This window comes from Shewanella sp. 5S214, from assembly GCF_041439795.1.
GTDB classification, from domain to species: Bacteria; Pseudomonadota; Gammaproteobacteria; order Enterobacterales; family Shewanellaceae; genus Shewanella; species Shewanella vesiculosa.
The window spans coordinates 115,344-161,445 of the sequence record NZ_JBGOOV010000006.1 but is presented as its reverse complement, the minus strand read 5'-3'; the positions used below and the strand labels follow the sequence as shown (position 1 = coordinate 161,445).

Below are 46,102 nucleotides of genomic sequence, written 5' to 3'. Positions count from 1 at the left end.
TGGCTTTTAACCAATTGGTCGAAGGTTCGAATCCTTCACGACCCACCACTTTTTAGACCTCTCCGAGTTAAACTCCCAGAACATCAAAGAATAGTCAATTATTCAACGGCTAAAATGACCAATGAATTTTTTGCCATTTAAATATCAACAGTTGGCTGTCAACCCATTAGCCGAAGGTTCGAGTTCTAGATGAACCACAAATTTAGCATTATTCCCCAAGTTATTTTAAAATATCTCAAATCCCTCGTACTCTAAATCAAAAAATTATCGCCATTGAATTTGATCATAAATATTTTCTAGCTCATCGCTTCAAACCATTCACTGATGCGGGCCTACCATACAATTATTCGATGCTCACGATTATTAAATACTTACTTTGATTAAATTTATTGCGCAATGACCTACAATTTTAGGTCATTAATCTTTTAAATTACTGTCATGTAGAGTCATTAATTTGATATAGAAAAATGATTTAACCTTAAGTATTAGTTCAATTATAAGTATTTACTTGTCTACTTTTGTCTTATAGACCTATTGCTAATGTTATCTGTTTGTTGATTGGTTCATATTGCTGAAGATTAGAACAATATCAATAGGGAGATAATAATGAGAAAGCAAAAGCTAAGTCTTTATGTTGCAAGCGCTTTGTTAGCGATGAGTGGGGGAGCTCATGCTGCAACCGATATGACTTTTGGTGGCTACATTAAAGCCGATGTAATGTTTAGTGATTATGGCAATGGGGCGCCAGAATCTGGTTCGTTGTCACGTCAGTTTTATGTGCCAGGGACTATTTATGGGACATCTGGAAACGGCCAGCAAGTTGTCGATTTTCAAGCGCGGGAATCACGTTTTAATTTTAAAACAGTTACTGATGTTGATGGCCATAAACTCACAGGTTTTATTGAACTTGATTTTATGACCCATACTGACGGTAACGAGCGAGTCTCTAACAGTTACTCTCCTCGTATACGTCATGCATTTGTCAGTTATGACAATTGGACTGTCGGTCAGACTTGGACTACGTTTCAAAATCCAGGCGCCTTACCGGAGAATCTAGATTTTGTCGGTGCCGCTGAAGGAACACCTTTCGTTAGACAATCACAACTACGTTATACCAATGGTAATTGGCAATTTTCAATTGAAAATCCTGAAACGACTGTAACACCGTTTGGTGGTGGAGGCCGAATCACCAGTGGTAGCGGCGTTGTGCCGGATTTTGTCGGACGTTATAACTTCAGTGCAGCTAGTGGTTCTGCATTTTCAGTAGCAGCTATTGTAAGACAATTAGATTTAGAGCAAGTTGTTGGAGCAACCCAGTACGATACTTCTGAGTTAGGTTATGGCGTTAGCTTTGCCGGTGTTATACCTTTAGGTAAAGATGATATTAAATTTACCGCAACTTATGGGGAAGGGTTAGGGCGTTATATGGCGCTTAACTATGCTAATGCTGGTGTGCTTGATTCCAATGGTGAGATCCAAGCGATTAAATCCTATGGTGGTTTCGTCGCATACCGTCATTGGTGGTCAGAGCAATGGCGTTCTAGCTTGACGGTTTCAGGTTTCACTGCAGACAATGATATTGCACTTACTGGCGGGGCTGTCAATAAAGAAGCTTATTCTGGCTATGTTAACTTACTATACTCGCCTTCAAAGCCACTCACATTTGGGGTTGAATATATGCATGCTTTGAATGAGCGCGAAGATGGTTTCGACGGTGATTTGAATCGTATTATATTCTCAGCTAAATACGCTATTTAGCCTATAAACTGATAACAAAAAGGCAACCTTATTGGTTGCCTTTTTTTATTTGAAGCTTTTAATACTTATTTAAGTAGATTGTTTTGGCGAACATAGGCTTCAAATTCAGTGCAACCACCAATTGGTTGTTCGTCAATGAAGATCTGTGGAACAGTTTCAACCGTTTTGCCGACACTTTTTGATAAGTCTGCTTTGGTGATACCTTCGACATGAATATCAATATATTTAAATTTGAAATCCGCACTTTGCGCCGCTAACTTTTCTGATAACTCAACTGCTCTAACACAATATGGGCAACCTGGGCGGCCAAAAATAACTACAAACATGGTGACTCCTGTTTAATGATCTTGGCAATTTATACCATATGTATTTTTCAAATGGTATTTGAACACAATTAATTTTGTTTTAACTCATATCGATTTTATATTTGCCTTGATAGTCAAAAAATGTATCAACTAAATCCCAACGATATTTGTTTTTCTTTAATAATAATAAATCAGGTTTTCTAAATCGGCTTTGATCCGCCAATACATCTGCTACTTTATTATATTGAGGATGCTTAAGACCTGGCGTGCGAGTGTGGCTTAGTACAAATACCGCATAAAATGCTTTGCGTTGTGCTGGTGTCGAAAAGTTAAACGTCTGCTTAAAATCATTACCCTCAATATCAATATATTGAATAAGTAACTTGTTGTCGTGCTCGAGTAATAGCATTTGCTCACATTTGAATAAATGGTGATGCTGAGCGTTAAGTACTTGCTTTAAGCGTTTATCAGGATCAATTAAGGTTGATTGGCAGGCGTTACAGATACGTGCCGCTATATCATTTTCAGCTCCACAGTCGGGACATGATTTTGACCTGAATCTAAAGTCACATTGCTGGTTGTCACTGATTAATCCTTGGCAGCGTCTTCCATAATGCTCAATTATATCGCCATCCCCATCAACTATCCCCCAAAAGATGTTTGCAAATTGGCATACAGGACAATGCACTTGAACAGGCACTGATTTACTATTGGGCTTAGCTTGGCTAACTTCAGGATAAAAGAGGTCATAGCCGTTCGCGGCGTAATCGATGATTAAACAATCGGTTTTATCCGCTGCTAAGCGTAAACCTCGACCAATCATTTGTTGGAATAGGCTCACTGACGCTGTTGGTCTTAATATCGCTATAAGGTCAACATGTGGCGCATCGAAGCCTGTAGTGAGCACTGCTACGTTGACTATGTACTTCAGGTCTTGGGCCTTAAAGCGTTGAATGATCTCATCACGTGCGTTATGGGGCGTTTTAGCGGTAATTAACGCAGCATCTTTGTCTAAAAGCGCCATCACTTCATTAGCATGTCTAACGGTTGCAGCAAAAATCAATACACCTTTGCGCAGTGCTGCAAGTTGCTTCACCTGTTTGATAATTGCTGTGGTTGCGCGGCCTTGATGATTAAGCAAGGAGTCTATTGCCATTTGAGGGTACTCTCCGCTGTCATTTGGCTCCAGATCACCAAAATCATATTGGGCACTCAGTCCGTCAAAAATAATCGGTTTAGTAAGATAACCTTTATTAATTAATGGCCGCATTGGCAGTTCAAAAATGCACTTGTCAAAAACAGCGGTGTCAGTATTGCCTACTTTTCCATGGTAATGCACACGGTATATCCAGCCTAAACCTAAACGATAAGGCGTTGCCGTTAATCCAAGTAATTTTATATTAGGATTTTGCGCTTTAAGATGAATAAGCAATTGTTGATATTGGCTCGTAGACTCATTACTCACTCGATGACATTCATCGATAATCACTAATGAAAAGGGTTGGGTAAATTTTGTGAGGGCTCGAGCCGCTGATTGAACGCTGGCCACTACCGTTTTACCATTGGCTTTCTTTTGATTTAATCCGGCAGAATAGATATTTGCTTCTTGTGTCAGTAAGCTTACCTTTTCGGCATTTTGAGCGACTAATTCCTTTACGTGAGTTAGCACCAGTACATTACCATTAGCAATGCGAGCTAGTTCGGCAATGACGATACTTTTGCCTGCACCGGTAGGAAGAACCAATACTGCTGATTGTTGGCTTTGCTTAAAATGAGCAATAGCAGCATCTACGGATTGTTGTTGGTAATCACGTAGGGTTATCTTTGCAGGTTTAACAGATGAGTCTTTCAATTTATTGGTAGTATTATTCTGGTTTGGATAAAGCTTAACATAGGCAAGGATTGATAAACCATATTGTGATGAATGAGCGCTTATTTATGGTAAAGCTAAATCAATAAACCATGGCTAAAGGTGATAAATACACGCTAATAGTATTTTTGCGAGATAAGCGCTGTTTTTTTATATAAGTTGGTGTAAATTCATTTACACAGTCAGATGATACTTATAAAAAAATAATAATGTATTGCCATCAGGAAAAACACTTTATGAAACGTTTACTGTTAGCCGCTCTGTTTATGGTTAGCCACATCGCCGTTGCTGAAGACGCTTTAGTCATAGGTTTATCTATTGAAGAGAGCGTGAAGCATTCTGAAGATTTAACCACGTCGGCATCCAAAATTGTCATGGGATTAAATGATACTGTGTCACTCAATGTTGAAGGTGATTATGGTGTGACAATCGTGTCGACAGAAAATAGCAATAATAAGGTCAATTTGTTGATCAGTTTACGTGATGAATCTAATGACGCTTCGGATTTACTAGGAGATAAAACAATCAGTCTTAAAGTGGGCCAATCAACCAGTTACAAGGTGACATTAAACGATCATTTATATGACATAACTATTGAGACCTCTTATGCTCCACAGCCTAAAACCTTAAACAATTAGTCATAGCGAACAAAACTGTTCAGTCCATTAATCTCAGTTAAAAAAATGCCCCTCAGTGAGGGGCGAAAAGAGAAATTGGTCAGGATTTCTCGGGTGGATAAGGTATTACAAGTTAGTTTATATTACTCAGTTTTGTTTAGGCGTGACTCAATTAACGTATCAATTACAGCAGGATCCGCCAGAGTAGAAGAATCACCTAAGTTGGTCACTTCATTAGCGGCAATTTTTCGTAGGAATCGGCGCATAATTTTGCCAGAACGCGTTTTCGGTAAACCGCTTGCCCACTGAATAAGATCCGGTGTCGCAAGAGCGCCAATTTCTTTGCGTACCCATTGACGTAATTCTTGGCGCAACTCTTCCGTTGGCTCAATCCCACGAGTGAGGGTGACATAAGCGTAAATACCTTGGCCTTTAATGTCATGCGGGTAACCCACAACAGCGGCTTCAGCAACGAGCTCATGCGACACTAGCGCGCTTTCCACTTCAGCAGTACCTAAGCGATGTCCAGATACGTTAATGACATCATCAACACGACCAGTAATCCAATAGTAGCCATCTTCATCACGACGCGCGCCATCACCGGTAAAATACATGCCACGGAACGTTTTAAAGTAAGTTAAGGCAAATCTATCATGGTCACCATAAACGGTGCGCATTTGTCCTGGCCACGAATCAAGGATAACCAGGTTACCTTCACCGGTACCTTCTACAATATTACCCATGTTATCGACTAGCGCAGGCTGTACACCAAAGAAAGGTCGAGTTGCAGAACCTGGTTTGGTGTCTGTAGCACCTGGTAGAGGACTTATCAGAATACCGCCCGTTTCAGTTTGCCACCAAGTGTCGACAATAGGGCAGTTTTCATGACCGATCACCTCATGGTACCAACGCCATGCTTCTGGATTGATGGGTTCGCCCACAGATCCCATAATACGTAATGAATCACCTTTATAGCTGCTAAATTGTTCTTTACCCTCAGCCATTAGTGCACGAATTAGGGTTGGCGCGGTATAGAGAATATTGACTTTATGACGGTCAATCATTTCACCTAATCGAGCCGGAGTTGGATGATTAGGTACACCTTCATGAATTAATACCGTCGCAGCATTCGCTAATGGTCCATAGACCATATATGAATGACCAGTGATCCAACCTACATCTGCGGTACACCAGTATACTTCGTCTGCTTTATAGTCAAACACATATTCGTGTGTCATTGAGGCATACACCATATAACCACCGGTAGTATGCAGCACACCTTTAGGGTTACCAGTAGAGCCTGAGGTATAAAGTAAAAAGAGTGGGTCTTCAGCATTCATTTCAGCGGGTAGACAGAATTCTGAAGCGACTTCCATGAGTGAGTGCCACCAGACATCTCGGCCTTCAACCCAATCGATGCTCCCACCAGTACGCTTAAGTACTATGACCTTTTCGACGCAAGTGACATCTGGATTTGATATGGCTTCATCCACACTGCGTTTTAACGGAATTTTTCGGCCACCGCGAACACCTTCGTCGGCAGTAATTAAGACTTTTGATTTACCATCAATCACCCTTGCAGCAATCGAGTCGGGTGAGAAACCTCCAAACACCACTGAATGCACCGCGCCAATGCGAGCACAGGCAAGCATAGCGACTGCCGCTTCAGGCACCATAGGCATGTATATGGTGACGATATCGCCTTTATTAACACCTTGGCTTCGAAGGGCGTTAGCAAATTTACACACATCGGCATGTAATTGGGCGTAAGTAATTTTGCGTTGCTCATTGGCATCGTCACCTTCCCAAATAATGGCTAGTTTATCGCCATGTTCTTCAAGGTGGCGATCTAAGCAATTGGAAGACGCATTGAGCGTGCCATCATAAAACCAATTGATCGAAAGGTTATGATCATCAAAAGACGTTTGCTTGATTTTGGTATAAGGTTTGATCCAATCAATACGTTTGCCGTGTTCTCTCCAGAAACCTTCTGGATTAATAATGGACTCCTGGTACATTTTCTTATATTGATCGTTATCAACCAGTGCGTTTTCTGCAATGTCACTCGGAACTTTGTAAAGAGATTGCGGGGTCATGGGGCTTCCCTTTCTAAAAATGGCGTGGTTAAAGTATCATCTGCAACAGGCTATCAGCACTATTAGACCTTGGTCTAGTTTTAAAATATCCTTAATATTTAGTCTGTTGCACGTGTTAATATGGTTATAATTGCTACAGAGTTAGTCTGTTATTTATGATGATTCTATTGTGTAGGTTGTTTTATGTTCAATACACGATGTTTTAGGTAAAAATAAAACAGATTTTTAATAATAATAAAGTGATATCGGACGTTTCATGAACTTAACCTTAATCGTTGCCGTGATTGCGGTGTGTTATGTGTCATTGCTGTTTATTTTGGCGTGGGGCGCTGAGCGGTGGTTCAGTAAAATAAACCAAAAAGCCCAAGTATGGATTTATGGGCTCAGTTTAGCTGTGTATTGTTCTTCCTGGAGCTTTTTAGGCACAGTTGGCCAGTCTGCCAATGATTTATGGTCTTTTTTACCTATTTTTATCGGCCCAATATTGGTGTTTACCCTTGGCTTTGGCATGTTACGAAAAATGGTGGTGGTGTCTAAAGCGCAAAACATTACTTCTGTTGCCGACTTTATTGCTGCCCGCTATGGTAAATCACAACTATTAGCGGCGTTGGTTACGCTAATTGCCTTGTTCGGCATCATGCCTTATATCGCGTTACAACTTAAAGCCATGGTGTTTAGTCTTAATTTATTTCAACCTGCTGACAATCCGCTGAGTCCTGTCGCTGTGCCATTATTGATTACCATGTTATTGGCTATTTTTGCCATTTTATTTGGTACTCGTAAATTAGATGCTACTGAACATAATCCAGGAATGATGGTAGCGATTGCCTTTGAGTCACTGGTTAAACTGGCAGCCTTTATCTCTGTCGGTGCCGTGATTAGTTTTGGGGTCTTTGATGGCTTTGGTGATATTTGGCAACAAGCATCAGATAAAGCATTGATCCAAAATAGTCATATCCGTTTAGAGTCTTTCTTACCTGAATTATTTGTTGGTATGGCGGCGTTCTTATGTATGCCAAGGCAGTTTCATGTGATGGTAGTCGAGTGCGGTGGCGAGCATATTTTAAGAAAATCGCGATGGATATTTCCAATCTATTTAGTCTTATTTGGCTTGTTTGTTGCCCCATTGGCACTCGCCGGTAAGGTGATTTTAGGTGATTCAGTGTCAGCTGATACCTATGTTATTAATTTACCTTTAGCGCTTGATCAACCTGTATTAGCTGTTGTCGCATTACTGGGTAGTTTGTCTGCCGCGACTGGGATGGTGATCGTGGCGGTGGTGACTATTAGCGTGATGGTGAGTAATGAATGGTTGGTGCCATTTTTGTTGCGAACAGGACAAATACGAGAAAAGAATTTTAGTCAGTTTTCTAAACTGTTATTAAATGTACGCCGTTTATCGATTGTGGTGATTTTAGGTTTTGGTTATTTAAGCTATTTGCTGTTTACCGACCGTGATTCACTTTCACATCTGGGGATGATGTCGTTTGGCGCATTCTCTCAATTAGCGCCTGCGTTAGTGGGGGGATTGTATTGGAAACACGGTAATCGAGCGGGAGTGTATCTAGGCCTTGCTGTTGGTTTTAGTCTTTGGTGTTTTATTTTACTTCAAGGTGCCGGTGAAGCCCGTGTTATTGGTGCAGACTCTGGTTTGTTCAATTCAATCACTCCCAATATTAGCGATACTTTGATTGCCTTATTAGCCAATATTTTTTGCTATGTGCTGGGTTCTATATGGTTTAGAGCGGGCGTTGCTGAGCGTATTCAAGCGAGTCACTTTGTCAAACCTTGGTCATCAAAGCAAGATGCTAAAAAACGCCAAGGGCCTATTTCACAACAAGATTTATTAATTTTGGCCAGTCGTTTTGTCAGTCCTACTCGTGCTTATGAAAGTTTTAGCCGTTTTTCGGCAGATGCGGTTAAAAGTGACAGTTGGTACAAAACGGCTCCAGAAGAGTTAATCGCCCATACGGAACACATGTTGTCGGGTGTGTTAGGCGCATCAAGTGCTTCACTGGTTATGGACTCTGTTTTACAAGGGCGTGATTTGGCTCTTGATGAGGTATTCCATTTAGTGGATGAGGCCTCTTCTAAAATTATTTTAAGTCAAGATATGCTGCGAGGTGCAATTGAACACGCTTATGAAGGTATGAGTGTGGTTGATAGAGACCTTAATTTAGTTGCGTGGAATTATCGCTATGTTGAATTGTATCAATACCCAGAAGGCTTTTTACAACAAGGTATGCCAATAGCTGATATTGTGCGGTTTAATGCTCTGCGCGGTTTTTGTGGTACTGGAGACATTGAAAACCAAGTTGAAGTGCGGGTACAACATATGCGAAATGGCACTCCTCATACTTCTGAGCGTGCTCGACAAGATGGTAAGGTTATAAAAATTCAAGGCAATCCTATGCCTGATGGTGGTTTTGTAATGACATTTACTGATATCACCCAATATCGTTTACAGGAAAAAGCTTTACTGGAAGCTAATGAAACTTTGGAAAGTCGGGTACAGGAGCGAACCTATGAACTGGCGTTATCAAACAGCGAATTATTAGAGGCTAAAGCGCAAGAAGAGCTCGCCAATGCATCAAAAACGCGTTTTTTAGCCGCTGTTGGTCACGACTTAATGCAACCGTTAAATGCTGCAAGATTATTTACTGCATCATTATCGCAATATCCAAATCTCGATTTAGAAGCGCGTACCACATTGACTCATGTCAATAGTTCGCTGAAAACAGCTGGTGAGTTACTAACCGATTTACTCGATATTTCTAAGCTAGACTCTGGCATGGTAGAGGTTAACCGTCGTGATTTTGCGATTGCAGAGATCATTAACGGTTTATCCATTGAATTTGATGCTATGGCTGCCGATAGTCAAATTTCGTTTTCAATGGTGCCTTGTACTGCGACCGTTAACTCCGATCCTTCTTTATTGCGACGTGTTTTACAGAATTTTTTAACCAATGCTTATCGTTATGCTCGTGGCGGTAAAGTGTTATTTGGTTGCCGTCATCGAGGTGATTTTATTGAGATCCAAGTACTGGATACTGGCTGTGGAATTAATGAGTTTGATATACAAGAAATCTTTAAAGAGTTTAAACGTCTCAATCATCCTAGTAGCCGTAATGTCAGTGGTTTGGGGTTAGGGTTAGCGATTGCTGACAGGATCAGTAAGGTACTTGATCATCAAATACATGTGAGTTCGGCTTTAGGTCGCGGTTCGATATTCTCTATTTCTGTGCCCATAGGTGAAACCATCAGCCAAACAAGCAATAAACCTTTACCAACACTATTGCAGCCTTTAGCGGGAATTAAAGTGCTATGCATCGACAATGAAGAAGCCATTCTTGCGGGATTAGAATCATTATTAAGCCGTTGGCAATGTGAGGTTATTTGTGCCAAAGATCTTGCCGATGCACGGATTAAGTTAGGCCTTAAAGGGGTGGCACCAGACATTATGTTAGCTGATTATCACTTAGATGATGATCAAAACGGTATCGATGCCATGAATGGTATTCGCAGCCGTTATGGGGAGCATTTACCAGGGATATTAATTACTGCCAATACCAATAAAGATTTGGTTGAAGATGTCGAAAGGCAGGGTTATCACTACATGGCTAAAATGGTTAAACCTGCTGCATTGCGAGCGTTAATTTCGAGTCTAGTTAAAAAGTAGGTTTACCCATTTTGGCAGTATTGCTGAGATTAAACATCACCTTAAAAGGATATTAGTATGATTGTGTATGGCGATAGCATGTCGGGTAATTGTTATAAGGTGCAGTTGGTGCTGAATCTGTTAGGTATTGAGCATGTATGGCAAGAAATGAATATCGCTAAAGGTGAAACGCAAACACCAGAGTTTTTAGCTAAAAATCCGCAAGGTAAAATACCGCTAATAGAACTCGATGATGGCAGCGTATTATCGGAGTCTAATGCCATTATGGGGTATCTTGCTGAGGGCTCTATGTTGATCCCAACCGATACTTATAATAAAGCGAAAATGTACCAGTGGATGTTTTTCGAACAATACAGTCATGAGCCATATATTGCCGTTGCACGCTTTATTCAGTTGTATTTAGGATTACCTGAGGATCGCTTAGCGGAATATCACTCACTGCACGCTAAAGGTCATAAAGCGCTTGCGGCTATGGAAGCTGAACTAGCAAAGCAACTTTTTCTGTGTGGTTCGCAATTTACCTTAGCGGACATTGCTTTGTTCGCTTATACCCATGTTGCCCATCAAGGCGGTTTTGATTTAACCCATTACCCACAGATTAATCAATGGTTACTTCGCATAAAACAGCAAGCTAGCTTTGTGCCGATGAAGCGTTAATTATTTACTGATTTTATGGATATTTTTTGATTTACATGTGTTGTCAGCCGCTATTCGATTATTGGTATTATTGATAAAGTATTAAATACTGAATAGGCGATAAAAAGCATAATAGTGCCGACTAGAGCATCAATCACGCGTTGAACTTTAGGCGTACCTAACCAAGGTGCAAGTTTAGCGGCACCAAATGCTATGGTGTAAAACCACAGTATTGAGGCCAGCATGGTACCAATAGCAAATGCCCATTTTTCGTTGCCATCAAAAGTGCCCCCCACGCTACCGAGTATCATTACTGTATCTAAATACACATGAGGATTAAGCAAGGTGACAGCAAATGTAGTGCCGATAATTGTTTTACGGTTATTGGCCGCTGCAATGTGTGTTGTAACGAGATACTGATTTCTCCACACACTTTTGAACGACAGAACAGCATAAACAACTAAAAAAGTGACGCCTCCCCAACCTATCAGTAGCATTAACCATTCACTGCTGGCGATTAATTTTCCTCCGCCAAAAATGCCCAGACCAATTAATAACACATCACACAACATGCAAATTGTCGCCGCGAGAAAATGATGATTGCGTTTTATTCCTTGGCTTAATATGTATGAGTTTTGTGCGCCAATAGGAATAATCATTCCTAAGCCGAGAATAAGTCCTTGAAATAATGCGGAGGTAGTCATGAGTATCCTAGTAACGAGCAATGTAATTAATTGCTAAAGTAGCAATAGTTTTGATATAAATTAAATTAATAATTTTTCTGTTGTATAAGAATAATTAATGAAAGATGTCAAGATACTGGCTACGATGACTTAAGAGGATTTAATAAGTTGGTAAAATAATGAGTAATCTTGATTATAAATTACTGCAGGCATTAAGCTGTGTGATTAAAGAACAAAGTTTTGAGCGTGCGGCTGGCGTATTGTGTTTAACACAATCGGCGGTGTCGCAACGAATAAAGCAGTTAGAACAACATTTTGCTCAACCAGTATTAATTAGAGGCCAGCCGATTGAAGCCACAGATTTAGGTAAGCAGCTATTAAAACACTATTACCAAGTTGTGCAGTTAGAAGCCGACTTACTTCCTAGCGCTATGCCGCATTCACCCCAAACACCGTTAACCTTGCATATTGCCACCAATGCAGACAGCTTAGCCACCTGGCTAATTCCGGCAATAGCCCCGGTGATTAAGTCACATTTAATAGAAATTAATCTGCTCATTGAAGGTGAAGACCGCACGATTAATAGGTTAAAGGATGGCCAAGCTTTTGGGGCTATTTCTGTGCAATCTACACCTATTAAAGGTTGCCAATTGGCTCGGCTAGGAAATGTTGACTATCTGTTGGTTGCGTCACCTGAGTTTAGTCGTCATTACTTCCCTAACGGAATTAGTGCTGACAGTCTTAGAAAAGCACAGGGTATCGCTTTTGATCATAAAGACAATATGCACACACGATACATTCAACAGCATTTTGGACTCACGCAAGGTGAATATCCATTACATACTGTACGTTCATCAGATGCCTTTGTGACCATGGCCAAGCACGGTGCGGCATATGGCTTAGTGCCAAAAACGCAAATTAAACCGGAGCTGGCTTCAGGTGAGTTAGTGCATATATGTAAAGAGCATATCATCACTGAAACGCTTTACTGGCACCATTGGATTTTACTTAAAGGTGTTTATAAAGACGTTTCAGATGCGATTGTTGCCCACGCTCAAGCGGTATTAGATTAAGCGAAACTGAGACTGACCCAAACTGAGTCTTACCTAAACTGAGACTTACCCAATCTGAGATTTGCCCAGTTTTGATTATCCATGGCTAATCAAAGTTTGATTATCTTCGCTGGGGACAATGGTGTCGGCAACAGATAACATGGCAGAGGTTAATAGGGTTAATTGTTCTGCGCTAATGGTATATGGCGGCATGATGTAGATATAGCGACTAAAAGGCCTTACCCACACACCTAAATCAACAAAGGCTTTTTGCAAGGCTGCGGTATTAACTGGCGAGAGCATTTCTATTACTCCGACACTGCCGAGCACTCTCACATCTTTTACCTGCTTTGACGCCATGGCAGCGGGCAAGGTGCGTGTTAAATGTGCTTCAATGTCTTTTACCTGCTGTTGCCAATCGCCTTTAAGCAGTAAGTCTAAGCTGGCGGTTGCTGCTGCACATGCCAACGGGTTACCCATAAAAGTGGGCCCATGCATAAACACGCCAGCGGGCGAATCACTAATACCACAGGCCACTTCGTCACTGCATAAGGTGGCAGCAAGACTAATATATCCACCAGTTAAGGCTTTACCAACACACAAAATATCGGCCTCAATATTGGCATGCTCATAAGCAAATAGGGTGCCAGTACGGCCAAATCCAGTGGCTATTTCATCTAATATCAGTAACACATCATATTGGTCACAAAGTTGCCGCAGTTTAACCAGATAAGCTGGGGAGTAAAAACGCATTCCGCCAGCACCTTGCATGATGGGTTCAATAATTACCGCGGCGATATCTTGGTGGTGTTGCGTAAATGCGGCATCTAACGCGAGTGTATCGGTTTGATTAAGCGGATCATTAAACTTAGACGTTGGCGCAGGGATAAATACTTGTTTAGTCACATTGTTGCCAAACATGGTATGCATTCCACCGTCTGGATCGCACACGCTCATCGCTGCAAAGGTATCACCGTGATAACCACTTTTTACGGTCATAATGCGTTGTTTTTGTGGCTGATTGCGGCCTTGCCAATATTGCAGCGCCATTTTTAAGGCGACTTCAACTGCAATCGAACCAGAATCGGCTAAAAAGACTTTGGTTAAATTGGCGCTGGTCATCTGCACTAAACGTTTTGACGTCTCAATCGCGGGTTGGTGGGTTATGCCGCCAAACATGACATGACTCAGTGTTGACAGCTGTTGTTGCATTGCAGCAACAATGGTCGGATGACTGTAACCGTGCACACATGACCACCATGAACTCGTGCCATCAATAAGCACTTTACCGCTGTCTAATGTCAGTTCACATCCCTGGGCCGAAACGACGCCATATACAGGCAGAGACTGGGTCATCGAGGTATAAGGGTGCCAAATGTGTTGTTGATCGAAAGCGTAGTCGATAGTGGTGTTTGTGTCGGAAAATGCCATAATTATAAGTGCTCGTTTTTTGACCGCTAGTAAAGCGTGAAATGGTTACTGCGTTGACAGTTTACGGACTCAGGGTATCCTAGCCAACATAAAATCAAAATAAAGGAATGATCCATGTCGTTAGCTGAAGTTCGTCACGATTGGCAAAAAACAGAAATCGAGGCATTATTTGCGTTGCCTATGAATGATTTATTGTTTAAAGCCCACAGTATTCATCGTGAAACATTTGACCCTAACGAAGTGCAGATCAGTCGTCTTTTATCGATTAAAACCGGTGCATGCCCAGAGGACTGTAAATATTGTCCACAAAGTGCGCGCTATGATACCGGTCTAGAAAAAGAACGTTTACTTGAAATTGAAAAGGTATTAACCGAGGCTAAAAGCGCTAAAGCTGCTGGTGCATCACGTTTTTGCATGGGCGCGGCTTGGCGCAACCCGCGTGACAAAGACATGCCATATTTAACACAAATGGTAAAAGATGTCCGTGCTTTGGGCATGGAAACCTGTATGACATTAGGCATGTTATCGCCTGACCAAGCCAGCAGATTGGCTGATGCAGGTTTAGATTATTACAACCATAACCTTGATACCTCACCAGAATATTACGGCGATGTTATCACCACTCGTACTTATCAAAGTCGTTTAGATACGCTGACAAACGTGCGAGCTTCTGGGATGAAAGTCTGTTCTGGCGGGATTGTCGGTATGGGCGAACAAGCCAGCGATCGCGCAGGTTTATTGCAGCAACTTGCTAATTTAGAACAACATCCAGATTCGGTACCGATCAACATGTTAGTAAAAGTGGCCGGTACACCGTTTGAGAATATTGATGATCTTGACCCGCTTGAATTTGTCCGCACCATAGCAGTGGCTCGGATTATTATGCCTAAGTCGCGGGTGCGTTTGTCTGCCGGACGTGAAAGCATGAGTGATGAACTGCAATCAATGTGTTTTTTTGCGGGGGCTAATTCAATTTTCTACGGTTGTAAGCTATTAACTACGTCAAATCCAGAAGAAAATGATGACATGAGTTTATTCCGACGTTTAGGGTTACATCCTGAGCAAGGTCCACAAGCCAACATCGAATCTGATAGCGCATTATTAGCCAAAGCGAGTGCTAAGCAAGATAAGTCGACTAAGCAGTTTTTTGATGCAGCTGCGCTATAATTTTACATGACGTTATTAGGCCAGACTGATATGGGGCAGCACCCATTAACCGAGCGGATAAGTAATAAGCTTGCGGATCTGCAGGCGGCAGGCCTTTTACGCCAACGACATGTGTCGGAAACCAAGCCACATGCAATGGTTGATTTTAGCCATAATGATTATTTAGGCTTAGCCCATGAACCTGCTTTAGTTCGAGCTCTGTATGCTGGAGCGCAGCAGTATGGTGTTGGCAGCCGTGCATCACCTCTTGTTAGTGGTTATAACCAAGCCCATTTTGCCCTTGAACAGCGTTTATGCGAGCTGACGGGGCATCAAGCGTGTATGTTATTTAGTTCTGGTTTTAGCGCTAACAACGCGTTAATGAAAACCTTGTTTCGTAACAAGGATACTGTCTTAGCCGACAAGTTAGTGCATGCCTCAGTAATTGATGGCTTAAAAGACAGTGGTAGTCAGATTCGGCGCTTTTTACATAACGATGTTAACAGTGCAACGCGACTGATCGAGCGCAACCCTCATACAGCTGTGGTTACTGAAAGTGTATTCAGTATGGACGGTGACATTGCCCCGATAGCTGAATTATCTCGCTTATGTCAGCAACATAATTGTTGGCTGATTGTCGATGATGCCCATGGCTTTGGGGTATTACCTAGCTCGTTTGTTAATGCCAATAATGTGGATATTCAGGTGGTGACATTCGGCAAAGCGTTAGGAGGTCAAGGCGCGGCAATTTTAGCCTCTAAAAATGTGATTGATTACTTAGTGGCAACTTCGCGTGAATATATTTATTCTACCGCGTTATCGCCCGCAAATGCTCAGTTGGCATTAGCGGCGATTAATTGGCAGCAAGACCATCCACAGTTATTAACACAATTAACGGCAAACATCGCCTTATTCAGGCAAGTTGCACTTGAGCATCAACTTGAGATCACGCCTTCAATGACAGCGATCCAGCCGATTATGATTGGCGATAATCATCGCGTTTTAGTTATTGCTGAGCACCTAAAACAACAAGGTTTTTTGGTGGGGGCTATTCGCTCACCAACGGTGCCAATCGGGCAGGCCCGTCTTCGTATTACGTTAAATGCACAGCATCAAGCCAGCGATATTTGTGCACTGGTTAGTGCAGTGGCCCAGCTTATTCAGCACAATGATGTTAATGATATTTAGTAAGCAGCATTAGCACTCAGGCAGTAGCTAAATAAATCGTATCTTTGAGAACCCTCATGACGTTAGATAACTCGGTTGCAAACAAGTTTTCAAGAGCAGCACCTTTGTATAAGCAACATGATGTGTTGCAGCGTATGAGTGCTCAGCAATTATTACAGCATGCCAATTTATATGGCACTCTACTTGATATTGGAGCCGGTCCGGGTACATGTTTTAAAGCTTTCAATGACGTGAAACAGGTTATCGCGGCAGATATTGCGCATGGCATGCTAACGCAATTGGCGCAACAGTATTCTGATTACTTATGCCTTTGTTGTGACGCTCAAGCGCTGGGTTTACAAAGTGAATCTATTGACAGCATTTATTCCAATTTAGCTTTGCAGTGGTGTCAGACGCTACCCAAAGCTTTTAATGAATTTCATCGCGTATTACGAGTGGGCGGTGAATGCCATCTCAGTGTTGTTATTGATGGCAGCTTGGCTGAATTGCAAACGTTAGGGTTTCACGTCAATCAATTTCACTCGGTATCAGCCCTTAAGTCTGCTTTTATCACCTCGCAAACAATGCCTCCTGATTGGGATAGTATCGATATCCAGGTTGAGACTATTACGGTTTATTTTGCCGACTTACGTAGCTTACTTTATTCAATTAAAGGGGTGGGGGCATCCAGTGCTCAAGCAGATGAGGAAAAGCAACGCGCAGTGTTGAGCAAACAACAATGGCAGCAACGGGTTGCATTAGCTGAAACCTTACGTACCGACAAAGGTTTACCATTAACTTATCAAATTGCGTATATCCGCGCTAAACGAGGCTGAAGCTATGCTGTATTTTGTGACTGCAACAGACACTGACAGTGGTAAAACGCTAATTTCAGCGGCACTTTTATCTAAGGCCACAGGTAATAAGTGTGGCTTTAAACCTATAGCATCAGGGTGTGAGTCTACAGAAGATGGCTTGCGCAATAGCGATGCCATGATGCTAATGACCCAATCTAATATGGATTTGCCATATCAAAGTGTTAATCCTATTTGTTTTGCCCCAGCAATTGCACCGCATATTGCCGCTAGGCAAGTAAACCATACTTTAACTGCCCAAGGTGTTCTTGACACTATGTACCATCCGGCGATGCAAAGTGCTGATTTTGCCTTAATTGAAGGTGCAGGTGGTTGGCGTTTACCATTGGGTAATGGCGAATATTTGTCTGATACAGTTAAATTATTGCAAGCTAAACTGCAAAATACTAAGCCACAAACTGAATTAGTCAATCACATGAATTACCCATCAGATTGGCCATCGAGTATCGACGTTATTCTCGTCGTAGGCATGAAGCTAGGTTGTTTAAATCATGCTTTATTAACTCAAGAAGCACTGCTAGCAGATGGATTAACGATAGCTGGTTGGGTTGCAAATCAGGTGGATCCTCACATGGCTTTTATTGATGACAACCTCGACAGTTTAAAGCAAATAATGACAGGTCCATTTTTGGGATATGTGCCTTATTTGGCTAAGCCGACGGCGATTAATGCCGCCCGTTACCTGCAGATGCCTAGCTAATTCAAATGTCGACATAATCGTCAATATAAGGCCCAACCTTTGTCACGCATCATGCTGTAAAAGCAAAGTGATGAGTCATAAAAGATGGGCTAAAAAATCAATTTATTTTACTCATAATAACTAGTTTGCAATCGGCATCACGCGATTTCTACCTAGGCGTTTTGCATCGTAAAGTAGCTTGTCAGTTGCCTCAATGAGTTGCGATACATTTTGTTTAGGTTTCCATTCTGCCACCCCAAAAGAGGCGGTTATTGAGTCAATTACTTTATCGCTACGTCGATCTTTGACACTGAGCTTCTCTATGGCTCTACGTATGCCTTCGGCCAGCTGCCTGGCTACCCTAAACTGACTATTGGGAACGATAATAGCAAACTCTTCGCCACCAAAACGGTATAATTTAACTCCGTCACGACACGCTTCTTGGGTCCGCTTAGCCACTGTTTTTAGGACTAAATCGCCGAGTTGATGGCCAAAACTATCATTGAATATTTTAAAGTGATCAATATCAATTAAAATTAAACAAGTACCTACAGGTGCTGAGCTTACTTGCGCTTCTATATCAGTATTAAATGCGCGGCGATTTAATACATTGGTTAATGCATCAAATAGCATGTCTTTTTCAGATGCGGCTAAACGTGTTTTTAGAGTATCAATTTCAGATTGTGCTTTTTGTAGCTGTTCAGTAAAACTGACCGTGCTAGAACGAATACTGGAAGATTCTTTGACAATATTTCTAACAATGCCAATAACTTGTTCAAGTGAGAAGCCTTGATTTTCAAGATCACTTAATTTTTTAAAATCTTTATCAATTTGCTTCTGAAATGTTTCAGTATCTAAATTAGTGTCTTTGAGTGATTGGGATAATTCACATACCATAGCATCTAAATTTTTACGCATATCACGCACATCAAGCTCTACTGGATCCGCAACATATTTACGATAAATTAGCTCGCTAGTTACTGGTGAACATGTTTGATTTTGTTTGACTGCGGTATCTAACTCTTGATTCAGTAAGGGGTTTTGTTCACCCACATAAGCATACCAAAGCGCATAGTTTGTTGGTGTGGTAGGGATTTTATATTTTAACATTAACGGAACCGCTTTTTTTAAATTGGCAGCAGCGGTTTGCAATAGCGTGTTAGACATTATGTGCCTCATGAACTGGGCTGAAAAAGACTTTTAAAATCTATAGTTAAATAAATATAGCAATAATAGCAGGGGTTATACCATTCTATTATGAGGATACAAATTAAAAAAAGCACCCTAGGATGCTTTTTTGTAGATAACGTGATATTAAAACACATAAGAGACAGCAAACATTGGCCCAGTAAAGCTGTAGTTAATATTATAGTCAAAGGTACGTTGCTCAATATTGCCGATATTACGTGTCTTTTCGATAGTAACGTCGACATCATAGTAGTTATATGCCAATTTTAGCGACCAGTTATCACAAATTTTTGCTTCGACCCCTAAACGGACATCGACAAGCGATCCATCTACATCATCATATTTGATTGAAAAGTAATGCGCATGAGCATCAAATATCCAGCCAGGGTAAAACTCGTAAGATCCATAAAGACCGATATCAGGCAAAGGGGCCGTTATCGTTTCATCGATAATTTCTGGCGTTGCTACTGAATTACTGCATAAGGTTGAATCTGGAACACAGATGCCTATGGTGCCTTTAAAGGCCGTTTCGACAAACATGGCGTGTAAACCTAGCGACACACCAACCGCGTAATTTGTACCTTGCCAGATATCATAACCGTACCCTATACGCAAAATATCTATATTCAGTAAGGTATTGAGTTTCGAGCCAGTTTCAATCAGGTAATCTTTACCATCAATATCTTCAAGAATAAAATCTTGTGATACCGTTTCTGTATCTGCTTTGCGATCCAACGATTTCCAATCAATATAAATGTTGTGGCGTTGGTTGAAAGAAAAGGTAAATTCAAAATAGGGTAAGTATTGTGCTTCAGCTAGAAGAAGTTCGTCTTCAAAGTCCACCGGGAATGTACCGCCGGTTTTAGGGTTTGTGGCAATAAAGTTTGAATCGGAGTTGGCATAAAACACACCGATATCAAGAGTATATCCATCAGTAAAAGTTGTGCTTTGTATTGATGGCTCGGACTCAGCATAAGCCGTTCGAGTGATGAGTATCAACAATACTATATAAAAAAAAGATCTTATCATTGAAACTCCGCACTTATTATTTTTACTATCACAAGATATGCGTCTTCATATGATGTTGTTGTCAAATCTAATCCCTAATCTATTGTATGCAGATATCCAAAATAAGAATTATCAAATGCATACTCAAAAACATCAAATTTATATAAATAGGACCAACCGTTCATTAGCCATACTAGCACTTTGTTACTAGATGTGAAATATTTGTATGTGTTTATTGCGCTAAATCAAGTTTTCAGCAGTAGTTTGAAGTTAAAGGCGCAAAAGCAATCATTTTGACTGCAAGGCCTTATGGGGTTGGGCGTCAGAGTGTTGACGTTACAGTGGTGAGTGGCAGTAATGTGGCAAAACGAAAAGTAGAGTAGAATATTGACCCTACTTCTTCGTTAGATATGTAGCTTAAGTGTTAACGTTTGCAGGAGTTTGTTTTAGTCACTAACCAGAGTTTATTCTGGCTCGTCGGTGTCAGAAACTTCTTCTTCAACATCGTCAAATTCAATTTCAACTTTAGAACTTGCTGGCGCATGAATAGTACCAACGACAGCATAAAACGGCTTACCTTTTGCTAGACGGCAATACTTAGACCACAATAACTCCATTGGTGTTGTTGCGGGTAACATGCCTTGAAGAACGCGAATAAACTGGTCTTCGTCAACATTACAAGGTAATTGCGAGCCATCGGCTAGATTTTTCATTGCTTGACCGTGTTGTTCAAGCAAGTCAGCTTCCTTACTGGTAAAATCACCACAACGCTTAAACCCCATAGGGAAATTCGCGTCATCATAGAAGCGTTTAGTTGACTGAAAACTGTTGCTATGACCATTGGAGTTAGCATCAATACCTTGTTTTGCATTGATAAATGATTGCTGAGACATGGCTAATACCTTCTAAATTGTGAGATATAAACATTTGCAACTGGAGTATTGGCTAGTATTATCATTTTTTAAATCAAAATATTTTGTCCTTAATGGTAAAGAATTTTTATGGATACAGATTTATTAAAAACCTTCTTAGAAGTATCTCGTACTCGACACTTTGGTAAAGCGGCTGATAATCTCTACCTTACCCGAAGTGCTGTTAGTTTTAGGATAAAACAGCTAGAAGGTATTTTGGGGATAGAGCTGTTTGAACGTTTGCGTAACAATATTCAACCTACCCCAGCAGGTGAGAGAATGTTGGGCCATGCTGAGGCGGTGCTTAATGCCTGGGAGAGGGCAAAACAAGATATTATTTTAAATCAGCAGCACAATGCTCAGTTGGCTTTATCGGCTGGTAATAATATTTGGGATGCTTATTTACAAGGTTTTTTACAGCCACTGCATTTAGGTTTGGAAGGTGTTGCTTTGAGGACTGATGTTTTGTCTGCATCAGTGATGACTCGCCAGCTTATTGAACGCACTTTAGATATTGCGATTACCTTTGATCCTCCAAAACTTGATGGGGTCACATTAGTTAAGCTTGCTCAAGTAAAACTGTATCTAGTGTCCAAACAGCAGGGCGTTAAGCTGGCTCAAACGGCTAATTTACCTTATATAAAAGTCGATTGGGGCACAGCCTTTAATATCACTCACGCCCAAGATTTTACCATGTTGCCTTTACCTGTACTGCATACCAGCTCTGCTCGCATGGCATTGGATTTTATGTTGAATAATAGTGGCTGTGCATTTTTGCCTGAAGCACTCATTCAACCCTATTTAGATAATGGCACTTTATCTCGCGTAGATGATGCAAAATGTATCTATCGACATGTGTATGCTGCTTATTGGGCTGAAAATGAAAGGCTTGCCTATATTGAACAAGCTATTTCAATATTAACAACAGCTAAACTTACGGTTTAGTATTTACTGGGCAGTTGTTAGAACACTAGTGGCCAAATAATGATCCCCCAGGTGATAGTACACAAGACGAGACTGATGAATACTGCTGCTGAAGCAATATCTTTCGCTTGACCACTAAGAGGATGAATTTCATCTCCGACGCGATCTACAACAGCTTCAATCGCAGAGTTTAATAATTCGACAATCAAAACAATTAATAGGGTCATGATAAGTAGAATGCGTTCAGTTGCACTGATATTGAGTAATAGTGCAACAGGGAACATTAAGCCGGCCAGTACGGTTTCTTGTCTGAAAGCGGCTTCATGTTTCCATGCAGACTTTAGCCCCTTCATTGAAAATCCCGTTGCTCGAAAAATGCGCTTTAGACCATGATTATTCTCAGGTTTCATTAAGTAAATTATCTTTTTGGTTTTAATTGTGCAGATTGTAACATTCCATTCATAGGCTTCCAGCAGTAATTTAACTTTTTGATGGGTTAAAGTTACAAGATAATAGCGATTTCAATCATCAATAATGTCCTCAGTCGGTGTTGATTCTACTCGTCTTTCGCTTCAGCTTAAGTGGATAATTCTTAGTTTTGTACTAAGCTTAAGAAGGTTTAAGTCAAGGTCGTGCTAATCATAAAATTAATGCCAGCTTATGATTCTTATTGGTAATGAGTAGCCACCTTGATATGGATTTGATTAATTGCAAGGATTGCATATGCCTAAGATACCCTCGGTTATATTTTCACTGATTATTGCACTGTATAGTTTAACAACGCACAGTGCTGTTTTATCTAAACCTCCCATCCAGTTAGCAACACAATATCAACCAGATATTACCGTCGCTGAGTATTTAGTCAGTGAAAAACTTGATGGTGTGAGAGGTTATTGGGATGGTCGTCAAATGCTGACTCGTATTGGCCGAAAAGTGGCGTTACCAGCATCATTTACCTTGGGCTTTCCTGAAGTGGCTATTGATGGCGAACTCTGGTTAGGGCGTAATCAGTTTGAGCATATTTCAGCATTAGTTAGGCGTCTGGATACATCCGCTGAAGATTGGCAACAAGTAAAGTTTATGATGTTCGACTTACCAGATCATCCTGGCACTTTTGTTGAACGCTATTTAGCGATGCAAAAATGGGCTGAGCAAACTGATCCCACTCATTTACAGGTTATTAAGCAGGACACAGTATCGACAACAGAGGCACTGTTCGATCGACTTGATAGTGTTGTGAATGCCGGTGGGGAAGGATTAATGTTACATTTTAAACAAGCTCATTATGCCGTGGGGCGCAGCGAGTATATTGTTAAACTCAAACCTAAATACGATGCTGAAGCCGTGGTCATTGGTCATACCCAAGGAAAAGGTAAATATCGAGGTCAATTAGGCGCGTTAATTGTAAAAACGCCAGCTGGAATTGTGTTCAATATTGGCAGTGGTTTTAGTGATAAACAGCGAGAAAATCCACCGTTAATTGGTTCAGTCATTACTTATCAGTATTTAGGCTTAACTCAAAAAGGCACTCCAAGGTTTGCTAGTTTTTTGCGCGAACGGCCATCACAATAGTCAGCTCTTTTACATTAACTCAAATGTCACTGTGCCTGCACATTACGCTTGAGTTAACATGAGTAAAGTCGAGCTGGTGGATAAACAATTACAAATCAGGTCGTTAACTCTGTTCTGCACGCAATCTGGATATAATGGCGATGATAAATGATGGATGATAAATATCTTTTGAACGTTCACTCAGTGCTATTCGTCTGTATGGGCAACATTTGCCGTTCGCCAACAGCAGAGGCTATCTTTAGGCAACTAGCTAAGCAGCATTCACTTCAGCTTGAAATCGATTCTGCCGGCACTATCGCCTATCACCAAGGTCATTCTCCCGATCGTCGCAGCATGATTGCAGGCCATAAGCGTGGACTTGATTTTACCGATATGAAGGCTCGACAGGTCATTGATGCTGATTTTGAACACTTTGATTTAATTTTAGCGGCAGATGTTTCTAATTTAGCTGAGTTAACTGAACGATGTCCTGTGCATTTACGGTATAAGTTACATTTGATGTTAAGCTTTGGAGACTCTGCGGTTAAAGAAGTGCCTGATCCATATTATGGTGGGGAAAAAGGGTTTGAGAGGGTTATTGACTTGCTTGAGGCTAGTTTAACGGCATTAGCAGTATCACTAGCTTCACATTGAAATGTATCACTATGACAAGAAGTTTTTGAATGACTAGGCCGTATATGTATTAACAACCTAGTCGTGGATCGGGCTTAATCGTTATAACGTTTGCCAGATCGTTTTAGTTTCTCTTGTTCTATCTTTTGTTGTTTGATCAGTTCTTTTTCAGCCAGCTTACGCGCTACTTCAACTTTCTCGACTTCAGCCATTGCCGGTGTTTCAAGGCTTAATAAGCCAATTTTACCTGAGCGGTATTCATGCAGTAATAGTTCAGAGACCTTATGGTAATCAACACGCCCACCAGGACGGAGTGCTCCGCGAGAACGGCTAATGGCTTCGAGTAATTCAATATCACTGTCAGGCAGCGATTTAAGCTTATAACGCTCGCAAATTTCGTCGGGGTAGGCTTTAAGAAAATAAGCTGCAGCAAACATGGCCACATCTTCGTATTCCATTGCTGTGTCTTTAATTGCACCAGTGACCGCTAGGCGATAACTGCTGGCTTCGTTATCGACTTTAGGCCATAAGATCCCTGGCGTGTCTGACAAAACGATACCGTTACGTAAGTTGATCCGTTGCTGATTTTTAGTTACCGCGGGTTCATTACCTGTTTTAGCAATAGTGCGGCCCGCTAGGGTGTTAATAATTGTTGATTTACCGACGTTAGGAATACCCATTATCATGGTACGAATATCTTTTTCCATGGTGTCACGGTGCGGCACTAGTTTGCGACAAAGATCAGGAATACTTCTTACCATTCCCGGTTGTAGGGTGGTGATTGCCGATGCCTGTACACCTTGCTCACGCTCTAGGTATTCAATCCACTGAGCCGTAATTTCTGGATCCGCTAAATCAGATTTATTGAGCAGTTTAATACAAGGTTTATCACCGCGAAGTTGTGACACCATTGGGTTTTCACTGCTGTATGGAATACGTGCATCGAGCACTTCAATAACGAGATCCACTTGAGGCATCGCCTCCTCGATCTCTTTACGTGCTTTGTGCATGTGTCCTGGATACCACTGAATTGCCATGATGTTGCCTTATAAATCGGAGAGTAAATAACAATAAATACAAAAGTGATATTCTACCTCGTAAGTGGATTAAATGCATAAAAAAAGCGCCTTAAGGCGCTTAGTATCGTTGTTAAATACACTATGAGTGCTTAAATCACGCCTAATTCGCGTAATCTTTCCATCAAATAGCTATCAGCCGTATAACGCTCAGATAACACCACTTGTGGATTTGGGTGTAAAAACAGCGGTAACGAGATACGAGACTTGGTTTTGTCTGTGCCTTGAGGATTGATGACTCTGTGAGATGTTGAAGGAAAATAGCCGCCTGAGGCCTCTTGTAACATGTCGCCGATATTAATAATAATGCTACCAAAATCACTTGGCACATCAATCCATTCACCTTCTTTAGTCAGCACTTGTAAGCCAGGCTCATTCGCTGCTGGTAACAAGGTAATTAAGTTAATGTCTTCATGCGCAGCAGCACGGATTGCGCCCATTTCCTCATCTCCTTTCATTGGAGGATAATGAAGAATGCGTAACAAGGTTTTTTGGCTTTGCGCAATCATGTCGGGTAACGGAATACTATATTTAGCCGCGACGTCTGCAGGTGTGTACTGTTCAATCCAGCTCAGTAATTCAGACGCTAGCGCATTAGCGTGTTCGTAGTAAGCAAGGATATTCGCCTTTAACGACTCTGGAATGCGTCCCCAAGGGTATACGTGATAATATTCTTTGATATCTTTTACGTTATTGCCTTTAGCAGTTTCAGAAATTGATGCGGGAAAGAAGCCATCATGTGTTTCAGCTTTAAACAAAAAATCATTTTTTTGTTCTGACTGAAAGAAGCTATACCACTCATTGTATATATCTTCAACAAGCTGCTTTTGAATTGGATGGTTAGTAAGTACACCAAAGCCGGTTTCGCGTAGTGATTCAACAAAATGTTGGGCACTATTAGGTGCTTGGTAATCAATTGTATTTAGTTTCATTATGTATTTCTTATTAGTGTGTTGACCCACCGTAATGGTAACCTTAGTCACACTCTGCCGCAATTATTTGCGTGATATCACTCCATTTTGATTTGAGCTGAAATGATTGATGACACGTATTCATTATTACTAGACTGTGGCAAACAAACTCAACGAGATCTGACCATGAATAATTTAACTGAATTTGAACAGTATGTGATCGAGCAAAAAGGCACCGAGCGTCCTTTTAGTGGCGAATTTGTTGATCATGATGCACAGGGTGTGTATTTATGTAAAAAATGCCATGCACCACTTTATAAAAGTGAGTATAAATTTAATGCTCATTGTGGCTGGCCAGCATTTGATGATGAAATTAAGGGAGCCGTAAAGCATACACTCGATGCTGATGGTCACAGAACCGAAATTACCTGCGCACAATGCGGTGGTCATCTAGGCCATGTGTTTGAAGGAGAACATTTAACCGATAACAATATCCGTCATTGTGTCAATTCGGTATCAATGATTTTTAAAGGCATTGATGAGCTTTCAGCATCAAATTTAGCTACGCCTTCTTTCGAAAAAGCGACTTTTGGTGCTGGCTGTTTTTGGTGTGTTGAAGCTATCTTCGCTCAGCTTAATGGCGTGCAAAGTGTTAAGTCTGGTTATTGTGGCGGTGATGCAAAAGATGCCAATTATGATGCGGTATGTTCCGGTAAAACAGGCCATGCAGAAGTCGTTCATATTGAATTCGATCCCACGGTTATTCAATATGACACACTCCTTAGTGTATTATTTGAAAGCCACGATCCGACCACACTTAATCAGCAGGGAAATGATAAAGGGCCACAGTATCGTTCAGCTATTTTTGCGCATAACAGTGATCAAATTGATACCGCTAACCGATTTATTAACGCCTTAACTGAACAACAAGTGTGGTCTAGACCGATAGTCACTGAAATAAGTGCATTTGATACATTCTACCTGGCTGAAAGTTATCATGATGAATATTTCGCTAAACACGGGCAACAACCTTATTGTCAGCTAGTGGTTAAGCCAAAATTTGATAAAGTGATGAGTAAGTTTGCTGATAAACGTAAACGTTAAATCAATATTTTTTGCATATACAAAGACTCACGATAGAAAAAGGGACTGAATATTCAGTCCCTTTTTTATTGATTAGCGTATTAATCGTTTAATCCAATTTATCATCGGCTACTTTATAGTGCGGATCTTCAATAAGGTTAACTTCAACTAAATCACGTGCTTTATGCAGTAGTGCTTTACAATCTTGGCTTAAGTGACGTAAGTGCAACCGCTTTCCTGCCGTAACATAACGTTCAGCTAAAGTATCAATCGCTTCTAATGCGGAATGATCTGCCACGCGTGAATTTTTAAAATCAATAATCACATCTTGGTTATCATTTTCAGCATCAAACAGTTCAAGAAAGTTTGCCACTGAACCAAAGAACAAGGGGCCATTTAAGCGATATATTTTCCAGCCGTTATCATCTTCAGTTATGTCAACATTAATGTGCTTTGCGTGTTCCCATGCAAATACTAAGGCAGATACAATTACACCGACAAACACTGCAAAGGCCAGATCGGTAAAAACAGTGACAGTGGTGACTAATATAATCACAAATGCATCATGCTTAGGCACTTTGTTCATGAATTTGAAGCTGGCCCATTCAAAAGTGCCTATGACCACAATAAACATCACACCAACTAATGCTGCCAGTGGAATAATTTCGATAAACGCGGAACCAAACAGAATAAATGCCAGTAATGCTAATGCTGCCGTGATGCCAGATAAACGACCTCTACCGCCAGAGTTAATGTTAATCATTGACTGGCCGATCATCGCGCAACCACCCATAGCACCAAAGAAACCACTGGTAATGTTGCCCACACCTTGGCCGACACATTCTTTGTTACTTTGACCACGAGTATTGGTCATTTCGTCAATCACTGTTAGCGTTAATAATGACTCAATTAATCCTACCGCGGCTAAAATACAGGCATAAGGTAATATGATGTAAAAAGTGTCAAAGCTAAATGGCACGCTAGGGATGGCAAATGAAGGCAAGTTACCTGCAATAGTTGCAGCGTCATTGCCACTCATTGTTTTTAGAAAATCCAATACATTACTGGTTTCTAAATTGAAACCTACAGTAATCGCCGTTACCGTTAAAATAGCCACTAATGATGAAGGCACAGCTGTGGTTAATTTGGGTAAGAAATGGATAATAGCCATGGTTAAAACCACTAAAGCTAGCATGATCATTAAGGGTTCTTGTGCCATCCAAATCATGTTGCCCGCGGCGTCTTTGACTTTAAATTGACCGAGCTGGGCTAAGAAAATTACAATCGCTAAACCGTTTACAAAACCAATCATTACTGGGTAAGGTACGATACGGATAAATTTACCGAGTTTGAATACGCCCGCTAAAATTTGAATCAGTCCTGCTAACACCACAGCGGCAAATAAGTATTGCACTCCATGTTCAATTACCAGCGATACCATGACCACAGCCATAGCACCCGTGGCACCAGAAATCATGCCAGGCCGACCACCAATTAATGCGGTGATTAGTCCCATAATAAAGGCGGCATAAAGCCCGACCATAGGTTCAACATGAGCGACAAATGCAAAAGCAACGGCTTCAGGTATTAGGGCCAGCGCAACAGTTAATCCTGATAAAATATCGGCTTTGCTACTGCTTGTTTTATGGCGAATAAGATCGAACATTTAACCTCTGTTTTCATTGGTAAGTTAATAAAAAGTGATCAGTATATTAACAAAAAATACTCGTTGGCTGAACTGTGACATCCCTTATGTGATGTTTTAATTCGCTGAGGTATTTTTTATTAATCTTTTCAATAAAAAAGCCATGCTTAGCATGGCTTAATAAATGATGGGGGCTAGTTAACCCCTAATTAATGCTACTTTGCCGGGCGTGCCATATCAGCTGATGCACTGTTATTTATTGCGACTTTTGGCGCACTAGTTTCAGTTGCTTGGGCTTCATAAGTACGTCCTTGAGGCACCGCTTTCTGTTCACGAACATCCACTGTAGGTTTAGTCATGTCAGATGACACCATAGAACCGAAGCGACTTGCTTTTACAGGTGCTTTTGCTGCTGTAGTGGTGTCAGTAGAAACCACAGTCTCTACTGCAGGCGCAACGTCTTTAGCTGCCGGTTTAGCTTGACGAACGATTGCCGCAGGCTTGGCCATTGGTGCCGATGCATTAGCTGTAACGGCTTTATCCTGCTTGCTTTCTGCGGTTGTTTCCATCGCCTCTAACGATGCTGCCTCAGCGACTAACGCTTGTTTAGCTGGAGCATCAATAGGGGTTTTAGCGATTTCAACTGCTGAAGTGTCAACTGTCGCTGCAGTTTCGATTACGTCTGCTGTGTTGACTACCGGAGGCGTTTCAGCTGCTTGCTCTTTTGCTGCAGGAGTGTCTGCGACAACGTTAGCTGGCTCAACATCAACCTTAGTCTCTTCAGTATTAGTCACTTCAGTCTTTTTAACATCAGCCTTGACGACTTCAGCCGCTGGAGTAACTGTTGCTGCATCAGTGGCAGTCACAGGCGTTTTAACCTGAGTTTTGGTTTTAGCTTGTTCAGCGTCTAACTGCTTCTCTAGCTCATCATTAGGTGTGAAAACGGCTTGTTGTGTCGACCCCGTTTCATCATCACGACGACGGCGTTGACCAGCAGCACGTAGGTGGCGAGGGCTACGACGACTACGACGTTGACCTTCACGACCTTCAGCTTCACTTTCTGATGCCGTGTCATCGGTATTCGCGCTTTGCTCATCAGTTTCTTTTGCAACATCAGAGTGGATCGTAACCGTTTCATTAACAGTGTTGTCTTCAGCTGGAGCCGCTTCTGTTTTCACTTCAACGTCAGCTTTCACTTCAACAGATGGAGTGTCTGTTTCAACTTGGGCAGTAGAGGTAACCTTGGTGATTTCTGTTGCTACATCAGCTGCTTCAATCGCCGTGCCTTCTGCTACTTCGGTGGTTTGCTCTGTTTTCTCTTTACGAGGCTGACGTCGGCTACGTGGTGCTCTAGTCTCTGATTTTTTATCATCAGATGCTTTTGGCTCAACATTGTTGGCTTCAGATGCGATCAGTTCTACTGATGATTCAGTTGATTTACTATCAATAACCTCGGTGGTTGATAATGCTTCATTCTGTTCACTTTCAATACGCACTTTACGACGCATGTTACGACGTTGGCGACGCTCTCTAGCGGCTTCTTGCTTTGGTGATTTCTCTACAGTGGCCTTAGGTTCTGCCACTTTAGCGTCAGCTACTTTGGTTTCGCTAACGGGTAATGCTTTGTCAACTTTGTCAGCTCTTGGTTTATTTTTAGCGTTGTCATCTTGAGCAGTATTTCGACTGTTTCGCTCATTACGCTTGTTCTGAGGACGACCTTCAGTGGTGTCTTTCGATTTGTCACTGTCATTGCGTTGACGACGGCTATCATTGCGCTTGTCATTGCGGTTACCACTATCGTTACGTGTCTCATTACGACGAGTGTTACGACGTGGGTTAGTCTGAGTGCTGTCTTTAGTCTGCGCTGTCGCTTTGGTATCTTTAACCTCAGTTTCATTAGCAGAGAATAGGGCGCTGATTGCTGAGATGACTCGTGAAAACAATCCTGGCTGAGTAGATGCTGTCGCAGGCGCAACATTTACAGGTGCAGTTTTGACGAGATCTTCTGCAGCTTTTTGTGGGGCTGCAAAGCCTTTTAATGCTGGCTCTGGTGATGCCGCGCGCTCTAATTTACGAGGCTCATACAGTTTTGCTGCTGGCTGTTCTACGCGCTTATAGCTTGATTCACTGACTTCATCGTCACTCTTACGACGTACCACACGGTAATCTGGGGTTTGCATGTGTGCATCTGGAATGATGTACACTTCAACTTGATGACGCTCTTCAGTAATACGGATCGCTTTACGCTTTTCGTTTAATAAGAAAGCCGCCACATCAACTGGCACAATCGCTTCGATTTGTGTGGTGTTTTCTTTAATGGCTTCTTCTTCCATTAAACGTAAAATTGATAGTGCTAATGATTCAGTACTGCGAATAGTACCTTGGCCATGACAACGAGGGCATAAATGTGCTGCAGACTCTTCTAGTGATGGACGTAAGCGTTGACGCGACATTTCCATTAAACCGAAACGAGAAATACGGCCCAATTGAACACGTGCACGATCATGGTGTACGGCATCACGCAAACGGTTTTCAACTTCACGCTGGTGGCGAACAGGGGTCATATCGATAAAGTCGATAACCACTAAACCACCTAAATCGCGAAGACGTAATTGACGTGCAATTTCATCAGCTGCTTCAAGGTTTGTGTTCAGTGCAGTTTCTTCAATATCACCGCCTTTAGTGGCACGGGCAGAGTTGATATCAATAGACGTTAATGCTTCTGTGGGGTCAATAACAATTGATCCGCCTGATGGTAAACGCACTTCACGTTGGAATGCCGACTCGATTTGAGACTCGATCTGGAAGTGAGTAAATAGAGGCACTTCAGAGTCATATAGTTTGACGCGTTCGACAAAATCAGGACGAACTAAACCAATGTGCAGTTTAGCTTCTTCAAAAATTCGTGGATGATCGATAAGGATTTCACCCACATCACGGCGTAAATAGTCACGAATAGCACGAACAATGACGTTGCTTTCTTGATGAATTAGGAAGGGGGCAGCCTTGCTTTGAGCGGCTTCTTGAATCGCATCCCAATGATGTTGTAGTACTTTCAAGTCCCACTTTAGTTCTGTTGACTCTTTGCCTACACCAGCCGTACGCACGATTAAGCCCATACCATTAGGTACTTCTAGCTCAGACATCGCTTCTTTAAGTTCGGTGCGCTCATCACCTTCGATACGACGAGAAATACCGCCAGCACGAGGGTTATTTGGCATTAAGACTAGGTAAGAACCAGCAAGACTAATAAAGGTAGTTAATGCAGCGCCCTTGTTGCCACGTTCTTCTTTATCGATTTGAACAATGACTTCTTGGCCTTCTTGCAGGACTTCTTTGATGTTTGGACGGCCTTGGAAGGAATATCCTTTAGGGAAATATTCACGACCAATTTCTTTTAGAGGTAAAAAACCGTGACGATCTGCACCGTAGTCAACAAATGCGGCTTCAAGTGACGGCTCTACGCGAGTGATTTTACCTTTATAGATATTTGATTTTTTCTGTTCATGACCAGGACTTTCGATGTCTAGATCATACAGTTCTTGCCCATCAACTAGGGCTACGCGCAACTCTTCTGATTGAGTTGCATTAATTAACATACGTTTCATGATGACGTGATTCTTCTAAATGAGGTCATCAAACAACACGATCTTTCTGCATTACGGGCCTGAATTAATCGGTATAACCTCACGGCTAGATCCAGGCAATTAGGTGCTCATTACTGTAAAACGCAGTCACTGCGTGTCGCATCCTATTTATGGCTTATTTTCTAGTGTTTACAAAAACAAGGAATTCGTTGACTTACAACCAACCCCATAAATTATGGTATTTTAATCCGTTAATGCCCAAGTCGAATCGGTTTGTTTGATAACAAGCTAAAATGTTGTTCGAATTTGGGGCGATTTACTACAGTTAAATTAAAATCTTTATTGAATACTTACGGTTTAATTGTACAAACGGTTTCTTATCGTTTTTTAATAAATACAATTTGCAAATCAATGATTTGCTACCGGTTAGGTTCATTTTTATAACTGCTAGTTTTTCGCATTTGGTGAAAGTTGTGAACACTTTATCCACTGTTTACTCTCAACCTGTGGGCAAATATAGCAACAATCGCTATTTTCAGCAATCAAAAGCCCATATTCTTTCGCGTATTTATTTGAAGTCCAATGCGGCAATAGCCAAGCATTTACCAGATAAGGTACACTATTACGGTTACTACTATATGGCGCATCATGAATACTGAAACCACCCCCCAAGTTGAATACGTGACTATCGACGAAGATCATTTTGAACAACGCATCGATAATTTTTTGCTGACTAAATTAAAAGGCGTACCGAAAAGCATGATCTATCGGATTGTGCGTAAAGGCGAAGTGCGGGTTAATAAAAAACGCATCAAGCCGGAATATAAATTACAAATCGGAGACATTGTTAGGGTTCCGCCTGTTCGTGTTGCCGAAAAAGACAATCGCAAGGCACCATCACCTAATTTATCAAGAGTGTCTCAGCTTGAAGAACGTATCATCCATGAAGACAATCATTTAATTGTGTTAAACAAGCCTGCCGGTATTGCAGTACATGGCGGAAGTGGTGTGGATTATGGTGTAATTGAAGGCTTACGCTCATTGCGTCCACAGCAAAAGTTTTTAGAGTTAGTACATCGTTTAGATAAAGATACGTCTGGTGTGTTGCTTGTGGCTAAAAAACGCAGTGCCTTGAAGCATCTGCATGAACAATTGCGCAGTAAAACCATGCAAAAAGATTATTTAGCCTTGGTGCGTGGCGAATGGCAGGCAAGCGATAAAGTGGTTAAAGCACCACTGTTAAAAATCACTTTAAAGTCGGGCGAACGCATTGTGCGAGTCAATAAAGAGGGTAAAGAGTCTGAAACCCGCTATAAGATTATGCAGCGTTACCAAGGTTGTACTTTAGTTAAGGCTAGTCCTGTTACAGGACGAACCCATCAGATACGAGTGCATTGTCAGTATGCTGGTCATGCTATTGCTTGTGATGATAAATACAGTGAGCAGCAATTTGATGACAGTATGCGGGCCTTAGGTTTAGACCGTTTGTTTTTGCATGCCGCAGAACTTAAATTTACTCATCCTGAAAATGATCAAGTTATGCAGGTTAAAGCGCCTTTAGACCCAGTGCTACTGAGTACACTTGAGAAGTTGAAAAGAGTATAAAGGCACTCAGCAAATAAAGTAGGGCATTATATTGAACAGTAAAGAGAAAGCTTTTGACCTGGTTATTTTTGATTGGGATGGCACGCTAATGGACACTGTGGGTAAAATCGTGTCTTGCATGCAAAATGTCGCTCAAGAATTAATGTTACCCATTCCATCCGAGCAGGAAGTGAGAGATGTCATTGGTTTATCTTTACCCCAAATTATGCCGATTTTATTTGCTGATCATCAAAACCATCAACAAATTATTGATTGTTATCGACGTCACCATCTTGCGAGTGAGCTACTTACGCCTTTATTCGATGGCGTCGAATTACTGATCCGTAATCTATTTGATGCGGGTTATCATTTAGCTATTGCTACAGGGAAAGGCCGACAAGGTCTTGATAATGTATTAACTCTCACAGGGTTAGGCGATTATTTTCATGCGACCCGTTGCGCCGATGACGCACAAAGTAAGCCGCATCCTGAAATGTTGTATTCGTTATTGGCTCATTTTGATGTTACCGCAGACAGAGCCATTATGATTGGCGATTCAATTCACGACTTAGCCATGGCCAATAGTGCTGGCATGGCAAGTATAGGTGTGAGTTATGGTGCCCATAATGAATCAAGACTCAATCTATTAAACCCGCGTGCTATTGTTGACCAGCCTTGTGCGATTCGTGACTATCTTTAATTTTTATGGCCGATGTTATGATGATAGTCGCATTACAGCATTGAAGATAAGTGTGTCCGATGCTGTATAGTATTCGCTTCTATGTGATACTCAGCTTACTTCTGTGTTATGTCTCTTGTTATGACCACATCAAGCACAAACACCATTATCTATCCCCATCTCCCCTTATTAAATTCGATATCAGTATTTGCTGGTTGAGCATTCTGGTGCTTGACTGAGCACATCTACACCGTGCTGAGCGAGTAAATCTATCAGTTTAATTAATGGTAGACCGATTAGGGTGTTAGGGTCATCACCTTCTAAACGCTCAAACAGAGCTATACCTAACCCTTCACATTTGAAACTTCCGGCACAATATAATGGTTGTTCTGTATTGATGTAGTAGCGAATTTGCTCCACAGATAAATGTTTAAAATGAACCGTGAACGGTTCAACACAAGATAACATTTGTTGATTGGCACTATTGAATACTGCAAGGCCGGTATAAAAAGTAATAGCTTGACCTGATGCCGCGCTTAATTGCGCTATCGCATTGTCTACTGTGTGAGGCTTACCAATAATTTGACCGTTAATCAGTGCAACTTGATCCGAACCAATAATTAATTGCGGCACTGATTTGTTCTCTATTAGTTGGGCGCCTGCGAATGCTTTTTGTTCGGCTAAGCGTTTGACTAAAGATAATGCGGTTTCATCTTTTGCTGGCGATTCATCAATATTAGGGTTAACACAGTTAAACGGCAGCATTAATTTAGCTAATAATTGCTGACGAAAAGGTGAGGTTGATGCAAGTACAAGATTGAATTCCATTGGCTTTGTTTCATTATTTGTTGGCTAATAACAGAATATTAGTCAGTTTACTGTATTCATCTATGCAAATGGAGCATTTTTCTCGAGTAATGCTTGTGTGATTGGGTTGGGTTCGGTAAAATTTGCCAACTTTCAAATTCAATGCCGGATTTAAAGAGTACCTAAAGTTTGTTATTAGGTGAGGTTACCGTATTTTTACGGAAATTTTCTTTGACTCCAGCGTTTTCAAACTATAATATGCGCGCCTTATGCAAACAGTAAAGATACCGGTTTCAATTGATCCTATACGCGCTGCCTCTAGCGGCCTTCGTTATGAAGGTATCATTTTAGGCAAGCAACTAAAGCGATTAAGCGAGTTATGTGCCGGCGACTGTTCCGACGTAGTTGTGTCGTTGGAATGTGGCGTCGATTTACAGGGGATAGTCTACCTTCGCGGGAAGGCTGTGACGGAGCTCACTCTGCTATGTCAACGTTGCATGACACAATTTACTACTGAGGTTACGGTCGACTTTTGTTTTAGTCCTTGTAAGACTGAGGCAGAAATCGATGAGCTCCCGGATGCGTATGACCCAATTGAGTGTAATGAGATTGGTGAAGTACGTCTGCATCAATTGATTGAAGATGAATTGATAGTCGCTATGCCTATCATCCCGATGCACGATGATAATAATTGTAAGTCTGGGTCGAAAGATATAGTTGTAGGCGAGATCGAACCCGCTCATGAGGAGCGTCCAAATCCGTTTGCAGTGTTAGAAAAACTGAAGAGCAAGTAATCGTAGGAGACAGGTCCAATGGCTGTACAACAGAATAAAAAATCACGTTCAAAGCGCGGAATGCGTCGTTCACATGATTCATTGAGCACTGCTCAATTGTCAGTAGACGCAACTAGTGGTGAATTACATCTACGTCACAACGTGACTGCTGATGGTTTTTACCGCGGTAAAAAGGTTATCAACAAGTAATTTGTTGCTAATTGAATGACAAATCTGACGCTTGCGTTAGATGCGATGGGGGGCGATCACGGCCCCCACGTGACAGTGCCTGCAGCCTTGCAGGCATTGAAATTTAATACATCCCTAAAAATTATTTTGGTTGGCAATCAAACCGAAATAGAAAAATATATCCCTCAAGCTGATCCAACAACTTTATCCCGCATTGAAATAATTCATACCACTGAAGCTGTCACTATGTGTGATAGGCCCATTCATGCTTTGCGTTCACGTAAAAATAGCTCAATGAAAATTGCTATTGAACTGGTGCGCGATGGAAAAGCAGCTGCCTGCGTTAGCGCGGGTAACACGGGGGCGTTGATGGCGATGGCTAAGGTATTATTAAAAACCTTACCAGGCATTGATAGACCAGCATTGGTATCTTGTTTACCAGCTATGACAGGCAAGCCTGTTTATCTGCTGGATTTAGGCGCCAATGTTTCTTGCGATTCCGAGACTTTATTTCAGTTTGCTATTATGGGGTCGGTATTGTGTGAAGCTGTTCATAAAAAGTCCCGGCCGAAAGTGGCATTATTGAACGTTGGTATTGAAGCGATTAAAGGGAATGACCAAGTCCAACAGGCTGGCCAAATTCTTCAACATACGGACCAAATTAATTATATTGGTTTTGTAGAAGGCGATGAAATTTATACCGGTAATGTTGATGTGATCGTTTGTGACGGATTTGTCGGCAACATCACCTTAAAAACCTCAGAGGGCATTGCCAAGCTATTAGTTCATCAATTAAAACGCGGCTTAAATGATGGTTTTTTTGTGCGTTTACTCTCCAAACTCATCGCTCCTCGCATACAAGCAGTACTCAGTAAGATGAACCCCGACCACTATAACGGTGCAAGTCTGATAGGATTGCGCGGAATAGTAGTAAAGAGTCATGGTAACGCGGATGAAGCTGCATTTTTACAAGCATTAAATTTAGCAGCAACAGAAGCAAAACGTCGTCTTCCTGAAATGATTAAAGATCGTTTGGAGTCGATTCTTTTAGACATCAATAGCTGATCTCATATATGCACACAAAAATTCTCGGAACAGGTAGCTATCTACCTGTGCAAGTTCGTAGCAATCAAGATCTTGAAAAAATGGTTGAAACCAGTGACCAATGGATTGTTGATCGAACTGGTATCTCTGAGCGGCGTATTGCTGCAACAGACGAATCGGTTTCAACAATGGGTTATCAAGCGGCATTAAAAGCGCTTGAAATGGCTGGGATAGAAGCCAGTGATCTTGATATGATTGTTTGCGGAACCACAAGTGCATCAAACGCATTTCCTGCAGCAGCATGCGAAATTCAAGCCTTATTAGGCGTCAAAAATATTCCTGCCTTTGATATTGCAGCCGCATGTTCTGGTTTTATTTATGCCTTATCCGTTGCAGATCAATTTGTTAAAAATGGTTCTGCTAAAAAAGTATTAGTCATTGGTTCAGATGTATTGTCGCGGATGTGTGATCCTTCTGATCGCTCCACTGTGATTTTGTTTGGTGATGGCGCTGGCGCTGCGATTATTGGTGTCAGTGATACCCCAGGTATTATTGCAACCCATATTTATGCAGATGGTAGCCAAGGGGACTTATTAAAATGTTCTTTCCCGCCTCGCGCCAATGAAAGTTCTACAGCGGTCGGTTTTATGACGATGAAAGGCAACGATGTCTTTAAAGTGGCCGTGACACAGTTATCGAATGTCGTCACCGAAACCCTGCGCCTTAATAATGTCGATAAATCTGAAATTGACTGGTTAGTACCACATCAAGCTAACTTTCGCATTATCAATGCCACAGCAAAAAAATTGAACATGAGCTTAGATAAAGTGGTGCTTACCTTAGCTAGGCATGGTAATACCTCAGCCGCTTCCGTACCCATTGCATTAGATGAAGCCGTTCGTGATGGCCGAATTCAGCGTGGGCAATTACTATTGCTGGAAGCCTTCGGTGGCGGTTTTGCTTGGGGCAGTGCATTAATTCGTTTTTAATTTTCAAATTATTTTTTACAGGTAACCGTTTATGAAAAATGTTGCTTTTGTATTCCCTGGTCAAGGTTCTCAGGCCGTAGGGATGTTAGCTGAATTAGCTCAAACTCATGCCATTATTGGCCAAACCTTTGCAGAGGCGAGTGATGCTTTAGGTTATGATTTATGGGATCTTGTTGCCAATGGCCCAGCTGAAACCTTAAATGAAACCGATAAAACTCAGCCTGCATTACTCACAGCAAGTGTGGCTATTTGGCGGGCATATCTAGCGTCTAACAAGCCTATGCCTTCAATACTTGCAGGCCATAGTCTTGGAGAATATTCCGCTTTAGTATGTGCCGGGGTGATTGAATTTACCGATGCTGTTAAATTGGTTGAGCTACGCGGAAAATTAATGCAACAAGCTGTACCTGCGGGTTCTGGAGCTATGTTTGCCATTATTGGACTTGCTGATGATGCTATTGCCACTGCATGTGCGGAATCGGCGCAAGGTGATGTGGTGAGTCCTGTGAATTACAATAGTCCAGGGCAAGTTGTTATAGCGGGTGAAAAAGCCGCTGTAGAGCGCGCAGCAGCTGCGTGTAAAGCTGCAGGTGCTAAAATGGCAGTCGCGCTACCTGTTAGCGTACCGTCCCATTGTGCATTAATGAAGCCTGCAGCCGATGAATTAGCTAAAGCCTTAATTGAGATGACATTTTCTGAGCCTAGCATCAAGGTAATCAATAACGTTGATGTGGCAATGCCAACCGACGCTCAAGCAATTAAAGATGCGTTAGTGCGCCAATTGTATTGCCCGGTACGGTGGAGCGAAACTGTTGAGTGTATGGCGACACAAGGTGTTACAAAATTAGTAGAGTGTGGACCTGGTAAAGTATTAACCGGTTTAACAAAAAGAATTAATAAATCGATATCCGCTCAAGCGGTTAATGATGTTGCTTCATTCGCAGCATTAGTCGAATAAAGGAGTTGATATGAGCTTTAGCATTAATTTAGACGGTAAGGTTGCATTAGTCACAGGTGCTAGCCGTGGTATTGGCCGCGCAATTGCAGAGTCGTTAGTACAAGCGGGTGCCATGGTTATTGGCACAGCAACCAGTGAAAAAGGTGCAGCGGCGATTCAAGCTTACCTAGGTGACAAAGGCTTCGGGATGGTGTTAAATGTCACTGATAGCCAGTCAGTGGCTGATTTATATAGCCAGATCAAAGAAAAAGCCGGTGAAGTTGATATTCTTATTAACAACGCAGGCATTACTCGTGATAATTTACTGATGCGAATGAAGGATGATGAGTGGCAAGATATCATTGACACCAATTTGACATCATTATTTAAATTGTCTAAACCAGTAATGCGATCTATGATGAAAAAACGTTTCGGACGTATAATCAGCATTGGATCAGTTGTGGGTACAATGGGTAATGCTGGCCAAGTTAATTACTCGGCGGCTAAAGCGGGTTTGATTGGATTTACAAAATCTCTTGCAAGAGAGGTTGCATCTCGTCAAATAACAGTGAATGCTATTGCACCTGGATTTATTCAGACAGATATGACAGATGAGCTGACAGTAGAGCAGCAACAAGCTATCATGTCGCAAGTTCCGATGGAACGATTAGGGCAAGCACAAGAAATTGCCAATGCAGTATTGTTTTTGGCCTCGGATTCAGCCGCTTACATCACAGGCGAAACATTGCATGTGAATGGCGGCATGTACATGGTTTAAGAGCGATAGGTAGGTAACTACCTTCATTTGAGTCAGTGTTAGTGATAATTCAATGTCATTTTTTGTGGTTAGACCACAAAATCTAAGCTTGCATTGTTATCTAATTCGAATAAACTACTCGCAATCTTACGCAAGTGCGTAATTTGAATAGGAAAGAAAACTAATGAGCAACATCGAAGAACGTGTAAAGAAAATCATCATCGAGCAACTTGGCGTTAAAGAAGAAGACGTTAAATCAGCTGCTTCTTTTGTAGACGATTTAGGCGCTGATTCTCTAGACACTGTTGAATTGGTTATGGCTCTAGAAGAAGAGTTTGATACCGAGATCCCTGACGAAGAAGCTGAAAAGATCACTACTGTTCAAGCAGCGATCGATTACGTTTCTAAGAATCAGTAATCAAGAATTCACAAAAACAGGCGGCATTTATGCCGCCTGTTTTTGTTTAAAGCATTTGTAAACGCTCGTTCCATTTAATTGCACTAGAACACCCTTCCTTATATCTCTTTAGCTTTATCGCAATAATGGCATCGTGGCAGATTTTATTTAAAGGTGAATATCATGTCTAAACGTCGTGTCGTCATCACAGGTCTTGGTCTTGTGACTCCTGTGGGTAATGATGTCGAATCTTCCTGGAATGCCTTATTGGCTGGTCACAGTGGTATTGCTCCCATTACTAAGTTTGATGCGAGTGAATATAGCACTCGTTTTAGCGGCTCAGTCAAAGATTTTGATATTGAAAAATACTTAACCAAAAAAGATGCCCGTAAAATGGATTTATTTATCCAGTACGGTATGGCTGCGGGTATTCAAGCTGTGCAAGATTCTGGCCTCGATATGAGCCAAGAGAATCCCGCTCGAATCGGTACCGCGATTGGTGCTGGTATGGGCGGCATGTGGTTAATTGAACAAGGTCATTCAGCTTTGCTCAATGGCGGCCCGCGCAAAGTGTCACCATTTTTTGTCCCTAGTACCATTATCAACATGATAGCGGGTCATTTGTCGATTATGTATGGCATGACAGGTCCTAACTTTGCAGTGACAACAGCCTGTACTACGGGTGTACACAATATCGGTTTTGCCGCACGTACTATTGCTTATGGTGATGCCGATGTAATGGTTGCCGGTGGCGCTGAAGATGTGACTAGTCCATTAGGTGTTGCAGGTTTTAGTGCAGCTAAAGCATTATCTACTCGTAATGACGATCCCAAAGCAGCCAGTCGTCCTTGGGACAAAGACCGTGACGGCTTTGTTATTGGTGATGGTGCCGGTGTCATTGTGATGGAAGAATATGAACGAGCTAAAGCCCGCGGAGCTAAAATTTACGGCGAGTTAGTTGGTTTTGGTATGAGTGGTGATGCATTCCACATGACATCGCCACCTAGTGATGGTGCGGGTGCTGCGGCGGCAATGGTTAATGCCATTAATGATGCGCAAATTGAAAAAGAGCAAGTGGGCTATATTAATGCCCATGGCACATCTACCAATGCGGGTGATAAAGCTGAAGCTGCAGCTGTAAAGTCGGTATTTGGCCCTTATGCTTATGAGGTGCTGGTGAGTTCGACTAAGTCAATGACCGGACATTTATTAGGTGCCGCGGGGGCGGTAGAGGCCATTTTCACTTTGCTTGCGCTGCGCGATCAACATGTTCCACCAACGATTAATTTAGACAATCCAGATGAAGGTTGCGACTTAGATTTTGTTGCCCATACATCTCGTCGCCATCAATTTGATTATGCTTTATGTAACTCATTTGGTTTCGGCGGCACCAATGGTTCTTTATTATTCAAAAAAATCGATTAGTTTCGTTAAGCTAAAAAAAGCGCCTCTGGCGCTTTTTTTGTAATAACACAAAGTGTATCGTTATTTATAGATACATCTTGCGATCATCAGGAGGTTTTATGGCCGGTAAAGATAGACAACTTACACTACGTTTTTTGGCTGAGCCTGCAGATGTCAATTTTGGTGGAAAGGTGCACGGCGGTGCGGTTATGAAATGGATCGATTTAGCCGCTTATGCCGCTGCCGCAGGATGGAGTGGTAAATACTGTATTACGGTTTACGCTGGTGGTATTCGCTTTGTTAAACCTATTCACGTAGGTAATATTGTTGAAGTGACTGGTAAAGTGATTTATACCGGTACTACATCGATGCATATCGCTATTGACGTTAAAGCTGGTGACCCTAAAGAGTCAGAACGTCATTTAACCACCCATTGTATTGTCATTATGGTTGCTGTAGATGATGACGGTAATCCTATCTCAGTTCCTGAATGGATCCCCACTACCGCTGATGATATTCGTTTGCGTGATAGTGCTATGCGATTAATGGATATGCGTAAACGTATTGGGGCTGAAATGGAAGCCCACGTTAAACCTTCAGTTGTTTAAATAAAGAGGATGATATGGCCAAAGTAGCATTTATTGGTTTAGGCGTTATGGGATACCCTATGGCGGGACATTTAGTTAAGCAAGGGCATGATGTTACTGTGTACAACCGCACTGCCAGTAAAGCTCAACAATGGGTTGAACAGCATGGTGGTAAGGCTGCAGATACGCCAAAAGATGCAGCTAAAGGTCAAGATATTGTTTTTACCTGTGTGGGTAATGATGATGACTTACGCCAGGTCGTCTTAGGTGAACACGGTGTCGTTCATGGCATGCATGCGGGGGCAATTTTAGTTGACCATACTACGGCTTCTGCCGATGTTGCCCGTGAAATTGCTGCACATATTGAGCCGCTAAGTATCGCTTTTTTAGATGCGCCTGTTTCTGGTGGTCAAGCGGGTGCCGAGAATGGTGTATTAACGGTAATGATGGGTGGCGAGCAAGCGCATTTTGATACAGTTAAGCCTGTTATTGAAGCGTATAGTCGTTGCGCTGAGCTATTGGGGCCTGTCGGTGCGGGACAATTAACCAAAATGGTTAACCAAATCTGTATTGCTGGTGTGGTGCAAGGTTTAGCGGAAGGACTTCATTTTGCTAAAAGTGCCGGTTTAGATGGCTTGAAAGTGATTGAGGTCATCAGCAAAGGTGCAGCGCAAAGTTGGCAGATGGAAAACCGCTATCAAACCATGTGGCAAGGTAAATACGATTTTGGTTTTGCTATTGATTGGATGCGTAAAGATTTAGGCATTGCCCTCGATGAAGCTCGTCGCAATGGCAGCCATTTACCCGTAGCAGCTTTAGTTGATCAGTTTTACTCAGAGGTTCAGGCCATGAAAGGTAACCGCTGGGATACCTCTAGTTTACTTGCTCGTCTAGAAAAATCGCGTGATTAGTATTCATAATTTGTTGTAATAAAGTGCTATTACAGTAAAAAGCTCCGATTTTTATCGGGGCTTTTTTATTGACGATAAATAAGTAAATCGTCATTTATCTGCGTCCGTCTTTTTAATGCTAGTAAATTTATTGAATAAAAACCATCGAGTTACATGATGTAGCGCACATATTCAAAGTATTAACGCTGCTATTATCATTCCATCTAAATTAATTTTGCTTAAAGTGGATTGATTAACTAAGTTTATATTGCCCATCAATTTTAGACTACTTTATAAGTTGTTTAATAAATCGTTGGTAAATCATTTATAAACTAGGTTGTTGAGTAAGCCATAAGTAAAGTGTTGTGCTGCAGTGTGATGACCCGCGTCAGATAAAAAGAATGTGGGCACACGCTAAATTGGAGGAATGAATAGTGAACAATAAACTACTAAGCGCATTGTTTGCGGCTGGTTTTGCGGTAATGATGATGTCTTCTACATCATTTGCTGCTGATGAGACGCTCGCAGAGTTTCACGTTGAAATGGGTGGCTGTGAAAGCTGCCATGCTAATGAAGAACCGTCTGCTGATGGTGCTTATGAATTTGAACAATGTCAAAGTTGCCATGGCACATTAGCCGAAATGGACGAAAATCATAAGCCACATGATGGTGTATTAATGTGCGCAGATTGTCATGCACCACATGAAGCCAAAGTAGGTGATAAACCAACATGTGATACATGCCATGATGATGGTCGTACAGCAAAATAAGCTATCTTTGATGGCAAAAAATACCGACATTTTGTCGGTATTTTTGTTTCTATTAGACGAACGTTACCGTGTTATTGTTGCTAGAAATATCTTCTTGTCGCTGAATAACGAGTATCCAATCAAATTACGCTTATCAAAAGTGGTCCTGGCATAGACCTTTTCTGCTCATTAACCATCTAGGTAAGTAATCTCAATAACGTTTTTATATGACTTAGCCGTGTCAATTTGACTGGGCTAGTGGAGATAATGGCTCAAAAGCGTCACGTCATTTTTATTTTATTAGCTTAAAGTTAGGCATTCTTCAATCAAGTTAACTAGAATGAGATAACGTCAATAATCAATCGCCAATCAGTACTAAGCACTAGTATTAAGGTCTATTTTTGATTGTTTTCATTATTCTTTTGACTGATATGCAGACGAGGCCATGGTTGTTAGTATTACCTTGTTTGAATATAGGTTTAGCATTGAAGGCTGTTGATTTAATCACATGGAGTGTATCAAATGTTTAAAGTCGTAAATTGGATGATAGTATCGAGGTCTGAGTTATTAGTCGATTTGCTCGATTGCCGATGGCCACAAGAGTTTTTGGTTAAATTAACTAAAACCCAGCCTAGCAATATGGCTAAAATGTTAGCAGTTGAACCGATTGAGATAGTTTTTTTTGACCTATCAACCATCGATTTACAACAAGCCTATCAATTACAACGCCTGATTGAACGTGAATATTGCTCCATTCATACTGTGTTTATCAATTTCCCTAAGCAGCTTGATACCCGATTCCTTATTCATCCTTTAACGATAGGGGTGTTTTATACTGATAGCAGCCTTGCAGAAATTAGCATTGGTTTAAATGACATAATGAAAGGTCGAAGAGTCATACCGCAGGATTTATTACGTTCAATGGTGGACGATGATAATCATGATGATAATGAGCAGTTAACAATCCGCGAACGTGAAGTGCTACAAACCTTGCTAACTGGCAGTACCAATTTAGACATAGCTAACCAATTATTTGTAAGTGAATCAACCATCAAAACGCATTTATATCGCGCCTTTAGAAAAATCGGTGTGTCTAGTCGTGGCCAAGCAATTGCTTGGGCGCAAACTCACATGCATGAAGTAAGGTTATAAGCACTTGCTTGTCGGTTAATCATATGGCGAAAAAACACAAGATAAAAAGAGGTATACAAAGATACCTCTTTTTATCTTTGAGTGATTAACCAAGCCACAATGATGTTTTAGATGCATCTTTGATGCTAAGGGAAATGGTATCTAAAGCGGCTTCACTAATTGGCAAGGTTCCTTGCATCAGTTCATCACGTCTAAACCAGTGTAGGCTGATTTGCTCACCAACCGTCAAGCTTTGCAATTGCTGTTCAAATTGTGCTGTAACTTGTAAATTATCTGCTGCAATTAATAAATCACCCGCACTAAGACCCGCTTGATGGGCCGGACTGTGTTGGATGACGCTCAACACTTTTAAGCCCAACGATTCCGCTTTTGTTCTAGCACCAAAGCCAATGTTAAAGCCTTTAGCATCACCGCCACCTAAATCTGTGTTACCTTCGCTTGCTCGAAGCGTCATAGACACCCCTACCTGAGCCAGTAAGGCTTCAAGCGGTATATCATCACAGCTATTGAGGTAAGCAAATACATCATCACATGGACGTTTTAGGATGGTTTCAACAATCCGTTGATGGCTAAGCGGATCGGTACCGACACCGGTTAAGCCGTATTGTTGCCAAAGCTGACGCATAACATCGTCTAAACTTTTTTGCCCCTGG

General features: G+C 41.6%; 44 protein-coding genes (1 of these 44 running past the window's edge). 29 read left to right on the top strand and 15 right to left on the bottom strand.

The annotated features are described in order from the left end of the window. The first annotated feature begins 606 nt into the window (after positions 1-606). Positions 607-1,758 carry a DcaP family trimeric outer membrane transporter gene (locus tag ACED29_RS06070; protein WP_182696958.1) on the top strand — a complete coding sequence of 384 codons (1,152 nt, stop codon included), beginning with the start codon at positions 607-609 and terminating at the stop codon, positions 1,756-1,758. Between the two features lie 65 nt (positions 1,759-1,823). Here ACED29_RS06070 and ACED29_RS06065 read toward each other — a convergent pair whose 3' ends face one another. Both ACED29_RS06065 and ACED29_RS06060 read right to left on the bottom strand, forming a co-directional pair. Further along, positions 1,824-2,084: a GrxA family glutaredoxin gene (locus ACED29_RS06065; protein WP_124015707.1), complete on the bottom strand. Its 261-nt coding sequence runs from the start codon at positions 2,082-2,084 to the stop codon at positions 1,824-1,826. Between the two features lie 79 nt (positions 2,085-2,163). Beyond that, a complete protein-coding gene (locus tag ACED29_RS06060; protein WP_371697272.1) occupies positions 2,164-3,915 on the bottom strand; it encodes a DEAD/DEAH box helicase family protein in 1,752 nt (583 codons plus the stop codon). A 254-nt stretch (positions 3,916-4,169) separates the two neighbouring features. On the opposite strand from ACED29_RS06060, the gene ACED29_RS06055 reads away from it, so the two are divergent. After that, positions 4,170-4,571: a hypothetical protein gene (locus ACED29_RS06055; RefSeq protein ID WP_124015709.1), complete on the top strand. Its 402-nt coding sequence runs from the start codon at positions 4,170-4,172 to the stop codon at positions 4,569-4,571. A 122-nt stretch (positions 4,572-4,693) separates the two neighbouring features. Here the strand turns inward: ACED29_RS06055 and acs are convergent, their stop codons facing one another. Continuing rightward, complete coding sequence (gene acs / locus ACED29_RS06050) at positions 4,694-6,646, bottom strand: acetate--CoA ligase (protein WP_124015710.1); 1,953 nt, start codon at positions 6,644-6,646, stop codon at positions 4,694-4,696. Positions 6,647-6,902: 256 nt separating this feature from the next. On the opposite strand from acs, the gene ACED29_RS06045 reads away from it, so the two are divergent. Both ACED29_RS06045 and ACED29_RS06040 read left to right on the top strand, forming a co-directional pair. Further along, a complete protein-coding gene (locus ACED29_RS06045) occupies positions 6,903-10,325 on the top strand; it encodes a PAS domain-containing hybrid sensor histidine kinase/response regulator (RefSeq protein ID WP_124015711.1) in 3,423 nt (1,140 codons plus the stop codon). A 57-nt stretch (positions 10,326-10,382) separates the two neighbouring features. After that, a complete protein-coding gene (locus ACED29_RS06040) occupies positions 10,383-10,982 on the top strand; it encodes a glutathione S-transferase family protein (RefSeq protein WP_371697271.1) in 600 nt (199 codons plus the stop codon). A gap of 50 nt (positions 10,983-11,032) precedes the next feature. Here ACED29_RS06040 and ACED29_RS06035 read toward each other — a convergent pair whose 3' ends face one another. Further along, positions 11,033-11,665, bottom strand: a complete 633-nt coding sequence (locus ACED29_RS06035) for a LysE/ArgO family amino acid transporter (RefSeq protein ID WP_371697270.1) — start codon at positions 11,663-11,665, stop codon at positions 11,033-11,035. A 158-nt stretch (positions 11,666-11,823) separates the two neighbouring features. Between ACED29_RS06035 and ACED29_RS06030 the strand changes: the two genes are divergently transcribed. Beyond that, positions 11,824-12,717: a LysR family transcriptional regulator ArgP gene (locus ACED29_RS06030; protein ID WP_371697269.1), complete on the top strand. Its 894-nt coding sequence runs from the start codon at positions 11,824-11,826 to the stop codon at positions 12,715-12,717. A gap of 75 nt (positions 12,718-12,792) precedes the next feature. Here ACED29_RS06030 and bioA read toward each other — a convergent pair whose 3' ends face one another. Further along, positions 12,793-14,127 (bottom strand): adenosylmethionine--8-amino-7-oxononanoate transaminase, encoded by a 1,335-nt coding sequence (gene bioA / locus ACED29_RS06025; protein WP_371697268.1) that lies wholly within the window; start codon positions 14,125-14,127, stop codon positions 12,793-12,795. A 114-nt stretch (positions 14,128-14,241) separates the two neighbouring features. On the opposite strand from bioA, the gene bioB reads away from it, so the two are divergent. From bioB to bioD, 4 genes are read left to right on the top strand one after another with little or no spacing between them, the layout of a single operon-like run. Then, positions 14,242-15,294, top strand: a complete 1,053-nt coding sequence (gene bioB, locus ACED29_RS06020) for a biotin synthase BioB (RefSeq protein WP_182741231.1) — start codon at positions 14,242-14,244, stop codon at positions 15,292-15,294. Positions 15,295-15,300: 6 nt separating this feature from the next. Beyond that, positions 15,301-16,461 (top strand): aminotransferase class I/II-fold pyridoxal phosphate-dependent enzyme, encoded by a 1,161-nt coding sequence (locus tag ACED29_RS06015; protein ID WP_371697267.1) that lies wholly within the window; start codon positions 15,301-15,303, stop codon positions 16,459-16,461. 56 nt (positions 16,462-16,517) lie between these two features. Beyond that, entirely contained in the window at positions 16,518-17,276 is a 759-nt protein-coding gene (locus ACED29_RS06010; RefSeq protein WP_371697266.1) for a methyltransferase domain-containing protein, read from the top strand. Positions 17,277-17,283: 7 nt separating this feature from the next. Further along, complete coding sequence (gene bioD / locus ACED29_RS06005) at positions 17,284-18,015, top strand: dethiobiotin synthase (protein WP_371697282.1); 732 nt, start codon at positions 17,284-17,286, stop codon at positions 18,013-18,015. A 120-nt stretch (positions 18,016-18,135) separates the two neighbouring features. Here the strand turns inward: bioD and ACED29_RS06000 are convergent, their stop codons facing one another. From ACED29_RS06000 to ACED29_RS05990, 3 genes are all read right to left on the bottom strand, one after another. Beyond that, positions 18,136-19,161: a GGDEF domain-containing protein gene (locus ACED29_RS06000; RefSeq protein ID WP_124015720.1), complete on the bottom strand. Its 1,026-nt coding sequence runs from the start codon at positions 19,159-19,161 to the stop codon at positions 18,136-18,138. A gap of 147 nt (positions 19,162-19,308) precedes the next feature. Further along, complete coding sequence (locus tag ACED29_RS05995) at positions 19,309-20,211, bottom strand: hypothetical protein (RefSeq protein ID WP_371697265.1); 903 nt, start codon at positions 20,209-20,211, stop codon at positions 19,309-19,311. A gap of 443 nt (positions 20,212-20,654) precedes the next feature. Continuing rightward, entirely contained in the window at positions 20,655-21,083 is a 429-nt protein-coding gene (locus tag ACED29_RS05990) for a DUF413 domain-containing protein (protein WP_124015721.1), read from the bottom strand. 108 nt (positions 21,084-21,191) lie between these two features. Between ACED29_RS05990 and hdfR the strand changes: the two genes are divergently transcribed. Next, complete coding sequence (gene hdfR / locus ACED29_RS05985) at positions 21,192-22,046, top strand: HTH-type transcriptional regulator HdfR (protein WP_371697264.1); 855 nt, start codon at positions 21,192-21,194, stop codon at positions 22,044-22,046. 17 nt (positions 22,047-22,063) lie between these two features. Here hdfR and ACED29_RS05980 read toward each other — a convergent pair whose 3' ends face one another. Further along, positions 22,064-22,435, bottom strand: coding sequence for a diacylglycerol kinase (locus ACED29_RS05980; protein WP_124015723.1), 372 nt, complete (start codon positions 22,433-22,435; stop codon positions 22,064-22,066). Between the two features lie 313 nt (positions 22,436-22,748). Between ACED29_RS05980 and ACED29_RS05975 the strand changes: the two genes are divergently transcribed. Continuing rightward, complete coding sequence (locus tag ACED29_RS05975) at positions 22,749-23,597, top strand: DNA ligase (RefSeq protein ID WP_371697263.1); 849 nt, start codon at positions 22,749-22,751, stop codon at positions 23,595-23,597. A gap of 147 nt (positions 23,598-23,744) precedes the next feature. Next, positions 23,745-24,230, top strand: coding sequence for a low molecular weight protein-tyrosine-phosphatase (locus ACED29_RS05970; protein ID WP_182696943.1), 486 nt, complete (start codon positions 23,745-23,747; stop codon positions 24,228-24,230). Positions 24,231-24,304: 74 nt separating this feature from the next. On the opposite strand, the gene ylqF is transcribed toward ACED29_RS05970, so the two are convergent. Together ylqF and ACED29_RS05960 are read right to left on the bottom strand one after the other, a co-directional pair. Further along, positions 24,305-25,246 (bottom strand): ribosome biogenesis GTPase YlqF, encoded by a 942-nt coding sequence (gene ylqF, locus ACED29_RS05965; protein WP_124015726.1) that lies wholly within the window; start codon positions 25,244-25,246, stop codon positions 24,305-24,307. Between the two features lie 131 nt (positions 25,247-25,377). Next, entirely contained in the window at positions 25,378-26,217 is an 840-nt protein-coding gene (locus ACED29_RS05960; protein WP_124015727.1) for an isopenicillin N synthase family oxygenase, read from the bottom strand. A gap of 165 nt (positions 26,218-26,382) precedes the next feature. Between ACED29_RS05960 and ACED29_RS05955 the strand changes: the two genes are divergently transcribed. Further along, a complete protein-coding gene (locus ACED29_RS05955) occupies positions 26,383-27,300 on the top strand; it encodes a bifunctional methionine sulfoxide reductase B/A protein (protein ID WP_371697262.1) in 918 nt (305 codons plus the stop codon). An 88-nt stretch (positions 27,301-27,388) separates the two neighbouring features. On the opposite strand, the gene ACED29_RS05950 is transcribed toward ACED29_RS05955, so the two are convergent. Together ACED29_RS05950 and rne are read right to left on the bottom strand one after the other, a co-directional pair. Next, on the bottom strand, positions 27,389-28,945 hold the full coding sequence (locus ACED29_RS05950) for a SulP family inorganic anion transporter (RefSeq protein ID WP_182722251.1): 1,557 nt from the start codon (positions 28,943-28,945) through the stop codon (positions 27,389-27,391). A gap of 194 nt (positions 28,946-29,139) precedes the next feature. Continuing rightward, positions 29,140-32,532, bottom strand: coding sequence for a ribonuclease E (rne, locus tag ACED29_RS05945; protein ID WP_371697261.1), 3,393 nt, complete (start codon positions 32,530-32,532; stop codon positions 29,140-29,142). A 452-nt stretch (positions 32,533-32,984) separates the two neighbouring features. On the opposite strand from rne, the gene ACED29_RS05940 reads away from it, so the two are divergent. The 3 genes from ACED29_RS05940 to ACED29_RS05930 are packed head-to-tail and all read left to right on the top strand — an operon-like array spanning position 32,985 to position 34,795. After that, entirely contained in the window at positions 32,985-33,170 is a 186-nt protein-coding gene (locus ACED29_RS05940; RefSeq protein ID WP_182696940.1) for a hypothetical protein, read from the top strand. After that, a complete protein-coding gene (gene rluC / locus ACED29_RS05935) occupies positions 33,160-34,116 on the top strand; it encodes a 23S rRNA pseudouridine(955/2504/2580) synthase RluC (protein ID WP_124015730.1) in 957 nt (318 codons plus the stop codon). The genes ACED29_RS05940 and rluC overlap by 11 nt, the downstream gene beginning before the upstream one ends. Before the next feature lie 31 nt (positions 34,117-34,147). Continuing rightward, positions 34,148-34,795 carry an HAD-IA family hydrolase gene (locus tag ACED29_RS05930; RefSeq protein ID WP_371697260.1) on the top strand — a complete coding sequence of 216 codons (648 nt, stop codon included), beginning with the start codon at positions 34,148-34,150 and terminating at the stop codon, positions 34,793-34,795. Between the two features lie 180 nt (positions 34,796-34,975). Here ACED29_RS05930 and ACED29_RS05925 read toward each other — a convergent pair whose 3' ends face one another. After that, positions 34,976-35,602, bottom strand: a complete 627-nt coding sequence (locus ACED29_RS05925; RefSeq protein ID WP_371697259.1) for a nucleoside triphosphate pyrophosphatase — start codon at positions 35,600-35,602, stop codon at positions 34,976-34,978. Between the two features lie 248 nt (positions 35,603-35,850). Here ACED29_RS05925 and yceD point away from each other — a divergent pair, with 248 nt between their 5' ends. The 13 genes from yceD to ACED29_RS05860 all read left to right on the top strand — a co-directional run bounded on the left by yceD (position 35,851) and on the right by ACED29_RS05860 (position 45,449). Continuing rightward, on the top strand, positions 35,851-36,375 hold the full coding sequence (yceD, locus tag ACED29_RS05920; RefSeq protein WP_124015733.1) for a 23S rRNA accumulation protein YceD: 525 nt from the start codon (positions 35,851-35,853) through the stop codon (positions 36,373-36,375). 18 nt (positions 36,376-36,393) lie between these two features. Beyond that, the gene (gene rpmF / locus ACED29_RS05915) at positions 36,394-36,564 is read left to right on the top strand and encodes a 50S ribosomal protein L32 (protein ID WP_011636967.1); all 171 of its coding nucleotides are present in this window, start codon (positions 36,394-36,396) and stop codon (positions 36,562-36,564) included. 15 nt (positions 36,565-36,579) lie between these two features. Further along, positions 36,580-37,608, top strand: a complete 1,029-nt coding sequence (plsX, locus tag ACED29_RS05910; RefSeq protein ID WP_182696938.1) for a phosphate acyltransferase PlsX — start codon at positions 36,580-36,582, stop codon at positions 37,606-37,608. Between the two features lie 8 nt (positions 37,609-37,616). Next, positions 37,617-38,576: a beta-ketoacyl-ACP synthase III gene (locus ACED29_RS05905; protein ID WP_124015735.1), complete on the top strand. Its 960-nt coding sequence runs from the start codon at positions 37,617-37,619 to the stop codon at positions 38,574-38,576. A gap of 31 nt (positions 38,577-38,607) precedes the next feature. Further along, positions 38,608-39,534 carry an ACP S-malonyltransferase gene (gene fabD, locus ACED29_RS05900; RefSeq protein ID WP_371697258.1) on the top strand — a complete coding sequence of 309 codons (927 nt, stop codon included), beginning with the start codon at positions 38,608-38,610 and terminating at the stop codon, positions 39,532-39,534. 10 nt (positions 39,535-39,544) lie between these two features. After that, entirely contained in the window at positions 39,545-40,291 is a 747-nt protein-coding gene (gene fabG / locus ACED29_RS05895) for a 3-oxoacyl-ACP reductase FabG (RefSeq protein ID WP_011636971.1), read from the top strand. Between the two features lie 163 nt (positions 40,292-40,454). After that, positions 40,455-40,688, top strand: coding sequence for an acyl carrier protein (gene acpP, locus ACED29_RS05890; RefSeq protein WP_011496723.1), 234 nt, complete (start codon positions 40,455-40,457; stop codon positions 40,686-40,688). Between the two features lie 162 nt (positions 40,689-40,850). Then, entirely contained in the window at positions 40,851-42,092 is a 1,242-nt protein-coding gene (gene fabF / locus ACED29_RS05885; RefSeq protein ID WP_124015737.1) for a beta-ketoacyl-ACP synthase II, read from the top strand. A 98-nt stretch (positions 42,093-42,190) separates the two neighbouring features. Then, positions 42,191-42,679, top strand: a complete 489-nt coding sequence (locus ACED29_RS05880; RefSeq protein WP_124015738.1) for an acyl-CoA thioesterase — start codon at positions 42,191-42,193, stop codon at positions 42,677-42,679. Between the two features lie 14 nt (positions 42,680-42,693). Continuing rightward, complete coding sequence (locus ACED29_RS05875; protein WP_124015739.1) at positions 42,694-43,569, top strand: NAD(P)-dependent oxidoreductase; 876 nt, start codon at positions 42,694-42,696, stop codon at positions 43,567-43,569. Positions 43,570-43,982: 413 nt separating this feature from the next. After that, a complete protein-coding gene (locus ACED29_RS05870; protein WP_371697257.1) occupies positions 43,983-44,318 on the top strand; it encodes a cytochrome c3 family protein in 336 nt (111 codons plus the stop codon). 10 nt (positions 44,319-44,328) lie between these two features. Beyond that, positions 44,329-44,472, top strand: coding sequence for a hypothetical protein (locus tag ACED29_RS05865; RefSeq protein WP_371697256.1), 144 nt, complete (start codon positions 44,329-44,331; stop codon positions 44,470-44,472). A gap of 347 nt (positions 44,473-44,819) precedes the next feature. Next, positions 44,820-45,449: a LuxR C-terminal-related transcriptional regulator gene (locus tag ACED29_RS05860; protein WP_371697255.1), complete on the top strand. Its 630-nt coding sequence runs from the start codon at positions 44,820-44,822 to the stop codon at positions 45,447-45,449. An 85-nt stretch (positions 45,450-45,534) separates the two neighbouring features. Here the strand turns inward: ACED29_RS05860 and ACED29_RS05855 are convergent, their stop codons facing one another. Further along, positions 45,535-46,102 carry the 3' portion of a M61 family metallopeptidase gene (locus ACED29_RS05855; RefSeq protein ID WP_371697254.1) on the bottom strand. The gene runs 1,190 nt beyond the window's last position, so 568 of the gene's 1,758 nt are visible here — the last part of the coding sequence; the start codon falls outside the window, past its right edge; it ends in the stop codon at positions 45,535-45,537.

What these genes read in the sequence shown, in the direction of transcription:
- ACED29_RS06070 (WP_182696958.1), top strand. Translation starts at nt 607, where the DNA reads ATGAGAAAGCAAAAGCTAAGTCTTTATGTTGCAAGCGCTTTGTTAGCG.
- ACED29_RS06065 (WP_124015707.1), bottom strand. Translation starts at nt 2,084, where the DNA reads ATGTTTGTAGTTATTTTTGGCCGCCCAGGTTGCCCATATTGTGTTAGA.
- ACED29_RS06055 (WP_124015709.1), top strand. Translation starts at nt 4,170, where the DNA reads ATGAAACGTTTACTGTTAGCCGCTCTGTTTATGGTTAGCCACATCGCC.
- acs (WP_124015710.1), bottom strand. Translation starts at nt 6,646, where the DNA reads ATGACCCCGCAATCTCTTTACAAAGTTCCGAGTGACATTGCAGAAAAC.
- ACED29_RS06045 (WP_124015711.1), top strand. Translation starts at nt 6,903, where the DNA reads ATGAACTTAACCTTAATCGTTGCCGTGATTGCGGTGTGTTATGTGTCA.
- ACED29_RS06040 (WP_371697271.1), top strand. Translation starts at nt 10,383, where the DNA reads ATGATTGTGTATGGCGATAGCATGTCGGGTAATTGTTATAAGGTGCAG.
- ACED29_RS06035 (WP_371697270.1), bottom strand. Translation starts at nt 11,665, where the DNA reads ATGACTACCTCCGCATTATTTCAAGGACTTATTCTCGGCTTAGGAATG.
- ACED29_RS06030 (WP_371697269.1), top strand. Translation starts at nt 11,824, where the DNA reads ATGAGTAATCTTGATTATAAATTACTGCAGGCATTAAGCTGTGTGATT.
- bioA (WP_371697268.1), bottom strand. Translation starts at nt 14,127, where the DNA reads ATGGCATTTTCCGACACAAACACCACTATCGACTACGCTTTCGATCAA.
- bioB (WP_182741231.1), top strand. Translation starts at nt 14,242, where the DNA reads ATGTCGTTAGCTGAAGTTCGTCACGATTGGCAAAAAACAGAAATCGAG.
- ACED29_RS06015 (WP_371697267.1), top strand. Translation starts at nt 15,301, where the DNA reads ATGACGTTATTAGGCCAGACTGATATGGGGCAGCACCCATTAACCGAG.
- ACED29_RS06010 (WP_371697266.1), top strand. Translation starts at nt 16,518, where the DNA reads ATGACGTTAGATAACTCGGTTGCAAACAAGTTTTCAAGAGCAGCACCT.
- ACED29_RS06000 (WP_124015720.1), bottom strand. Translation starts at nt 19,161, where the DNA reads ATGTCTAACACGCTATTGCAAACCGCTGCTGCCAATTTAAAAAAAGCG.
- ACED29_RS05995 (WP_371697265.1), bottom strand. Translation starts at nt 20,211, where the DNA reads ATGATAAGATCTTTTTTTTATATAGTATTGTTGATACTCATCACTCGA.
- ACED29_RS05990 (WP_124015721.1), bottom strand. Translation starts at nt 21,083, where the DNA reads ATGTCTCAGCAATCATTTATCAATGCAAAACAAGGTATTGATGCTAAC.
- hdfR (WP_371697264.1), top strand. Translation starts at nt 21,192, where the DNA reads ATGGATACAGATTTATTAAAAACCTTCTTAGAAGTATCTCGTACTCGA.
- ACED29_RS05980 (WP_124015723.1), bottom strand. Translation starts at nt 22,435, where the DNA reads ATGAAACCTGAGAATAATCATGGTCTAAAGCGCATTTTTCGAGCAACG.
- ACED29_RS05975 (WP_371697263.1), top strand. Translation starts at nt 22,749, where the DNA reads ATGCCTAAGATACCCTCGGTTATATTTTCACTGATTATTGCACTGTAT.
- ACED29_RS05970 (WP_182696943.1), top strand. Translation starts at nt 23,745, where the DNA reads ATGATGGATGATAAATATCTTTTGAACGTTCACTCAGTGCTATTCGTC.
- ylqF (WP_124015726.1), bottom strand. Translation starts at nt 25,246, where the DNA reads ATGGCAATTCAGTGGTATCCAGGACACATGCACAAAGCACGTAAAGAG.
- ACED29_RS05960 (WP_124015727.1), bottom strand. Translation starts at nt 26,217, where the DNA reads ATGAAACTAAATACAATTGATTACCAAGCACCTAATAGTGCCCAACAT.
- ACED29_RS05955 (WP_371697262.1), top strand. Translation starts at nt 26,383, where the DNA reads ATGAATAATTTAACTGAATTTGAACAGTATGTGATCGAGCAAAAAGGC.
- ACED29_RS05950 (WP_182722251.1), bottom strand. Translation starts at nt 28,945, where the DNA reads ATGTTCGATCTTATTCGCCATAAAACAAGCAGTAGCAAAGCCGATATT.
- rne (WP_371697261.1), bottom strand. Translation starts at nt 32,532, where the DNA reads ATGAAACGTATGTTAATTAATGCAACTCAATCAGAAGAGTTGCGCGTA.
- rluC (WP_124015730.1), top strand. Translation starts at nt 33,160, where the DNA reads ATGAATACTGAAACCACCCCCCAAGTTGAATACGTGACTATCGACGAA.
- ACED29_RS05925 (WP_371697259.1), bottom strand. Translation starts at nt 35,602, where the DNA reads ATGGAATTCAATCTTGTACTTGCATCAACCTCACCTTTTCGTCAGCAA.
- yceD (WP_124015733.1), top strand. Translation starts at nt 35,851, where the DNA reads ATGCAAACAGTAAAGATACCGGTTTCAATTGATCCTATACGCGCTGCC.
- rpmF (WP_011636967.1), top strand. Translation starts at nt 36,394, where the DNA reads ATGGCTGTACAACAGAATAAAAAATCACGTTCAAAGCGCGGAATGCGT.
- plsX (WP_182696938.1), top strand. Translation starts at nt 36,580, where the DNA reads ATGACAAATCTGACGCTTGCGTTAGATGCGATGGGGGGCGATCACGGC.
- ACED29_RS05905 (WP_124015735.1), top strand. Translation starts at nt 37,617, where the DNA reads ATGCACACAAAAATTCTCGGAACAGGTAGCTATCTACCTGTGCAAGTT.
- fabD (WP_371697258.1), top strand. Translation starts at nt 38,608, where the DNA reads ATGAAAAATGTTGCTTTTGTATTCCCTGGTCAAGGTTCTCAGGCCGTA.
- fabG (WP_011636971.1), top strand. Translation starts at nt 39,545, where the DNA reads ATGAGCTTTAGCATTAATTTAGACGGTAAGGTTGCATTAGTCACAGGT.
- acpP (WP_011496723.1), top strand. Translation starts at nt 40,455, where the DNA reads ATGAGCAACATCGAAGAACGTGTAAAGAAAATCATCATCGAGCAACTT.
- fabF (WP_124015737.1), top strand. Translation starts at nt 40,851, where the DNA reads ATGTCTAAACGTCGTGTCGTCATCACAGGTCTTGGTCTTGTGACTCCT.
- ACED29_RS05880 (WP_124015738.1), top strand. Translation starts at nt 42,191, where the DNA reads ATGGCCGGTAAAGATAGACAACTTACACTACGTTTTTTGGCTGAGCCT.
- ACED29_RS05875 (WP_124015739.1), top strand. Translation starts at nt 42,694, where the DNA reads ATGGCCAAAGTAGCATTTATTGGTTTAGGCGTTATGGGATACCCTATG.
- ACED29_RS05865 (WP_371697256.1), top strand. Translation starts at nt 44,329, where the DNA reads ATGGCAAAAAATACCGACATTTTGTCGGTATTTTTGTTTCTATTAGAC.
- ACED29_RS05860 (WP_371697255.1), top strand. Translation starts at nt 44,820, where the DNA reads ATGTTTAAAGTCGTAAATTGGATGATAGTATCGAGGTCTGAGTTATTA.